Here is a 55,985-nt window from a genome sequence, read left to right on the forward strand (position 1 = left end):
GATGATCCAGATGCGCCGCTGGGTGAGGAGCATCGGCGCCTCGGTCGTGGTCGTCACAGTTGTGCCTTTCGGGAGGTGGGGGAAGCGAGAACCGCCCGCATGGCGGCGAGGGATTCGCGCAGGATGACGGCGAATTCCCTGGTGTTGCCGGGGTCGAGAAAGGCGTCGCCTGAGGTGCGGATGAGGGTGGAGAGGATGCTGACGGATGCCTCGACGTGCGGGTCGTCCGTGCCGGTTTTCTCGCGCAGCGCTACGAGCTCGACGACCTGCCGGTCGCGGTCGCGGGAGATGCCCATAAAGCGCAGAAGCAGCCGGGGTTCACGCTCGACAGCGGCGACGAACTCGGCGTGTGCGACGGCGTCGACTCCGACCGCCTCGAAGTGATCGATCACGAGGTCGACCAGATCGTCGAGCACCGCCGCCCAGCCGCGCGAGGACCGCGCCAGGAACTCGGCGGCCAAAAGCTCCGTCTCCTCGTCGGGGTTCGCGCCGAGTACGGCGTCGTCCTTCGAGGCGAAGTAGTTGAAGAAGGTGCGGCGCGACACGTCGGCCTGCTCGCATACCTCCTCAATGGTGAAACCGGCGAGTCCGCGCTCGGCGGTGAAGCGTCGGCAGAGTGACGTCAGCCGGGCCGACGTCTCCTGCATCTTCCGCTCGCGGCGGTTTTCGGTTGCACTCGGAGTCACAGAGTGCATTTTTGCACTGTTCTACTGGAAGTGCAAAACCATATGCTACGAGGATCAGCCGACGGTGGCCGCGGCCTCCCCCGCGCTGTTCGGCGTCCAACCGAAGTAACCGCCGTCGGTCTCGACCACGGCCCAGTCACCGCACGCCCAGACCTCGTCGGGCAGGGTCCGCGGAGCCCAGTCCACGCTGTACGTCCAGAGCGACTCGCGTTCTGTCAGCGTGCATGAGGCGGGGTCCAGCGCCGCGTCGGTGGAGGCTCGCAGCACCGCGTGCTCGCTACGCGTCGACTCGCGCACGTCGATGTCCGCCGAGTCCGCCGGCAGCCACGGCGCGGCCTTCCCCCACTGCTCGTCGAGCTCGCCTTTTGTGCCGTAGCTCGACGCCGTCTCGTTCTGAAGGGTGTCGGCGAGCGCGCAGCCGCTGAGGGCCAGGCCGAGGGATGCCGCGACGGCGACGCCGAGGATGCGGGAGGGTGTGTTCATTCCCCCAGCATGGTTGCCTTCCCGGCCGGGCGCGTCAGTCGCGAGTACCCCCTGGCTCGGTCGCAGTGATGACTGTCCGGCGGGCGGGCGCTCAGACCGCGCTGGTCCCCCACTCGATCGCGGCGGCGCCCCAGTACCAGGCGCGGGCCTCGACGGCCTTTCCGTCGCGCACTGTCCAGAGTTCGCTGACCTGTGTCTCGATCTGCTGGCCGGTTGCAGCGACCCGCGCGGTGAGCTTGATGATGAGCGTGTACTGCTCGCCATTCGCGTCTTCCATGTAGTTCAGCTGCTCGGTCTTCAGATCCTCCAGGTGACCCGTCAGCTGACCGAGGAAGTCGAAGAAGCCTTCGACCCCGTAGTACACGCCGCCGAAGGGAAGGCTGGTGTCGTAGTGGATGACGAACGACGGGTCGATGAGACCCTGGATGCTCGCCAGGTCTTGTCGTCCGACGGCTCCGATGAGGTCGGCGTAATACGTTTCCAGTTCAGACATGGGACTCTCTTTTCTCGTGGGTGATTCGCGCGCCGGACGTTGCGGCGCGTTGGATGGTCTCGATGAGCCGATGGGTGGAGAGCGCCTCGCCGAAGTCGGGCGCATCGTGCGAGCCGCGCTTCACATCGGACGCGAAGGCGTCGTACATCCGGGCGACGTTGCCGACCATGATGTCGAGTTCGTCGAGCCCCGGCGTCTGCGCGGTGAGGGCGCCGGGGACGGGGATCTCCGCGATCTCCCCGCTACCTCGGGATCCCGAGACCGTCACGTCGAACATGCCGGGGTGTGCGCTCGCTGCCCGCAGTTGAAGCGTGCCCTCGGTGCCGTTGATCTCCCAGAGGAGCCCGGTTCCGCCGTGATGCCCCTCGCGAAAGTGGACGCTCGCGGTCACGCCGGTCTCGAGCCGCCCGAGGATGCCGATCTGGTCGGGCGAGGTCTTCACCAGCCGCTCACCACTGCCCTCGACCGTGATCGACGGGCGACGGGTTTCGAGTAGGGCGGACAGCTCGGCGAAGTCGCCGAGCACGTGGGTCATGGCGTCGAGGCTGTGCCCGGCGGCGACATTCAGCATGCTCGCGGCGTTCGCCTGGTCGAGGTTGTAAGCATTGCCCGCGTCGATCTCTCCGCCGAGCCGCGAGGAACCGACCATCGTGGTCGACAGGATCGTGCCCAGGTAGCCGTCCGCGATGAGATCGCGCACGTGGCGCACGGCCGGCGAACGACGCGACTGCAGGCCGACGAGCGTCTTGGCTTGGCGGCTCGCCGCGAGCTCCGTCATCTTTCGCGCCTCCACGTGGTCGCGTCCGAGGGGCCATTCGCTATACACGGCCTTTCCCGCATTCAGCGCGGCGGTGACGATCTCCAAGTGATGCGGCACCTTGACGGTGACCACCACGAGATCGACCTCGGGTCGTCGCACGAGGGCTTCGTGGTCGCCGAAAGTCAGCCCGACGCCGAAGACCCGCCCCGCCGCATCCGCGGATTCCTGCCGAGTGGTGCTCAGTGCGGTGATCTCGAAATCGGGGAGCGCTCGAAGAGCGGGGATATGGGCGTTTGCCGCCCATCCTCGCTCAGCGTTGACGCCCACGATCCCGACCCTGATCGGCGCGTTCACGCGCTGGCCGAGGAGTAGACGTCGACGCGGGTGGCTTTCACGTCCATGGCGTCGCTCTTCACCATCGCCGCTCCTGCAGCGAACATCGCCGCCTGTGTTGCCTGAAGGTCGGCGGTCTCGAGCTGGTAGATGCACAGGAACTCCGCCGGGGCGTCGTCAGGGGCTACCAGCCGGTGCAGTTCGGCGGACTCGAAACCCTCGAGCGACAGCACCGCGGGGATGTGGGTGAAGAGGAACCAGTCGTGGTACTCGGTCTGACGGCCGGGGAGCGCTCTGCTGCGCACCGTTTGAATGTAGTGGGTCATGAAGGTGTCCTTCGTCGTGGGTGGCGCTCGGGCATTTCCCGAACCGGAATTAGCAATTCCGCTTTGATGCTAGCCCAATACCGGAATGGGTGAGTCCGTTTTGCGATAATCTTTGGATATGTCCGAGACCACCGCGCCCGCCAACCCGTCTGACCAGCGATCGGACTCCCGGCGCAACCGCGTGCGTCTGGTCGCGGCTGCGCGCGAGCTGGTCGCAGAACGAGGCACCGACGTCACGGCGGCAGAGATCGCCGCCCGAGCGGAGGTCGGAGTCGGCACGCTGTACCGCCGATTCGGCTCGAAGGACGCGCTCATCCGAGACATCCTGGTCGACGGCATCGACGAGGTTCAGTCGGTCGCCGAGGCCGCCCTTGACGATCCGGACTCCTGGAACGGGCTCTCGACGTTCTTCGCTTTCTTCAGCATGACGCAGTTTGCCAATCAGGGGATCGCTCAGTACCTCGCGTCGTCGATCGACCTCGCGGACGAGGAGACGTACCGCCACAACGGCCGCCTGCGCACGCTCGTCCGGCAAATCGTGCAGCGCGCCCACGACAGCGGCTCGCTTCGCGCCGACGTCACGTGGGAGGACATCGTGATCCTGAGCCGGGCCTCGGTCACTGCGGATGAATGCCTAGGCGTGCGCGCCGCTCCGGACCAGTGGCAGCGAACGTGCGCGATCATTCTCGCGGGGATGCGGTCGACCTAGCGGCAGCGGGCGGGCGATCACGGCGCGACTCGCGGAGAGCAGCGCCGGGCCGACGCCGTCGGCGTTCCCGAGATAGCCGGAGACCATCGCGCCGTCGCGCAGCATCATCAGCTCCTCGGCGACCGTCGAGCGGTGGATGCCGGCGCTGACCGCCAGCTCCTCGAAGGCCGCCAGCAGCCACCGCCGGTGGGCGTCCACGACGACACGGACCAGATGTTCCGGTTCCGGGTGCGCGGCCGAGGCGTTGATGAACGGGCAGCCGCGAAATCCGGGAGAACGCACCTCACGGGCGACAGCCTCGGAAAGGACGCGCAGCATTGCGTCGGCGTCACCGCCGGCGGCGCTCCTCGCCGCGACGATCACCCTGCGCTCCGCCTCGGCCCGACGCTCGAGCACCCCCGCGGCCCTAACCGCGTAGACCGAATCCAGCGGTGAGCGGATGTCGTCGTGCCATGCCTGCAGTACGGGTTCATCCATACGGGATCACGCCTTTCGATAGCAAGTGTCAATCACTCACTATGGCCGCCGCTCTCCCCCTGCATCGTCAGCCGCGAGTGTTTCCGTGGTGGACCGCAGGTAGCACGTCGGGTCGGCCGCAGGAATGACCCTGCGGTCGAACTAGCGGCTCCGGGCGATCACGGCGCGGCCCGCGGAGAGCAGCGCCGGGCCGACGCCGTCGGCGTTCCCGAGATAGCCGGAGACCATCGCGCCGTCACGCAGCATCATCAGCTCCTCGGCGACCGTCGAACTACGGATGCCGGCGCTGACCGCCAGCTCCTCGAAGGCCGCCAGCAGCCACCGCCGGTGGGCGTCGACGACCACGCGGACCGGATGCCCGGGCTCCGGGTGCGCGGCCGAGGCATTGATGAACGGGCAGCCGCGAAACCCGGGTGAACGCACCTCGCGCGAGACCGCCTCTGAGAGCAGCTGCAACGCCACGTCGGCGTCGCCGCCCGCGGCACTGCTCGCCCCGAGGATGACCTCCCGCTCCACCTCGGCCCACAGCTCGAGGACGCCGGCGGTCCGGCTCGCGTGAACGGAATCCAGTGGTGAGCGGATGTCGTCGTGCCATTGCTGCAGTACGGGTCCAGCCATGCGGGATCACGCCTTTCTGAAGCGAATGTCTATTCCCCCACGATGGCCGCATTCTCACCCTGCAACGTCAGCCGCGAGTATCTCCGTGATAGGCCCCAGGTACCTCGTCGGGTCGGCCCGAGAGATGACGTGACATCGGCCTAACGACTGCGGGCGATCACGGCGCGACTCGCGGAGAGCAGCGCCGGGCCGACGCCGTCGGCGTTTCCGAGATAGCCGGAGACCATCGCGCCGTCACGCAGCATCATCAGCTCCTCGGCGACCGTCGAGCGGTGGATGCCGGCGCTGACCGCGAGCTCCTCGAAGGCCGCCAGCAGCCACTGCCGATGAGCATCGACGACGACGCGGGTCGGATGTTCGGGTTCCGGATGCGCGGCCGAGGCGTTGATGAACGGGCAGCCGCGAAAGCCGGGAGCACGCACCTCGCGCGCGACGGCCTCGGAGAGCAGCCTCAGCGTCATGTCGGTGTCGCCGCCCGCGGCACCGCGCGCACCGAGGATGACCTCGCGCTCCGCCTCGGCGCGAAGCTCGAGAGCGCCGGCGATCCGGCTCGCCTGAGCGGAGCGCGGCGAAAGACGGACTCGATCGGGCCATGCCTGCAGTACGGGTCCAGCCATGCGGAATCACGCCTTTCGAAGGAATGTCACGTGGGTTACGTTACATTTGGTGACTGTAACGTAACGCTGTGATGTAAAGCAAGAGCAACCCCGAAAAGCGGAAAGAAGTCGACCCGTCGAGGCCGTCAGCGATAGAGGGCGATGACCGCGCGGCTGCCGGCGAGCAATGCCGCAGCGACCTTCTCGGGGTTACCGAGGTAGCCCGCCACCATCGCGCCGTCGCGCAGCATCATCAGCTCTTCTGCGGCGGTCGGATTCTCAATCCCCACCGACGCCGTCAACCGCTCCAGCGCCGACAGGAACCAGGCGCGGTGGCCGTCGACGATGACGCGCACCGGATGCTTCGGATCGGCGAACTCGGCCGCCGCATTGATGAACGGGCAGCCACGGAAGCCCGCGGTGCAGGCCTCCGATCCGATGCCCTCGGAGATGAGCCGCAGGGTCTCGTCGACATCACCGCGAGCCGCCTCGCCCGCGGCCGCGACCGCCTCGCGCTCCCACGCCGCTCTCCGCTCGAGGTAGGCGACGATCAGGTCGTCCTTCGTGGGGAAGTGCCGGTAGAAAGTGACCTTGGTGATGCCGGCGCGCTCGATGATCTTGTCGGCACTGACCGCGCGTAGGCCGTGTGCGTAGAAGAGCTCCGCTGCCGCATCCACGATCTTCTCGCGGGTGATTGCCGCGCGTGTGCCGGGCTCTTTCACCGGCGTACCCTGCGGGTCGACCTCTGTTGACGCACTCACTGTTACCTCTTGTCGCTGGTGTTCAGGCCGCGAAACGGCCGGTTTCTTCTGCCGACTTGCGCTTCCGTCGTCATGGGTACACTATAGACCCTGCACGTAGAGGTACTAGTTCGTCTACATGGTTCTCCACCGCTCGATCAACACATTCGCACCCCTCATCCCCCTCAAGAAAGCAGTCATCATGAACATCGCAAAGAGCTCCTCCCGCTTCTCGTTCGGCCGCAAGGCAGCCATCGTCGCCGCCTCCTCGGTCGTCGCCGTGCTGGCCCTCGCAGGCTGCAGCACCGCCGCCACCCCCGCCGCCGAGGACACCGCGGCTGCGGCATCCGCCTCTTCGCCCAAGCCCACGATCGTCATGGTCCACGGCGCGTGGAGCGACGCCAGCCCCTTCAACGCCGTACGCGACATCCTGAGCGACGACGGCTACACGGTCGTCAACTTCGCCAACCCGCTGCGTTCGCTCGCCGGCGACACCGACTACCTGGCCTCGTTCCTCGAGACCCGCACCACCGGCCCGGTCGTGCTCGTCGGCCACTCCTACGGCGGAGCGCTCATCGGTGGCGCCGCGCTGAGCGACCCCGACGTGAAGTCGCTCGTCTACCTCAACGCGTTCGTGCCCGAAGAGGGCGAGACGATCCTCGAGCTCTCGAGCAAGGCCGGCCCGGTCGACGCCGAGGCCCTGTTCGACCAGGCGCCCTTCACCGGGGACCACAACGTCGACCTCTACCTCAAGAAGGACGCGTTCGCCGGCGGATTCACCAACGGCCTGTCCGACCAGCAGACGGCGACCTACTTCGCCAGCCAGCGCCCGATCACCTTCGCAGCGCTCAATGAGCCGGCCGCCGCCGACCAGGCATGGAAGACCCTCCCGTCGTGGTACGTCGCCGGCACCGAGGACCACAGCATCGATATCTCCACCCAGCTGTTCATGGCCGAGCGCGCCGGCTCCACCCTCACAGAGGTGAAGTCCGGCCACCTGTCGATGGTCGCGGAGCCCAAGAAGGTCGCCGGTGTCATCAAGGACGCCGCGACGACCAAGTAGCCCCCCCGAGAAGGGCGGATGTACGGCAGCCACACCGGTGCCGTACATCCGCCCTTTTCCACGCGACCGCGATCAGGTTGTGTTACGTTTCCTACCTGTAACGCAAGGAGCACTCGGACGCCGATGATCGAAGACCCCCACACCTCAGAAGACGGCCATGCAGCTAAAGGCGGACGCCCCAGGGAGGCCGCGATCGACACCGCGATCATCCTCGCCGCTCGCCGCCGCCTCGTCGTCGACGGCTACTCGAAAATGACACTCGGCGACATCGCCGCGGATGCCGGCGTGACCAGGCCGACCCTCTACCGCCGATGGCCGGGCAAGTTCGAGCTCGTCGTCGACGCCCTCGACTTCGGATTTCGCGCACAGCGCGACACCTATCCGACCTACGAGCTCGACGAACTGCCGGCGCTGGAGGCATTGACCGAGGCGGTGCGCCGCGTCGACCCGGCCTACTTCAACCCCGACGCGATCATACTTATGGGCAATTTCATCGGCGAGACGCATCGCACCCCGGGTCTGATGGAGATCATGCGCGAACACGCCATCGAGCCCCGCGTGACGCTCGTCGAGCGCGTCATCGAGAACCTGCGTGACCGGGGCGAGGTGCGCGCCGACGTCGACGTGCACATGATCGCGTCGCTCTGCTTCGGCGCCTTCTTCGGGGCGTACATGCGGCTCGACACAGACAGGGAAGAGCTCACCGCGCGCATCGTCGCGAGCATCTGGCCGGCGATCCGGGCAGACGGGCAGCAGTAGCGTTCAGGCGCGTTCGGCAGCGCTCCGTCGCCCCAGCATCAGCACGCTCGCGCCGGCCGCGACGAGCACAGCGGCGATGACCATAAAGACCACGGATGGCTCGACCCCTGCGCCGATCGCGAGCCCGACGAGGATCGGCCCGACGATGCCCCCCACGCGGCCGATGCCCAGCGCCCAGCCCACGCCGGTCGACCGCAGTCTGGGCGGGTAGATCAGCGCGGCCAGGGCGACGATGCTCATCTGCCCGCCCGTCACGCAGGTGCCCGACAGGAACGCCGCGACCAGCAGCATCCACGTACTGCCGCCCAGCGCCACCCCGAGCAGCGCGACAAAGACCGCGCCCAGAAGGTAGACCACCCCCAGCGTGAGAAACGGGCTGATCCGGTCCATCGCGGGCCCGATGACGGTCGCGGCGACGATGCCCCCGATCGTGGTCAGGATCGTGGCCCCGATGATCACGGACTGCTCCCGACCGAGCGAGCCCACGATGCTCGGCAACCAGCTCTGGATCGAGTAGAAGGCGGCCAGGTTGGCGATGAAGGCGACCCAGAGGAGCAGAGTGCTCGCGATCCATCGTCGGCGCAGCAGTTCGACGACCAAGGACACGGCCGTCTGCTGCGGTGCGGCGTCGTCGGCGTCGGCGACGAACCTGGCGTCGGCGCCGAGACTCGGGTCTAGACGCCGGAGTATCGACAGCAGTCGCGGAGATTCGGCGGAACGTGCGAGAAGGTATCGCGGTGACTCGGGCAGGAAGCGGATGAGCACGACGGTGAGCAGCAAAGGAAGCACCCCGCCCACCGCGAACATGCCGCGCCAGCCGAACTGCGGAATGACGTATCCCGACACCACACCGGCGGCCACGAACCCCAGTGCGAGCCAGCAGTAGATGAACATGACGAACGACGACCGCCGTCTGCGCGGCGCGAATTCGCTCGTCAGCGCGACGACGCTGGGAATCGCGGCGCCGAGGCCCATCCCGGTCAGGAACCGGAGGGCGATGAGCTCTACCGGGCCGGCGGCGAGTGTGCACAGCAGCGTCAGGGCACCGAACACGGCCGTGGTGACGATGATGACTCGACGATGACCGAAGCGGGCGGCCAAGGGCGACAGTGCCAGGTAGCCGACCATGAGCCCGAAGATCGCGGCCGAGAGCACCGGGCCGAGCGCTTCCGGAGGGAGCCCCCACTCCTTCGCCAGCACGGGTGCCGCGAAGCTTATGGCCTGGGTGTCGAAGCCGTCGAGGAACATCACGAAGCCGCAGAGCATAAGAACGAGCCCATGCACGCGGCCGATCGGCCGGTCGTCGATGATCGACTTCAGAGTGACCGGGGCGGAGCATCTCTGTTGCGCGGGGGCGTCCTGTGGCAAGTGCGGGTTCCGTTTCCCTGGGCGCGTGATCGGTACCGTGAAGAGCAAGAGCCCGCCTGCCGGCGCCCGCCGCCCCGGGGTGGGACCGGGTCGAGCTCAACGCTAGACCGGTCGATTCGTTACAGGCAATAGTTTTGCCGAAACGTCACGAGCCCGTAACTCGACGGGCGATTTTTCGGGCACGTTCGGATTCGGACTTGCGCTCTCGGTGCAATGGGTGCACACTGATCGAAGCAAGTAGAGTTACTAGTTCGTCTACATGGCGTATAGCCCCTCACCCCAACCGAAAGAAGACCCTGATGAACGCCCTCGACCAGTCCACCACCGCCAAGCCCACCATCGTCGTCGTCCACGGCGCATGGAGCGATGCCAGCCCGTTCAACGCGGTACGCGACATCCTCGCCGCCGACGGCTTCACCGTCGTGAACTTCGCCAACCCGCTGCGCTCGCTCGCCGGCGACACCGAGTACCTGGCCTCGTTCCTCGAGACCCGCACCAGCGGACCCGTCGTGCTCGTGGGCCACTCCTACGGTGGAGCGCTCATCGGCGGCGCGGCCCTCAGCCACCCCGACGTGAAGTCGCTCGTCTACGTCAACGCCTTCGTGCCCGAGACGGGCGAGACCATCCTCGAGCTCTCGAGCAAGGCCGGCCCGGTCGACGCTGGAGCCCTCTTCGACCAGGCCCCCTTCCCCGGCGACCACAACGTCGACCTCTACCTCAAGGCCGGCGCGTTCGCGGGCGGCTTCACCAACGGCCTGAGCGACGAGCAGACCGCGACGTACTTCGCCAGCCAGCGCCCCATCACGTACGGTGCGCTCAGCGAGCCGGCCGGCGCCGGCCAGGCGTGGAAGGCCCTGCCGTCGTGGTACGTCGCCGGTACCGAGGACCACAGCATCGCGCTGTCGACCCAGCTCTGGATGGCCGAGCGCGCGGGCTCGACCCTGACCGAGGTCGCAGCGGGCCACCTGTCGATGGTCGCCGAGCCGACCGCCGTCGCCGACGCGATCAAGAAGGCCGCCGCCGTCTAGTCACGCAGCAACAGCACCGAATGCCCGGCGTCCGCGAGGAGGCCGGGCATTCTCGCGTCCGCACCGCCGCACCGCCGCCCCGTCAGCTCACGTGCACGTCGGGCCGGTGGGCGCGGTCCTTCTCCGCCCGGCGCAGAACTTCGCGGGTGACCGGCGCGACCTCGCCGGTTCCGGTGATGAGAAAACGGAACATGTTCGAGACGGGGTTGCCCTCGGTCCACTCGAAGTAGACGTCGGGAACGACGCCGGTGCGGTCGCGGATGGCGAGCAGCACCACGGCGATGGTGTTCGGCACATTCCCGCTGTCGACCTCCAGCACGCGGTATCCGTGCCGCACGACCCCGCGAACCGCGAGGTCTTCTTCGAAGTTGGACGAGTCGCCGCCGGCTACCTCGAGGAAGAGCACGGGGGCGCGCGCCGGGATGCCGCTGTCGCGGCGCTCCTCCTGCAGCTTCTGCCGGTACTCGTGCGCGCTTCCCGCGTTCGGCTCGTGGGCGATCACGTGGATGGCTCCGTAGTCGTCGGCGTCGCCGAGCACGAACTGCTGCGCCGTCGCGTCGAGGTCGACCGACGTCGCCCTCAGCTGGAACGACCGCTGCACCCGCGACACGATGGAGACCACCAGGATTCCCAGGATGAACAGGCCGGCGATGCGCACGCCGTCCGGCCGCTCGACGACGTTGACGACCGTCGTGTAGACGAACACGAGCGCGATCAGTCCGAATCCGAGGGTGCGTTTGGTCTGGCGCTTGCGCCGCGCCGACAGGGTGACCGCCACGGATGCGGAGGTGATGAGCACAAGGACACCGGTCGCGTAGGCGCCACCCTGGGCGTCGACGTCGGCCTGGAACGCGATGGTGATGACGAACGCGATCGCGGTGAAGACGATGACGAGCGGACGCACGGCGCGTGCCCACTGGGGCGCCATGCCGTAGCGGGGCAGATAGCGGGGAACGAGGTTGAGCAGCCCGGCCATCGCCGAGGCGCCTGCGAACCAGAGGATGCAGATGGTGCTGACGTCGTAGAGCGTTCCGAAGCCGTCGCCCAGATAGGCGTGCGCGAGGTAGGCGAGTGCCCGGCCGTTCGCCTCGCCGCCCGACTGGAACTCCTCCTGCGGGATGAGGAACGTCGTGACGATGCTGGAGGTGATGAGAAAGCCGCTCATGGTGATCGCCGCGGTGGTGAGCAGCCGCTGCGCCCCGCGGATGCGCCCCTCGGGGTTGCTCTCGGTGTCGCGCGGGCCGCCGGTGATCTGCGGCATCACTGCGACGCCGGTCTCGAAGCCGGAGAGGCCGAGCGCGAGCTTCGGGAACACCAGAAGCGCGATCCCTACCATGAGCACCGGGTTGCTGTGCTGCGCCGTGAGGGCCGCCCACCAGTCGTCGACGACGGTGAAGTCGGCGCCGATGTGGGCGAACGAGACGACGATGACTATCGCGTTGAGCAGCAGGAACAGCGCCACTAGCACCACCGCGATGCTGATCGCCTCCCTGAACCCGCGCAGGAAGACGGCGGCGAGCAGGCCGACGAAGACGAGGGTGATCAGCACCTCGTTGCCGTGGAACCACTCGGGGGCGAACGGATTCTCGACCGCGTGGGCCGTGGCGTCTGCTGCCGAGAGCGTGATGGTGATCATGAAGTCGGTTGCGGCGAAGCCGAGCAGCACGAGCACGAACAGCTTTCCTCCCCACCAGGGCAGCAGGCGTTCGAGCATCGCGATCGAACCCTCGCCCCGGAAGCTCTCCCTCGCGACGCGGCGGTACACGGGCAGCGCGCCGAGCAGGGTGAGGAGCACGAGCACGATGGTCGCGAGCGGCGACAGCAGCCCGGCGGCGACGGCCGCTATCGCGGGCTGGTAGCCGAGCGTGGAGAAGTAGTCGACGCCGGTGAGGCACATCACCCGCCACCACGACTGCGTCTTCTCGACCGATTCGGCGTGGGGGCCCGGGTGCGAGGCCGCCTGCTGCGGCATGCCTCGCAGCAGCCACGAGCGAGCCGCGCCGCCCGCCGACGGCCTGGAGTCCTCTGCGTGCGGTAACACCTGCTGTGACACTGTCCACCCTCGTCTGTACGCGAAACTCCAACGCTAGGCGCAGCGCCGGGGGCAGAACGGGCCGCGGCCGTATGGATTCCGTTAGGGTTTCGGACCGGTCAGGTCAGCAGCGCGAGCCGCTGGCTCCTCCAGAGCGCATACTGCGACCACGGGTCATCCGCCCCGCCCCTCAGCACGTCGATGTGCGCGGTCAGCGCGTCGTTCACCGCGAACCACTCGGTACGTTCGAGGCGGTGGTCGGCGAACTGCGCGTGACGTCGCTGCTCGAGCGAGCGGTCGCCACGCTCGAAAGCGAGCACCTCGTCGTGCCGCAGCGTCGCCAGGCGCTGACGCGGATTGCCGGATGTCCCGATCTTGATGCGATCACGGAAGCGGAGGTAGTAGACGACGTCGACACGCACCGCGGCGGCGTCGTCGGGGTCGGGAACGTCGCCGACCCGCCACTCGCACACGGCGCACAGCCAGCCGCTGGGGTATCGCACACCCAGGCGGCTGCCGCAGGCGACGCAGGGTGACGGCAGCAGGTCGGTCACACCCAGCTCGTCTGCGACCCAGTCGTGGGCGTCGAGGAGGTGCTGGCGGCAGAGGTTCAGCGGAGCACCGACGGCGGGCGGCTCGGGGCACGGCCGCCCCGGCTCGAGCACGATTGCGCAGGTGATCACGGCGGCAACGCTACGCCCGACCTGCGACACACGAAAGGCCGGGGTCAGCGCAGGTACTCGAGCTCGGCCCTGTCGCCGCCCTTGCCTTTGGCTGCGTACATGGCGCGGTCGGCGAGGCGGATGAGCCGCTCGACCGACGGCGGCGTGCCACCCGTCGTCGCGTCGATGGCGACCCCGATGCTCGCCGTGACCCTGTGGTGCGCCGGCAGTTCGGGAAACGCCGCCGCGATGGCCGCACGGGCGCGCTCGGCGATCTCCATGGCGATGTCGCCGGTGGTGGCCTCGATGATCGCGACGAACTCGTCGCCGCCGAAACGTGCCACAGAGTCGGTTCGGCGGAAGACCCTGCGCAGCCGTTGTGCGACCAGCCCGAGCAGCATGTCTCCGGTGGCGTGGCCGAGCTCGTCGTTGACCGCCTTGAACCCGTCGAGGTCGAGGAACATGATCGCGGTGGTCGGCGACGTCTCGTCGAACTGCTGCTCGAACAGGCGCCGGTTGGGCAGGCCGGTGATCTCGTCGAGCATCGCGCTGCGCCGCAGCTTCTCCTCGAGACGGAGTCGGGTGAACACCTGCGCGGCCTGCTGAGCGAGCGCCCGCACGAGCGGTTCGGCCTGGCCGTCGAACGTGCGTCGCTGCGCGAAGTAGCAGGCGACGGTGCCGAGCGAGACGCCGTGGTCGGTGATGGGGCTGACGAGGATCGAGTGCACCCCGCTCTGCTCCATGACCTCCGCGATCCCCACGCCCGGCAAGTACTCCTCGGCGTCGGCCGGGTCGGTGACGGTGAGGATCCTGCCGAGCTGCATCGTGCGAGCTCCGGTCGGTGGCGCATCGGCCGGCCACCGGTCTGCCAGCGGGTTGTGTCCGCCGGCGTGCACGAAGTCGTCGCCGTCGACGAGGTGCACACTCGACCAGTCGGCGCGGAACGAGCGGCGGGCCGAGTCGGCCAGCTCCTCGGCCAGCTCCTGTGCGGTCGACGAGTTGGCGAAGCTCACCGACGCCGCGAGCAGCAGCTGCAGCCGTTCGCTCTCTCGGAGAGACGCCAGGTGCGCGCGTTCGACATCTTCGTCGAACTCCTGCTGGCCGCTCGCGTCCATGACCGCGACCGCCGTGTTGCCGTTGTCGAGCCGGGTCGACGCCAGCACGAGGGGACGGGCCCCCGCGCCCACGGGTCGCAGCACGGCGGTCGCCGGCACCAGACCCGTGCCGCCGGCGGTCTGCCGGAGGGCCTCGGCGAGTTCGTCGTCCTCGACCCCGAAGACGTCGCACAGCCGGCTGCCGACCGGGTCGGGGCCGAAGAGAAAGAACCAGCGCGAGAACAGGTCGTTGGCGTCGAGGATCACTCCGCCACCGGACAGCTCGACGAGGCCGAACGGCGCGTGGTGGGCTACTGGATCACGCACGCTGGCTCCCCCGGGTCAGTGAGTCGTTCTGCACGCGTACAGCATCTCGTCTGGGCGCGTGATCGTCAATTCGGCGAGCGCACGCCCCCGGACGGGTGCGCTTCGCGGTCGCCCCTACGGTTCGAGGATCCGGTTCAGCAGCGCGAGGCTCTTGGCGATATCGACCTTCGGCTCGAGCAGCCACTGCGTCTGCAGCCCGTCGGATGCCGCGATGATCAGGGCGGCCATGGCCTCCGGTTCGACGTCGGCACGCACGGTGCCCGCCTTCTGTCCCGCCGAGATGCGTTCGATCAGCATGGTGCGGATCCGCTCGAAACGCGGCACGAAGTACTCCCGCGACACGGTCTTGTCGGTCTCGAGCGAGCCGGCGAGCATCGTCGAGTACAGCGCGACGAGCCCCGGGATCGACACGTTTCGCTCGGCCGCGTTGAGCATGACGCTGACGATCTCGCTCTCGTCGTGCGAGCCGCCGCGCACGCGTTCGTCTTCGCGCAGCACCTCGACCAGCAGCTCCTCCCTCGAAGCGAAGTAGTGCAGCAGGGCGGCGTGCGAGACGCCGATCGCGTCCGCGATCGCCCGCAGCGAGGTGCGCTCGGCACCGTTCGTGGCGAACACCTCGATGGTGCGGTCGAGGATCTCCTGCCGGCGCGCGACCCCCTTCGGGTATCGCGACGCTCCGCCGCGCGGGGTCTCGCGGTCATTCGTGCCGGGGCGGGGGACATCCATCGTCACAGGCTAACAATAGAAAACCACCGCGCGGAGGTTTTCGCTGTAGCCTTTTCAGTGATCGACCACCGACCAAGGAAGCAAGGTTCACGAATGAGCACGCCAGCAATCTCCATCCAACTCTGGACAGTGAGGGACGAACTCGCCGCCGACCTCGACGGCACGCTGGCCAGACTCAGCGCGATCGGGTTCACCAACGTCGAGGCCTTCGGCTTCTCCACCCGCGCCGACGAGCTCGCGGCCGCGTTCGCCCGAAACGGCATCGCCTCGCCGACCGGCCACGCGTCGCTCGCCTCCCCCTCGGAGAACCCGTTCGACACCTCGATCGTCGCGCCGGGAGCTGCAGAGGTGTTCGAGGCCGCCGCGAAGCTCGGCATGACCACGGTCATCGACCCGTTCGTCGACCCGCAGCGCTGGACCTCGATCGACGAGATCACCAAGACGGCCGACACGCTCAACGCCGCCGCGGAGAGCGCCGCGAAGGTCGGCATCACCGTCGGCTACCACAACCACAACCAGGAGCTGCTCAACCGCGTCGACGACCGTTTCGCGCTGGAGGTATTCGCCGATCTGCTCGACCCCGCCGTCGTCATCGAGCTCGACCTGTACTGGGCGGCCGCGGGCGGCGCCGACGTCGTGCCGCTCGTCGAGCGTCTCGGCGACCGGCTCGTCGCCCTGCACGTGAAGGACGGCACGCTCGACCCCGCGCCCGGGCTCGGCTCCGTGCCCACCGACCAGGTTCCGGCCGGCCGAGGAGCCGTGCCGCTGGCCGCCGCGCTCGACGCCGCGAAGTCGGCTCGGTACGCCATCGTCGAGTTCGACGCCTACCCCGGCGACATCTGGCAGGGCGTCACCGAGAGCTACGAGTTCCTCACGGCTCGGGGACTCTCCTGATGGCCGCGTTCACCCCCGCCGGTTCGGGCGTCGTCGGCATAGGACTCATCGGCGCCGGAAACATCAGCACCCAGTACCTCAGCAACCTCACGGTGTTCCCCGACCTGAAGGTGCTCTTCGTCGCCGACCTCGACCTCGCCCGCGCTGAGGCCCAGGCGCTCGCGTTCGACGTGCCGTCGTTCGGCACCGTCGACGAGCTACTGGCCCGCGACGACATCGAGATCGTCGTGAACCTCACGATCCCCGCCGTGCACGCGGAGGTGGGCCGGCGCATCATCGCGGCAGGCAAGCACGTCTGGAGCGAGAAGCCGCTGGCGCTCGACCACGAGTCGGGACGCGAGCTGCTCGACTCGGCCGAGGCGGCGGGGCTGCGCGTCGCGTGCGCGCCCGACACGGTTCTCGGTGCGGGCATCCAGTCGGCGCTGCGCGCGATCGCCCGTGGCGACATCGGCGAGCCACTCACCGCGACCACGATCTTCCGCGTCGCCGGCCCGAACTCGTGGCACCCCGACCCCGAGTTCCTCTTCGCGAAGGGCGCGGGCCCGCTGTTCGACATGGGGCCGTACTACGTGACCACCCTCGTGCACGCCTTCGGCGCGGCGAGCAGGGTGAGCGCCGTGTCGTCGAAGTCGCACGACGTGCGCACGATCGGCAGCGGTCCGCGCGCGGGCACGGAGTTCGCGGTCGAGGTGCCCACCTACCACGCGGCGCTGATCAGCTTCGCGGGCGGGCAGTCCGCGCAGTCGACGTTCAGTTTCCAGGACGCGCACAAGCGCGCCGGACTCGTGGAGATCAGCGGCACGGAGGGCTCGCTCGTGCTGCCCGACCCGAACAACTTCGACGGCGACACCACGCTGTGGAGGTTCGGTTCGGAGGAGCCGACCGTGCTTCCCGCGATCGGATCGACCTACGGCCGCGGCTCGGGCGTGCTCGACCTGGCCCGGTCGATCCGCGGCGGGTCGGAGGAGCGCGCGAGCGGTGCGATCGCGCTGCACGTTCTCGACGTGCTGCTGGCGATCTCCGAGTCGGCCGAGACCGGGGCATCCGTCGCCCTCGAGTCGACGGTCGAGCGCCCGGCGCCGCTGCCCGAGTCGTGGGACCCGGCAGCACCCACCCTCTGAGGCCTCGGGCCCGGTATCGGCGGCGCCGGTACCGGGCCGGTGCGTCAGCGTGACGCGCGCTCGAGTCAGTGCGTCGCCCGCGCCGCCGCCAGAAAACCGATGGCGGTGACGAATACGGCGAAACCGACGATGATGAGCAGCAGCGCCAGGTCGTTTCCCGAGAGATAGATCACCATCCCCGGTGCGACGAGCGCGACCGTGAGCGCGAGGCAGATGCCCCCGAGCACGCCCGGCACAGACCTCTTCGGGGCCGCAGCGTTCCTCCACCTGGTCACTCTTGAGTGTGGTCCGCGTCGCCGATCGCTGTCAACGCGGAAATCGCGCCAGCCCGTCAGGGCCCTCACCCGGTCGCGCGGAGATGGAGTCAGTCGGGATCGATGACGATTCCGTCGCCGACACCGCTCACGATCGTCGTCTTCTCGACGTCCGGATCGCCGAGGAGCGGATCCGCCTGACCGATGCGCTGCACGCGCCGCAGGTTGTCGATGCGATCTCTCCGCACCTCCTCTTCGACCTTGAGCACATCGAGCCCGCGATGAGCGAGCTTGAACGGCTCCAGAAGCGCCTGTCCTCCCTTGAGCGCTTCCATCCAGACCTTGCCGGTGGGGAGGACGACCTCCGCCTCGTAGCCGGGGTTCCGGTGTCCCGCGTCGACGATGAGTTTCCCCAGGTGGTCGCGCTCCTCATCGGTGAGGGCGATCTGCGGGTCGTTCCACACGGAGCGCGCGTACTCGAGCAGATCGCCGGCGCTGAACGAGGCGCCGAGACCGGGGTCGCGCACGCCGTAATAGCCGTCGAGGAATCCGACCGTCATGAAGTCGGTGATCAATGAGCTCTCCCGAAGAGGGAAGATCACGAAGTTCCCCTTGAAACCGAGGGGACGGTCCAGGTCGGCGATCTCGACGAGCCGTTTCCGGGGCATCTCGTCCCTGTCCGGCACGGTCGTCGCCGGGAAGATATCCACCATGTAGGGCTCGCCGCCGATCACGACACCCGGGATGTTCATCTCGCGCTCGTCCGCGGTCGGCTTGCGGAGCTTGCATTGGCCCTCCTGAGGAGGCAGGAATGGCACCTCGACGTCATAGAGGCTGAAGAAGAGGTCATCGGCGTCGCGGCGGCGCCAGATCTCGTGCAGGTAGTGAAAGACGTTGCCCTTGACGTGCAGCCGCAACTGCAGGAGCTTCTGATCGGCCATCGCCTTCGCGGTGAGCGCCATGCTGAAGCGGTCGGACGCCTGATCGAATGCGCCCGCGGCCTGACCGCGCGTCTCGGCGGCAGCGCGGATCTCGGTTTCGAGGTACTGCAACTGCTTCTCAGCGGCTTCGCGACGGGCGCGGAGGATATCGTCCTGATTGCTCTGCCCGCCCCCGAACAACTCGGAGAGCCCGCCGGTCAGCACGGCGGCGGCGGCGCGTTCTCCGGTGCTTGCCTGACTCACGTCGGCGACTTTCTCGTCGACGGTGATTCCGATCATCTCCTCGCGTCGGGTGCGGGCGAGCTGTGACAGTCGCTCGAACTCCATGTCGGCCTTCTTCCGCACCGCGGATGCCGCCTCGTAGTTCGCCTTCAGCACCGCGAGCTGGGCGTCGTCGCGCGAGCGGTTGTCTTCGAGGATGTCGAGCGCCTCCTCGAGTTCCCTGTCGAGCAACACCTCGCGGATCACCCACGCGTGCTCGAGCAGCCACGCCTCGTCGATGTCGCCCGGGTCGGGCATTGGCAGGGCGACCAGCAGCACGGGCTGCACGGCCTGCAGGCAGCTCGCGACCCGGTAACGGCGTTCGAGCTCGTAGAGCACGTACGTGACTGTCATCTCGTCATTGGCGTTTCGCAGCGTGCGGGTCACCTCGCTCGTCGACTCTTCGGTCGTCTCGACCTCGTACTGCACCTCCGTCTCGCGGCGCACCTCCTGGCTCGACTTGCGTGCGATCTCCGCGAACGATTTGTGCATCCTCTGCGATTCCTGATTCTGGTTCAGGTTGAACGTCGCCGTCGAGCCGATCGATCCGACGCCCACATTGAAACTTCCCTGGGCGGAGGTCTGCATCGACATTGCGACGGCCGTCTTCTCCATCGCCTCGATCTCCGTACGCCCGATGCTCGAGTCCTCATCGGTGCGGCGAAAGCTCGACAGCTCACGCCTGGTCTGCTTGCGGCGCCGCTTCACCGTGACCGCGAGCTTCGAGATGAGCGTCTCGGAAGGGGTGAGCGCGATCGAGTCCACGACGCGACCGGCCTGGTAGGCGATCGGAGTCCAGGTCTGACGGTAGGTCTGCAGGATCCCGTAGTTGATCGTCCCTGCCGTGAAGTGCTCGAAGGCGTAGGGTTCCCGCAGCGCGGCCGACAGCTCCCGCGCAAGGTCGCCGACTCCCGCCATCGCTGCCGAGCTCGATCCGCCCGCCGCGGCGGCGATGTCGCCCACGTACTTGCGTAGCTGTTGCACGTCGTGCAGGTCGCTCCAGTCGCCGAAGAGCGTGTCGAAGATCGAGGACCCGTCTTCTTTCACGGTCGCACGGTAGAGGCCCTGAGCACTCTCGAGTACCGCGGGCGAGAAGGCGGCGCCCCACGCGGGTTCGAAGGCCACCTGCAGCACATCGACATCGTGCATGGCGGACGCGTTGCCGATTCCGCTCGACTGTTCGAGCTGATCGATGATCGTCCGCAGACGCGACAGGTCGTTGGCCGGGTCGGCAGTGGCAGGGTCACGAGCGAGCCCGTCGGCTTGTTCCTGAAGACGGCTCAGAATCGAGGACCGGAGAGTCTTCTCGGTGGCGGTCGGTGCGGCGTCGACTGGCGCGGCGGGAACCGAGGGCGTGTCGTGCGCGGCGACGAGGTTCGCAATGGCGCGACGCACCTCGACCTGCGAGAGCAGGTTGCGATTGCGGTATGGGCCGGACGAGTATCCGAGCAGGCTCATCAGCTCCGCATAGTCGATCGTCGCCCCACTAGCGGCTCCGACCGAGGCGGCTGTGACGCCGAGTGCGGTGAGCTCGCGGTCGCTCAGGTGGACTCGACCGGTGCGCGGCGTCGACGCGAGTAGCCACGCGATGCCGCGGAATCCCTTCCAGATGAAGTCCTCTATGCGGTCGATTCCCGGTGCGAACCCGATGTAGCCGGTGCGCGTGGCGGGCGTGGGCCTGGCGAGCCCGGTGAGGATCGTGTCGAAGGCCTTCTTCTCGATCGCAAGACGTGGCAGGTCGGACCTAGCGAACAGTTCGGTGGCGGCAGCTCTCCGCGCTTTCGTGGCAGCCGCGCCGCGCTCCGCTCTCTGTTGGAACTCCGCCGGGTTGTTCAGCTCGTCGTCTTCGCCGACGGGCACGCCGAACTCGGCGAGCCGCGAGTCTGGGATTCGGATCACGAAGCTCTCGCGACGACCCGAGGCGAACTGCGCGGGCCGGGTGTAGTGGAGCAGGCGCTCATGGAGCAGCCGTCCCCCGCCGGTCTCGCCTGGGCGATCGGGGGCGAGTACGAGCAGCACGAGGTCGGGGCGACGGTCAGTGAGCTCGTCGCCCCCGTCCGTCCGGTCTGCGAAGAGATCGTCGTCATACTCGAGATGAAACGCGCCGTGCGGGTCCGTGATCACGGAGCCGAGGCGTTGCATCTGGGTCTGCTCCTCGTCTGTTCCCTGCGCGGCGGCGAGGGCGGCAGCGACACCTTGCTCTCGCTGTGCGATGTTTCGGAAATGCTCGGCGCTCGGATTGTCGGCGACCTCGTCCGGAGGCTCCAGCAGGCGAAAGCGGTCGTAGTCGAGCGCGACGACGACCAGATCGGCCACGCCTGCGCCGGTGGTCTCGGCGACTACTTTGCCGGAGATCATGTTCGAACTGATGCTCTCGTTTCTTGGCATGGGGGCTCCTCATCGGTAGTTACTGGAATGGGTCTTTGTTACGGAGGCCTTCGAGGTTGACGGAGTTCTCACGTGAGGGAGAAAGCGCGAGGTTCGCGATGTCGACGCACCGGGTCGGATCGTCCGACAACCGCACGTCGAAGTGGTCGATGGTGAGGGTCTGCCTCCTGCCGTCCGGCATGGTCCAGAAGGGTGCCCCCGACGCCCCACCGAACTCGAGGCCGGCGTCGTCGAACATCGCCTTGAGGCCCGCGTCACTCTTCATCTGGGCGCGCACCGCCGTCCAGAACCGGTCACGCCACTGTCCGTAGACCTGTTCCCGCGCTAGCGTTCGGGCCGCGGCCTGCGCGTCGGGGGTTCCCAGATTCCAGAGGCGACGGACTTCGTTGAGGCGTGTGCTGGCGTCCGATGTTCCGCGGGTGACCCAGATCGCGCGCAGCGATGGGGGGAACCGCCCGGTTACGACCGAGATGGCGGAGCGCATGCGGGGGCTGAGCCGTGACCCGAGCGCTCCCTCGAGATCGGCGTACGCGCTCGAGACGGTCACGCCGCCTCCGCGGAACGGGGCGCCGGGCGCAAAAGCCCGTTCGACGCCGTGCGGGTCCACGTCGACGGGCGCCCTTCCGCGAGCGGCGATCTGCGGCGCGGGCGCGGGTGCGGGTGCCGACGGGGGCGGAGGCGCCGGCGCCGGCGATGGTTCGGGCTGCCTCCTTGCCTGCACCGGATTCGGCGTCGGTCGCGTGGTTGTACCCCTGTCGGTTGCGCCGCGCATCTCGGCGGCGACCGGCCTCTCCGGTACACCGCGGGATAGCTCGCGGTTCCCGGCCCGTCCCGCGCCGAAGGCGCTCACGCCGCCGAGCAGTCTCCCCACGTTGGCGCCGACGCGTCCCGCCTCGACGGCCTTGTCCCATTGCTCCGGCGTGGCGTTGTGCCATCCGTGCGCCGTCGCGATGAGGTACACGGTCATCGCGATGGATCCGAAGGTGTCGGTGGCGACCTCCAATCGGTTGCGGAGCCGCCATTCCCAGGTGCGCAGCTCGATGATCCACCCACTCGCCGCGGGGCCGCCGTCGGGTCCCGCCGCGCGGGCAAGCAGCGCCTCCACCTGCTCGGGGGTGTGTGGCGAGGTGCCGTATTCCTCACGCAGGGTCGTGGCGAGCACCTCGGTGGGAGCCCGCCCCGAGGCGACGGCCCCCTCTATCCGCCCGCGGAACGCTCGCCAGCGCTGGGCCGCGAGCGGACGGATCTCTTGTCCGTCCCGATTGCGGTCGATGACGCCGAGGTAGCCACCGCGTTCCACACGCAACCATTCGGCGTCTGCGGCCGCGATGACGAACACCCCGCCGAACCGCCGCAGTGCCGCCGCGCCGTATCCCGAGAGGATCGCCTCCGTGTAGAGGCGCCCGCAGTGGTCGAGATACTGATGAAAGTCCGACGATCTCACCTCCCCGCGAACATGGCGTATGCGGCCGGTGGCGGTAAAGGGAGGACTCGCTGATGGTGCGAGGACTGCGAGCCGATCTTCGTGCGTAGACCGTACGGCACCGAACATACTCCTGAGCACACTCCGGGAACAGGCCCGGGCCACAACGCAGAAAACCCGCTAGATCTGAGTGATCTAGCGGGTTTCACGTGCGGAGACGGAGGGATTTGAACCCTCGGTACCCGTTAGGGTACTCCACCTTAGCAGGGTGGTGCACTAGGCCGAACTATGCGACGTCTCCCTAGTTGTTCGTCAGCAATCATAGCCAATTGCCGAGCGCACTTTGTGCGCATGGGCCGAATGGATGCCTCGGGGCGGGTCAGTTGGCGACGGAACAGGTGCTGTCGGCCGCCGTCTGGCCGCGCAGATTGAGCACCTCGGGCGGCGGGGCCACGGTCGCGTTCGGGTCGGCCGTCACCGTGGGAGCCGGTGCCACCGGCGCGTTCGGGTCGGCCACAGCGCCCTCACCGTCGCCGGCAGCGGCAAGCGTGAACGGCTCGTCGGCGCGGATCTTGGCGAACAACTTCTCGGCCTCGTCGGCCACGGGCTGCACCTTGCCCGCGAACACGCCCGTACCCTCGGTCGTTCCCGGGTACTGCACGAACGTGAACTGCTCGAGCGGGATCTTGCGCAGCGCGAGGGCCACCGACGCGAGGGTGTCGAGCTCGGCGAAGTTGTCCGACAGCTTCATCGACGAGGTCGCCGCCCGGGCCAGGTTGTAGACCTTCACCGGATCGCCCAGGGTGTCGTTGCTCTTGATCGTGCGCAGCAACGACGAGAGGAAGACCTGCTGCGAGCTGATGCGTGTGAGGTCGCCGCCGTCGCCCACGCCGTGACGCGAACGCAGGAAGGCGAGAGCGTCGTTACCGGAGAGCGTGTACGTGCCGGCCTCGGGCAGCTGCAGGCCGGAGTACTTGTCGTCGATCGGGCCGCTCACGCAGACCGGCACTCCCCCGACGGCGTCGGACATCGCCACCACGCCGCTGAACTTGATGAGGCCGGCGAACTGGATGTCGACGTCCGTGAGCTTCTGCACCGTGAGCGCGGTGCACGGCAGTCCGCCGTACGACAGCGTCTCGTTGATCGGACGCGCCGACATCGCCGAATAGTCGCCGCTGCCGTCGGCCTTGGGGCACGCCGGCACGGGAACCACGAGGTCACGGGGGAAGCTGACACCGACCGCGTTGGTCTGGTCCTCGGAGACGTGGAGGAGCATGGTGAAGTCGTTGAGCTCCGCGGAACCCCGGCCGTTGCATCCCGACCCGTCTTCGCACACGTCGCTGCCCACGATGAGAATGTTGAAGCCGCCCTTGAAGGCGCCGATCGAGACGGGCTCTTCGTTCTCCTGCCCCGGCAGCACGAACGTGTCGATGTCGGCGTCGAGCTGCGCGACCACGATGGCCGCCAGGGAGGCGCCCGCGACCAGCAGCACCGCGAGCGCTGCGCCGACGAAGGCGAGCAGGCTCGGCAAGACCCTCCGACGCTCGAGCTGGCCGTGCCGAGCCACGGTCGGCGGGCGCGATGGCTCGGCCGACGAGGCGGAGGTCGTGCCTCGCCGCCGTTCGTCGAGTTCACTCATCATGACTCCCGTCGGTGCTGGCCAGACCGGTGTGCGCCGTTAGTTGTTCGCGACCGAGCAGGTGTAGTCGGCCGCGGTCTGGCCCTTGATGTCGAGCACCTCGAGCGGGGTCGCCGGCGGCGCGGTCGCTGCCGGGTCGACCGGTGCCGCGGGATCGACGGGCGCGGCGGGGTCGACCGCGGGAGGCACGACGGCGGGGGCGTTGGGGTCGGCGGCCGAACCACGACCGTCGCCGGCAGCGGCGAGCCCGAAGGGTGTGTCGGTGCGGATCAGCTCGAAGAGCGCGTCGGCCTTGGCCTTCACCGGGGCCACCTTGCCCTGGTACAGCCCGCCGACACCGGTGGTGCCGGGGAACTGAACGAAGGTGACGTTCTCGAGCGGGATGTCCTTGAGGGCGAGACCGATCGAGGCGAGGGTGTCGAGGTTGGCGAAGTTCTTCGACAGGGTCATCGAGCCGGTCGCCGCCTTGGCGAGGTTGTAGATCTTGACCGGGTCGCCGAGCGTGTCCGCGCTCTTGAGCGTGCGCACGAGCGACGAGAGGTACACCTGCTGCGAGCTGATGCGGGTCAGGTCGCTGCCGTCGCCGACGCCGTGACGCGTGCGGAGGAATGCGAGGGCCTGGGGGCCGCTGAGGTTGTAGGTTCCCGCCGCGTCGGCCGTGAATCCGGAGTACTTGTCGCGGATTGGCCCGTCGATGCAGACGTCGACGCCGCCGACGGCGGTGGTCATGTTGATGACGCCGTTGAAGGTGATGAGTCCGGCGAACTGGATGTCGAGCCCGGTGAGAGCCTCCACCGTGAGCACGGTGCACGGCAGGCCGCCGTAGTACAGGGTCTCATTGATGGGTCGCCCCGCCATCTCCGAGGTCGTGCCGGTACCGTCGGCCTGCGGGCAGGAGGGGACGCGCACGACGAGGTCGCGGGGGATGCTCACGGCGACCGCGTTGGTCTGGTCTTCCGAGACGTGCAGCAGCATCGTCACGTCGTTCAGCTCCGCGCTGCCGCGTCCCGCGCAGCCGGAGCCGTCTTCGCAGACGTCGCTGCCGACGATGAGGATGTTGAATCCGCCCTCGTATGCGCCGATGCTGGGCGGCGGGCCCTCCGTCTCCTCGCTGACGAGGGTGACGGTCGTGATGTTCGACTTGATCTGCGAGACGACGATCGCGCCCAGTGACGCACCGCTGACGAGGGCGACCACGAGGGCTGCACCGAGGAACTTGAGGATGGTGGGCCAGGGGCTCGACTTCTTGAGCTGGCCGTGGCGCGCAATGCCGGCGGTCTGCGCTGATCTGCTCGATCGAGGACGAAGGTCGCTCATCTCAGATCCTCTCGGTAGTTGTACGCAATGGAAGTCGAATGTGCGGAGGGCGTGGGATTCGAACCCACGAATGCTTTCACATCACCAGTTTTCAAGACTGGCTCCATCGGCCGCTCGGACAGCCCTCCAGGAGAAACCAAGTCCCGAGTGTATCCGATGGTCGCAACTCGAGCCTGAATATCAGCCCTCCGGGCGTCAAACGCGCCGCGTCAGGCTCTCGAGCACCCGGGCGACGCCCTCGTCGAGGTCGGTGGAGGTGGTCTCGTTGGCCGCTGCGACGACCTCGGCCGGGGCCTGCCCCATCGCCACGGCGCGCCCCTCGGTCGCCGCCCACTCGAGCATCTCGATGTCGTTGCGTCCGTCGCCGACCACCATCACCCTGGAGCGCGGGATGTCGAGCAGCTCGCGCACACGCTCGAGCGCCGTCGACTTGTTGACACCGTCGGGGGCGATGTCGAGCCACGCGGTCCAGCCGACGTTGTAGCTGACCTTGTGCAGGCCCATTCGCTCGACGACCGACAGGAAGTCCTCGATGTCGTGCTCGGGCGAGATCACGACGACGCGGGTCGCCTCGTGCTGCAGCAGCTCGTCGAACTGAACCTTGACGCTGCTCGCGCCGAGGGTTCCGTCGGGGAAGAATCCGGTGAAGCGGTAGAGCCCGGTCTCGTCTTCGACGGCGTAGTGCGCGGCATCCAGATTCGATCTGATCGTCGTGAGCACTTCGCCGGGGTTGAACGTCTCGACGAAGTGCCGGGAGTAGCCGGCCGGCGCGTCGGCGTCGCGCTTCAGGGTGATCGCACCGTTGGAGCAGACCAGGTACTCGGGGGCGATGCCGAGCCGGTCGAGCACGGGCAAAGTCATGGCCACGGAGCGGCCGGTCGCGAGCATGACCTCGTGGCCGAGCTCGCTCGCCCGCTGCACCTGCTCGCGCACGGCGTCGGCGAGTGTGCCGTCTTCGTGCAGCACGGTTCCGTCGATGTCGAGGGCGATGAGCCAGCGGGCGGATGCCATCAGGCGACCGGCTCGAAGATCTCGAGGCCGCCGAGGTAGGGGCGCAGGGCCTCGGGCACAACGACGGAGCCGTCGGACTTCTGGTGGGTCTCGAGGATCGCCACCAGCCAGCGCGTCGTGGCCAGTGTGCCGTTGAGGGTCGAGACGGGGGTCGTCTTGCCGTTCTCGCCACGGAAGCGGATGTCGAGGCGGCGCGACTGGTAGGTGGTGCAGTTGCTCGTCGACGTGAGCTCGCGGTAGGTGCCCTGGGTCGGGACCCACGCCTCGATGTCGAACTTGCGCGCGGCGCTCGAGCCGAGGTCGCCGGCCGCGACGTCGATGACGCGGTAGCTGAGGCCGCAGGCCTGGAGCATCGACTCCTGGTAGCCGACGAGCTTCTCGTGCTCCGCCTCGGCTTCGTCGGGATGCACGTAGCTGAACATCTCGAGCTTGTTGAACTGGTGCACGCGGAGGATGCCGCGGTTGTCGCGTCCCGCCGAACCGGCCTCGCGGCGGTAGCAGGTGCTCCAGCCGGCGTAGCGCAGCGGGCCGCCCGACAGGTCGAGGATCTCGTCGGAGTGGTACCCGGCGAGCGCCACCTCGCTCGTGCCGGTGAGGTACAGGTCGTCGGCCGGCAGGTAGTAGATCTCGTCGGCGTGCTCTCCGAGGAAGCCGGTGCCCGCCATGATCTCGGGGCGCACGAGTGTCGGCGTGATCATCGGCACGAAGTCTTCGGCGAGCGCCTTGTCGAGTGCCATGTTCATGATCGCCAGCTCGAGACGCATGCCGACCCCGCGCAGGAAGTAGAAGCGGCTGCCGCTGACCTTGGTGCCGCGGGTGATGTCGATGGCCTTCAGCATCTCGCCCAGTTCGGCGTGGTCGCGCGGCTCGAAGTCGAACGCGGTCTTCTCACCGACCTCGCGCAGGGTGGTGAAGTTCTCCTCGCCGCCCGACGGCACGCCGTCGATGATGGGGTTCGCGATCGCGCCGACGATCTTCGCGAAAGCGGCCTCGGCCTCGGCCGACGTCTGCTGCGCCGCCTTCACCCGGGCGGCGAGCTCCTGCGCCTGGGCGACGAGGGCGCGCTTCTCGTCTTTCGGCGCCGCCGCGACGGTCTTGCCGAACACGTTCTGCTCGGCGCGCAGGTTCTCGAACTCGCCGATGGACTCCCGGCGGCGCGCGTCGGCGGCGACCGCGTCGTCGACGAGCGACACGGATGCACCGCGGGCGAGCTGAGAGCGTCGGAGAACATCGGGGTTTTCGCGCAGAATCTGTGGATCAATCACCCGTTCAGTCTACTTTGGAGCGCATAGCAGACGAGCGCCGCACCGGTGCGTTAGCGTTGGCGAGGTGCCGACCCCCGAAAACACGCATGCCCGTCAGGCAGCCGTGGTGTACAACCCCATCAAGGTCGACATCCTCGCTCTGAAGACCGCTGTCGCGGCGGCGGCGGATGACGCGGGGTGGCTGCCTCCTCTCTGGTTCGAGACCACCCTCCAAGACGCCGGTCAGCTCGTGACCGCGACGGCGATCGCCCGCGGAGCCGACCTCGTGCTCGCGGCCGGCGGCGACGGCACGGTGCGCGCCGTGGCCGAGGGACTGCGCGACACCGGCGTCGCGATGGCCCTGCTGCCGTCGGGCACCGGCAACCTGCTGGCCCGCAACCTCGACATCGGCTTCGGAACGCTCGACGAGGCGATCCACACCGCGCTGCACGGCGTGGACCGCACCATCGACCTGGGGCTCGCGTCGATCGTGCGCGCCGACGGCGTGCGCGAGGAGCACGTGTTCCTCGTGATGGCCGGCCTCGGACTCGACGCGAAGATGATCGCGAACACCAACTCGAAGCTCAAGAAGGCGGTCGGCTGGCTGGCCTACGTCGACGCCGGCATCCGCTCGCTGCCCGAGATCAAGCCGGTCAGGCTGCGCCTCAGCGTCGACGGTGAGCCGGAGCGCTCGGTCAACGTGCACACGATCATCATCGGCAACTGCGGAAAGCTGCCCGGCGGCATCCTGCTCATCCCCGACGCCAAGCCCGACGACGGCGTGCTCGACTTCGTCGCACTTCGGCCGCGCGGGCCGTTCGGCTGGATCAACGTGTGGAACAAGGTCGCGTGGGAGAACGGGGTGCTGCGCAAGAGCGCGCTCGGCCGCCGCATCATCGACCTGTCGCGTGACGTCAAGGACGTCACCTATCTGACCGGGCGCGACCTGCGGATGGTCGTCGAGGTTCCCCAGGAGTTCCAGCTCGACGGCGACGAGTTCGGCGAGGCCCGGTCGGTGCACACCTGGGTCGACCCCGGTGCGCTCACGGTGCGGGTGCCAGAGGGCTCGTTCTAGCTTTCGTCGGTTGGGTGCCGAGCGCCGCCGCCACGCGAGCTCCGAGCGGGAACTAGCGGCGGGAGCCCCGCTGCAGCCGGATCAGCCGATCAGGCCGTCGAGCCACTGCCGCGCCTCGAGGAAGCTGTCGTCGGCGTAGCGGTTGGTGACCTCGATCGAGAGCTTGTCGGCGCGCGGGTAGCTGCCGAGGAAGATCACGTTCGGGCTGAAGCGCTTGAGGCCGAGCAGCGCTTCGGCCACGCGCTCGTCGCGGATGTGGCCGTCGAGGTCGATCACGAAGCGGTACCGGCCGAGCTCGTCGCCGATCGGACGCGACTCGATGAGGCTGAGGTTGACCCCGCGGGTGGCGAACTGCTCGAGCATTTCGAGCAGACGGCCGGCCGTGTCATCCGGAAGCTCCGCAATGATGCTCGTCTTGTCCGACCCGGTGCGTTCCGGAACGGCGACCGTGCGGCTCACCAGCACGAACCGGGTGACCGCGTTCGAGTTGTCGCCGATGTCGGTGGCGAGCACGTCGAGGTCGTAGTGGCCCACGATCCCGGGCGGCGCGACGGCCGCGTCGGCCATGCCGGCGCCCGAGATGGTCGACGGGTCGAGGAGGCTCGCCGCGGCGGCGACGTTGGAGGTGGCCGGGATGTGGCCGTGGCTGGGCAGGTTTCTGTCGAGCCAGAGGTGGGTCTGGGCGTAGGCGACCGGATGCGCGTTGACGACCTTGACGTCGGCCAGCGTCGTTCCGGGGCGGGCAACCAGGACGAAGTTCACACGCACGAGATACTCGCCGACGATGCGCAGGTCGGGGATGGTCGCGAGAGCGTCTTGCGTGGCGCTCACCCCGCCCTCGATCGAGTTCTCGATCGCGATCATCGCGGCGGTGCTGCGTCCGGCGACGACGTCGTCGAGCGCCTCGCCGACGTTGTTGACCGAGCGCCAGTGCTTGCCCGCCGCCTCGGGAACCTGCGCGAGTGCCGCCTCGGTAAAGGTTCCCGCCGGCCCGAGGTAGCTGTAGGTGTCGTTCGGGGGCGTGGGTTCGGCGGACATGGTGACGAGTTTAGGGCTCGTCGGCCGGCACGCAGACGCTCGCCACTCGCAGCTTGATCGTGCCGTCCATGTCCTCGATGCTGACGAGGTCGACGGCGCCGGACGGATCGCCGACGTAGCCGTACCTGCCCGGCGTGCTCGCCGGGTCGAGCGTGTAGCCCTTCGACTCCCACATCGCGCGCACCCGCTCGATGCCGCCCGTCGCGTCGTCGACCGTGAACCACACCTCGTGGTCGACCTGCTTTCCCTGCACTCGGAGGCAGTCCACCGCGTACACCGGGAAGCTCGTGGTGCCCGGGGCGATGTTGGGGTCGTTGATCGGGCCGGCCACCGCCACCGTGAGGTCGGAGATCTCCTGGCTCGCGGCCATCGCCTGGTCGAGGGTGAACACGGTGGACAGCTCGGCCGCGCGGGGCGCCGCGAACCCGTCGACCGTTTCGGGAGCGACCATGGGCGGCACCTCCGGCTGGCTCGTGTACATCGGCTGGGGTCGTTGCGACGTCGTGATCGTTGGGGCGCCGACCACGGCCTGCAGTATCCACGGCGCGGAGAGCGCCACGAGCAGGAGCGCCCCGAAGACCACCCCCACGACGACGTGCTGACGGGAGCGTGCGCGCTGGCGCTCTGCCGGATCCATGCCCCCAGCGTAAGGTGAGCGGACCACAGTTCGCACCCGTCTCCACAACATCCAGAGTCCGACGCCGGAGGCGACGGCCACTGCTGCCACTCCCGCTGCCGCCTCCGCCGCCCCGAGCGCCTGCGCGTCGATATCACGCCTGGGCAGCGCACCGACGCCGGCAACGCACACGGTCGCGAGAAAAGCGGCGACGACTCCGGCGAGAGCGCGGATGACGGTGTCGGAACCCGATCGGGCGCGCGCCAACCGCCACAGCCCCCATCCGATGGCTACGGCGCCGAGCAACGCCAGAGTTGTGACCGCGGCCAGCTCGGCGGCCGCGGTCGCGAGCGTGCCACCGGAATAGACACAGGTGTACTGCAGAGGGATCAGCGTCTGCACCGTGCCGATGTGCTGGCCACGATCGGCGCTGAGCTCCTGGCACGGAGAGCCCTCGAGAAACCCGGAGCGGCTGAAGGTCGTCGAGAACGAGATCCACGACACGACGATGCTCGCGACCACCCCGGCGCCGATGGCGGCCCACGGACGTCGCGGGGGCAGGGCCACTCGAGTCGCGGCATCCGCCCGAGGTTCTTCGGCGCGAAGCAGCAGCAACCCGAAGAAGACGCCGAATCCGCCACCGAGAGCGGCGCCGCCCAGCGCGGCCCAGAACGTGAGCGACCAGGCGAACAGCGCTGCGGCCAGCCCGAACGCCACGGCGCCCCCGAGGTGGCCGATCAGGGCGAAGACCACGAAGTTGCGCGGCACGAAGACGTGTCTCGGTCGCGTCGTCATGGTTTGAGGCTAGGAGTCGCCAGCGCGGCGCGAGTCGGCCGCGAGGATGACATCGCCGCACCGGAGGTGCCTTTCGCGGCCGGATGCTGAAAGACTGAGCGCATGACAACTCGTGCCGGTCAGCCCGCCCAGGAATCCGATCTCATCAACGTCGAGGAACTCGTCGCAGCGTACTTCGCGAAGATCCCGGACGTGACGAACCCCGACCAGAAGGTCGTCTTCGGCACCAGCGGCCACCGCGGCTCCTCGCTCGACGCCGCGTTCAACGAGACCCACATCGCCGCCATCACGCAGGCGATCGTCGAGTACCGCACCGCGCAGGGCATCACCGGCCCGCTGTTCATCGGCAAGGACAGCCACGGGCTCAGCCGTCCGGCCGAGACCACCGCGCTCGAGGTGCTCACCGCGAACGGCGTGCGCGCCCTCGTCGACGAGTTCGACGACTACGTGCCGACGCCGGCGCTGAGCCTCGCGATCATCGTCTACAACCGCGACCACCCTTCGACAGGCTCAGGGAACGAAGGGCTCGCCGACGGCATCGTCATCACCCCCAGCCACAACCCGCCCCGTGACGGCGGCTTCAAGTACAACCCGCCGCACGGAGGACCGGCCGACAGCGACGCCACCTCCTGGATCGCCAACCGCGCGAACGAACTCATCGCCGACGGCAACCGCGACGTCAAGCGCGCCGAGCCGAGCGGCGTCGAGACCTACGACTACCGCGGCGCCTACGTCTCCGACCTGGCCAACATCATCGACTTCGACGCGATCAAGGCGGCGGACCTGCACATCGGCGCCGACCCGCTGGGCGGCGCGAGCGTGAACTACTGGTCGCTGATCCGTGACCAGTACGGCCTCGACCTCACCGTGGTGAACCCCCTCGTCGACCCGGCCTGGCCGTTCATGACGCTCGACTGGGACGAGAAGATCCGCATGGATCCCTCGTCGCCGTCGGTCATGGCCTCCGTCGTCGCCCACCAGCACGACTACGACATCGTCACCGGAAACGACGCCGACGCCGACCGCCACGGCATCGTCACCCCCGACGGCGGCCTCATGAACCCGAACCATTTTCTGGCCGTCGCCATCCAGTACCTCTACACGCACCGTCCGGAGTGGCGTGAGGATGCCGCGATCGGCAAGACCCTCGTCTCGAGCACGATGATCGACCGCGTCGCCGCATCGCTCGGCCGCACCCTGTGGGAGGTGCCAGTGGGCTTCAAGTGGTTCGTGCCCGGGCTCATCGACGGATCCGTCGCGTTCGGCGGCGAGGAGAGCGCCGGCGCGAGCTTCCTGCGCAAGGACGGCACCGTCTGGACGACCGACAAGGACGGCATCCTGCTGGCGCTGCTCGCGAGCGAGATCCGCGCGGTCACCGGCAAGAGCCCGTCTGAGCTGTACGCCGAGCTGGTGGCCGAGTTCGGCGACCCGGTCTACCAGCGGGTGGATGCCGTGGCGACGAAGACGCAGAAGGCGGCGTTGGCGAAGCTCAACGGCTCGGCGATCACCGCCGACTCGCTCGCGGGAGACCCGATCATCGCGAAGCTCTCTGAGGCGCCGGGCAACGGCGCCGCTGTCGGAGGCGTGAAGGTCGTCACCGAGAACGCCTGGTTCGCGGCCCGCCCGAGCGGCACCGAAGACGTCTACAAGATCTACGCGGAGTCGTTCCTCGGCGACGAGCACCTCAAGCGCGTGCAGGCCGAGGCGAAGGAGATCGTCGACGCGGCCCTCGGCGGCTGATCCGGCGTCAGCTCCATCAGCCGCGCAGCTCGACGCTGATCGCCACCGTGTCGCCTACCTCGACGCCGGCCTTCGCGCGCACGGCCTTTTTGATCGGTAGCACGTAGGCGCCCTCGTCGACCCCGGGGAAGATCGACGTCTCCCACGTCGAATCGCCGAGTCGCACCCGAACGGGCACCGCGCCGAAGCCCGAGGGCGGGCGGGGCCGGTCGGCGATCTCGTCGGAGGCGTCGTGCGGCAGCGTCGCGAACACCCAGAGCTCCTTGCGGGCGGCCCACGCCCAGAGCGTCGACTCGAACTCGTAGCTGTCACCGATCATGTCGACCATTGTCGCCCGGGTCAGGGGGCGTAGGTCGGTGCCGCAGGCAGGCCGAAGTACTGCTCGAGGGTCGTCGCCCCCGTGGCGGCGTAGTCGGCGGCCATGGCGACGCCGACGTACCGGTAGTGCCATGGTTCGAACTCGTACCCCGTCACGGGCGTGCCGCCCGCGGGGTAGCGCAGCACGAAGCCGTAGGTGACGGCGTTCGCCGCCAGCCACTGGCCCTGCGGAGTATCGGCGAAACAGGCCTGCAGTGTGCACACCGCCGGCAGCGCGCTGATGTCGATCGCTAGTCCGGTCTGGTGCTCGCTGTGGCCCGGCCGGGCGCTGGTCAGATCAGCTCCGGCCTGCCCCTTCGACGCCACCCATCCCGCATAGACCGACACCTGGGTCGAGTACGACCGGTAGGCGCTCTGCGCCTGCATCTTCAGGCCGGTCTGCGCTTCGAATGCGGCGAACATCGCGACCGTGGCATCCGCCGCCTCCCGACGCAGGAACGGCTGGTTCGCGTAGGGCACCGCGACCTCGACGACGTCGGCGGGCGCGTAGTCGGCGGGCGTCAACGGGCGCAGCTTGTTCACCACGACCGACAGATCGTTCGGATCGGAGCTCGCGACGGGCGCGACCCGCACCGGCGGCGCGACCGGCGACGGCTCGGGCGTTTCGGCGGGCGTGCTGCTCGGCGACTCCCGCGTCGGCTTCGCGGTCGGAGGGGCGCCGCCGCAGGCGACGAGGCAGCCCACCACGACGACGGCCAACGTCGCGGCCGCGAGGGCCCTGGAACGGAGAATTTGCGGCACCACCCGAGTGTACGAGCAGCGACCCGGGCTTGCGAAGACCTTGCCGTCGGTGTAACTTTGCAGCCTACGCAATAATATCGCCGCCGCCGGACGCGTTCCGCGGCGGTATTGCCGTTAACACACCCCACCCACAGACTCAGAGGTTGTATGTCGCGCGTCGACTCCAAAGGCAAGCAGCAGGCTCAGGCGATCAAGGATGCCGGCGGCGTTATGACGCACCGGCAGATCCTCTTCGTGATCTTCGGCCTTATGGCCGGCATGTTCCTGTCGTCGCTCGACCAGACCATCGTCTCGACCTCGATGCGCACGATCGCCGACGACCTCGACGGGCTGAGCCAGCAGGTCTGGGTGACGACGGCATACCTGATCCTCGCCACCATCTCCACGCCGATCTACGGGAAGCTCAGCGACATCTTCGGCCGACGGCCCCTGTTCATCATCGCGATCAGCATCTTCCTGATCGGCTCGGTCGCGGCCGGGTTCGCCACGTCGATGTACGAGCTCGCGGCGTTCCGCGCCGTCCAGGGCCTCGGCGCCGGCGGCCTGATGGCGCTGCCGCTCGCGATCATGGGCGACATCCTCGCCCCGCGCGAGCGGGCCAAGTACCAGGGCTACTTCCTCGCGGTATTCGGCGTCTCGAGCGTCATCGGCCCCCTCATCGGAGGACTCTTCGCCGGGGCATCCGAGATCCTGTTCATCGACGGATGGCGCTGGGTCTTCCTGATCAACCTCCCGATCGGCGCCGCCGCGCTCGCGATCGTGATCAGGTTCCTCCACATCCCGCACGAACGTCGCGACGTGCGCATCGACTGGTGGGGCGCCTCGACCATCATCATCGGACTCGTACCGCTGCTCCTCGTGGCCGAGCAGGGCCGCGAGTGGGGCTGGGGCTCGCTCGGCTCGATCGCCTGCTACGTGATCGGCGTGCTCGGGCTCGCCGCCTTCGTGCTCAGCGAGAAGCTCATGGGCGACGACGCGCTGATCCCGCTGGGGCTGTTCAAGAGCTCGACGTTCGCGATGGCCACCGTGCTCGGCGTACTCGTGGGCTTCGGCATGTTCGGCGCCATGATGACGCTGCCCCTGTACCTGCAGGTGGTCAACGGCGCCACGCCCACCGAGAGCGGCTTCCTCATGCTGCCGATGATCCTCGGCCTCATGATCTCGTCGATCGTCAGCGGCCAGTTCATCGCCCGCACGGGCAGGTACCAGATGTTCCCGACGATCGGGTTGGGCTTCATGGCCACGGGCTTCTTCGTGTTCACCTTCGCGACCGCCGACAAGCCGGTGTGGTTCATCATGATCGGGATGCTCCTGACCGGCCTCGGGCTCGGCCAGCTGATGCAGACCCTCACCCTGGCCAGCCAGAACGCGGTCGGCCCGCGCGACATGGGGGTCGCGACGAGCGCCTCGACGTTCTTCCGTCAGATCGGCGGCACCGTGGGCACCGCCGTGATCTTCTCGGTCATCTTCACCCGCTGGCCGCTCAACATCGCGGCGGCGTTCGACACCGCCTCGGTGAAAGACGGGCTCGCCGTCGCCATGGCCGACCCGAAGGTGCTCGCCGACCCCGACAACGCGCAGATCCTCGGCATCCTCAAGGACCCGTCCGCGGCGGCCGGTTCGGTGAGCGGCGACACCAGCTTCCTCAACACTTCCGACCCGCGACTCAGCGCGGCCTTCCTCGAGGGTTTCGCCAACTCGGCGATCACGGTCTTCTGGATCGCCCTCGCGGTCGTGCTCGTCGCCTTCGTGCTGAGCTTCTTCCTGAAGGCCCCGCCGCTGCGAGCGAAGTCGGCTCTTCAGGAGAACGCGGATGCCTCGGCCGCCGAGGCCGAACTCGCCGCCGAGGCCGCCGCTCCGATCGCGTCGCCGACACCCTCGCCGAGCACCTCGGCGCGCACCGCGTCCTCCAGCGCGGTGGCCGCCGAGGAGCCGTCGGGAAAATAATCTCCCGACCGCCCAACGGCCCGTCTCCCGCGTGATTGCAGCGCGGAGGCGGGCTGCAAGCGTTTTCGACGAGAAAAAATCGTGGGAGCGCTCTCATCCGGAGCTTGACAGGGATCGATGCACGCGCATAGTGTGACTCCCGATCCCGTGAGAGCGCTCCCACGCTTGTGTGTCACTCTTCGTGGATCTCCCATCCACGCACACAAAGGAGTGACCGTGAGTCTTTCACGACGCACAACCGCCGGCGCTATCGCCGGCGCAGCAGTATTCGCCCTCGTCGCAACCGGCTGCAGCAGCACGCCCGCCGGCGACGCCGACGGCAAGGTCAGCCTGACCGTCGCCACGTTCAACGACTTCGGCTACACCGACGAGCTGTTCGCCGAGTACGAGAAGGCGAACCCGAACGTCACCATCAAGCACAACAAGGCGGCCACGTCCGACGACGCCCGCGCCAACTACTTCACGAAGCTCGGCGCCGGCTCCGGCCTCGCCGACATCGAAGCCGTCGAGATCGACTGGTTCGCCGAACTGCTGCAGTACTCCGACAAGCTCACCGACCTCTCGTCGTCCGACGTCGAGGGCCGCTGGCTCGACTGGAAGGAAGCGGCCGCAACCGACTCCGACGGCCGCCTCATCGCCTACGGAACCGACATCGGCCCCGAGGCCATCTGCTACCGCTCCGACCTGTTCGCCGCAGCCGGTCTCCCGACCGACCGCACCGAGGTCGCAGCACTGCTCGAGGGCGACTGGGACAACTACTTCTCCGTGGGCCAGCAGTTCACCGCCGCGAGCGAGGCCGCCTGGTTCGACGGTTCCGGCGCGATGCTCCAGGGCATCCTCAACCAGCACGAGGAGACCCTCGAGGCCACCGACGGCGAGGTCATCGCGACCACGAACCCCGTCGTCAAGGACGCCTACGAGCAGGTTCTCGACGCGAGCCCCGAGCTCTCGGCCCACCTCAAGCAGTGGAGCGACGACTGGAACGCCGGATTCGCCAACGGCGCCTTCGCGACCATGCTCTGCCCGAGCTGGATCCTCGGCAACATCGAGGGCAACGCCCCCGATGTCACCGGCTGGGACGTCGCCAACGTCTTCCCGGGCGGCGGCGGAAACTGGGGCGGCTCGTACCTCACGGTCCCGGCCCAGGGCGCACACGCCAAGGAGGCGCAGAAGCTCGCAGCCTGGCTGACCGCCCCCGAGCAGCAGCTCAAGTCGTTCGTCAAGACCGGCAACTTCCCCAGCCAGCTCGAGATCCAGGGCTCGGAAGAGCTCACCTCGGTCACCCGCCCGTTCTTCAACGAGGCACCGACCGGCGAGATCTTCGCCGACCGCGCCGCGGCAGTCACCGTCGCACCGTTCAAGAGCGTGAAGTACTTCCCGATCATGAGCTCGCTGCAGGACGCAGTCAACCGTGTCGACGTCGACAAGACGCAGAACGCGGATGACTCGTGGGCGCAGTTCGAGGCCGACGTGAAGTCGCTCGGCTAACAGCACCACCCAGGCCGGGCCGGCTCGCGAGAGCCGGCCCGGCCCCCTTATCTGATCGACCTCTCGACTCCTGCAAGGAACGCTCTTCTATGACTGCAACAGCGCTGGCCACCGAACGGCAGGTGAGACGCATAGCCTTCGGCAACCGCCTGAGCCACTGGGACTTCAAGCTCTCCCCGTACCTCTATGTCTCTCCCTTCTTCATCCTGTTCGCCATCACCGGGCTCTTCCCGATCATCTACACCGCCTACGTCTCGGTCTTCGACTGGCACATCATCGGCGGCCAGGGCGACTTCGTAGGAGCGGGCAACTTCGAGTGGGTGCTCGGCCAGGAGAAGTTCTGGATCGCGCTGCGCAACAGCTTCAGCATCTTCCTGCTCTCCGCCATCCCGCAGGTCATCCTCGCCCTCATCATCGCCGCGGTGCTCTCGCAGAACCTGCGCAACAAGACCTTCTGGCGCATGGGCGTTCTCGTGCCCTACGTCGTCGCCCCCGTCGCCGTCGCGCTCATCTTCAGCAACATGTTCGGCGACCAGTACGGCCTCATCAACAACCTCCTCGGACGCATCGGCCTCGACCCGGTCGGCTGGCACTCGCAGGTCGTGCCCAGCCACCTCGCGATCGCCACCATGGTCAACTTTCGCTGGACCGGCTACAACGCCCTGATCTTCCTCGCCGCGATGCAGGCGATCCCGCGCGACTACTACGAGGCCGCGATGCTCGACGGCGCCAGCAAGGTGCGCCAGTTCTTCTCCATCACGATCCCGTCGCTGCGCCCCACCCTCATCTTCGTGATCATCACCTCCACGATCGGCGGCCTGCAGATCTTCGACGAGCCGCGCATGTACGACACCACCGGCGCCGGCGGATCGAGTGCTCAGTGGCTCACGATCACCATGTTCATCTACAACCAGGGCTTCGGCCAGACCGGCGGCGGCCAGTTCGGGCACGCCGCGGCGGCCGCGTGGCTGCTCTTCCTCATCATCATCGTCGTGGGGCTCATCAACCTCGCGGCCACGAGGGCCATCGCGAGCGCGGGAACGAGAAACGGCAAATGACCACGACAACTGCACCCGGCTGGTTCACCCGCCGCAAGGCGAACGCCGCCGCCACCAACAAGCCGGGCATCTTCGGCTACGCCTTCCTGGTGATCGTCATCCTGTTGGCGCTCTTCCCCCTCTACTGGTCGCTCCTGATCGGCAGCGGCGACTCCACGACCATCAACAAGCAGGACATCGACTGGCTGCCTGGCGGCAACTTCCTGAAGAACGCCGCCGCCGTGGTGAACAACCCCAGCGTCGGCTTCTGGCGGGCGCTCACGAACAGCATCATCGTCTCCACTGTGGTGTCGTTCTCGGTCGTGCTCTTCTCGACCCTCGCCGGCTACGCGTTCGCCAAGCTCAAGTTCAAGGGCAGCCGCGGAATGCTGATGTTCATCATCGCGACCATGGCGGTTCCCACCCAGCTCGGCATCGTTCCGTTGTTCATCGCCATGTCGCAGTGGCTGCACCTCAGCGGCAGCCTCCTCGCCGTCATCCTGCCCGCGCTGGTCACGGCCTTCGGCGTGTTCTGGATGACCCAGTACCTGACCCAGGCGCTGCCCGACGAGCTCATCGAGGCGGCTCGCGTCGACGGTGCATCCATGATCCGCACCTTCTGGCACGTGGGCCTGCCGGCAGCGCGACCCGCGGCCGCCATGCTGGCCCTGTTCACCTTCGTCGCAACCTGGACCAATTTCTTCTGGCCGTTCATTATCCTTGACAGCAACAACCCGACACTTCCCGTGGCACTGTCGCTGCTGCAGAGCAACTACTTCGTCGACTACTCGATCGTCCTCGCCGGTGTGCTGCTCTCCACGATCCCGCTGCTGATCCTCTTCGCCGTCGCGGGCAGGCAGCTCGTCTCGGGAATTATGCAAGGAGCGATCAAGGGATGACCAACCTCATCGATGTGGGCGGCGCACCCGCGCCCTCGGCCACCGACCGCCGGGGCCTCCCGACCGACTTCCTCTTCGGCGTCGCCACAGCGGCGTACCAGATCGAGGGCGCGAGCCACGAAGACGGCCGCACCGACTCCATCTGGGACGCGTTCGCCCGCCTTCCCGGAGCGGTCGTCGACGGCCACAACGGCGACGTGGCGTGCGACCACTACCACCGCTACGAGTCCGACGTCGCGATGATGGCCGACCTGGGCCTGCAGACGTACCGTTTCTCGACGTCGTGGTCGCGCATCCGCCCCGACGGCGGCCCGGTCAACGCGAAGGGACTCGACTTCTACTCGCGGCTCGTCGACTCGCTGCTCGAGAAGAACATCCTGCCGTGGCTCACGCTCTACCACTGGGACCTGCCTCAGGCGCTCGAGGAGAAGGGCGGCTGGACCAACCGGGACACCGCCTACCGCTTCGCCGAGTACGCCATGGACGTGCACGCCGCCCTCGGCGACCGGGTCGACAACTGGACCACTCTGAACGAGCCGTGGTGCTCGTCGTTCCTCAGCTACACCGGCGGGGAGCACGCGCCGGGTCGCCAGGATCCGGAGGCCGGCCTCGCCGCGGGCCACCACCTGCTGCTCGGCCACGGCCTCGCGGTGCGCGACCTGCGCGCGGCCGACCCGACGCTGAAGCTCGGCATCACCCTCAACCTCACGGTGGCCGAACCGGCCGACCCGAGCGACGCCGGCGACCTCGACGCCGCCCGCCGCATCGACGGGCAGTTCAACCGGTTCTTCCTCGACCCGATCTTCCGCGGCGAATACCCCGAAGACGTGCTGGCGGATGTCGCGGCCTACGGTTTCGACAAGTACGTGCAGCCCGGCGACCTCGAGGTCATCCAGACCCCGATCGATGCGCTCGGCGTGAACTACTACCACGGCGAACTCGTGAGCGTCACACCGCCGGAGCGGGCGATGAGCACCGAGGCGCCGTCGCTGCGCCCGAAGCGCTCGCCGTTCCCCGCGGCGGAGGGCATCTTCTGGCACCTGCGCGACCTGCCCGTGACCGCGATGGGCTGGGAGGTGCAGCCCGAGGGGCTCACCCGCCTGCTGCGCCGGGTCAACGACGAGTACACCGGCGAGGCCGTGAAGCTCTACGTCACAGAGAACGGCGCCGCCTACAACGACGTCGTCGAGGCCGACGGCTCGGTGCACGACGCCGATCGCACCGAGTTCCTGCGCCAGCACCTCGCGGCCATCGTCGACGCGATCGATGACGGCGTGCCCGTCTACGGCTACTTCTACTGGTCGCTGATGGACAATTACGAGTGGGCGTGGGGCTACCACAAGCGGTTCGGCCTGGTGCGGGTCGACTACGACACGCAAGAGCGCACCCTCAAGGACAGCGCGCTGGAGTACCGTCGCATCATCGGAAACCGCGCACTGTAGTTTTCGAGGAGACCACCAACCACGCACGAATAGGACGCAGGCGATGAGCACGGATCAGTCGAGGCGCCTGCCTCCCACTCTCGAAGAGGTGGCGGCGGCGGCGGGAGTGTCGCGGTCGACGGTGTCGCGCGTCGTGAACGGTTCGACGCGGGTGAGCCCCGAGGTGCTCACCGCCGTCACCGCCGCGATCGACGAGCTCAAGTACATCCCGAACCGGGCAGCACGATCGCTCGCCAACCGGCAGTCGATGGCGATCGCGCTGGTCGTGCCCGAAGAGACGATGCGCTTCTTCGGCGACCCGTACTTCGCGTCGATCGTGCACGGCATCACCAAGGGCATCGAGCCGAGCGACTACGTGCTCACGCTGCAGCTCGCGAGCCCCGCCGGACCGTCGGAGAAGACGGTGCGCTACCTGCTTGGCAGCAACGTCGACGGCGCGCTCGTGGTGTCGCACCACTCCGGCGACCGGTTTCTCGCGAGCCTCGGCCAGACCCTCCCCGTCGTGTTCGGCGGCCGGCCGCTGCGCCTCGACGGCCAGACCAGCTACTTCGTCGACGTCGACAACGCCGCGGCCGCCGAGATGGGCACCCAGTACCTGATCGACCAGGGCAGGCAGCGCATCGCGAGCATCGCCGGAGCCGCCGACATGCCCGCCGGCATCGACCGGGCCGACGGTTGGAAGCGTGCCATGCTCGCCGCCGGACAGCGCACCGACCTGCTCGCCCACGGGGACTTCTCGATGGCCAGCGGCGCGCGTTGCATGCGCGAGCTGCTCGACCGCGCCCCCGACCTCGACGCCGTCTTCGTCGCGAGCGACCTGATGGCCAACGGCGCCGTCGCGGTCCTGCGCGAGCGCGGGCGCACCATTCCCGGCGACGTCGCGGTGGTCGGCTTCGACGACAGCTCGGCCGCGACCGGTGGCGAGGTCGAGCTCACCACGGTCAGCCAGCCCTCGGTCGAGATGGGCGAGGCCATGGCCGTCATGCTGCTCGCGCTTCTCCGCGGCGAGGATCCAGAGCCGGTGAACATCATGCCCACGCGCATGGTGGTGCGCGACAGCGCGTAGTCCCGCCGGCGGAGAACCCGTCGCTAGCCGACGAACAGTCCGGGCGTGTGGTGTTCGAAGACCAGGCTCGTGCGGGTCGAGGCGACCGACGGATGCGCTGAGAGGTTGTCGACCACGAACTGCCTCGCGTGGTCGGTATCCCGCGTGGCTATGTGGATGATGAAGTCCTCCGCCCCGCCGAGGAAGAACACCTGCACGACCTCGGGCAGCCGTCGCATCTCGTCGGAGAACTGAGCGATCGCCTTGCGCGCCCCGACCCGGATGTTGATGCTGATGATCGCCTCGAGCCCGAGCCCGAGGGCGCGCGGGTCGAGGTCGGCGTGGAATCCGCGCACGACGCCGCGCTCGATGAGGGCCCGCACGCGCGTGAGGCTCGTCGAGGGCGCGATGCCCGCCTCCTCGGCGAGGCGCGCGTTCGAGATGCGCGCGTCGTCGCGCAGCAGTCGCACGAGCACCCTGTCGATGTCGTCGAGCGGTTCGTATCGGCGAAGAATCTCCCGGCTCGCCGTGAGATTCGCATCCGTCTCAGAAGAATCGCTCGTCGTTGGGCCCATTTCAAGAATTATATGCGTCTGAAACCCATTCGAAACGAACAGGTTCCACACTTTTACGCACACCCTCAATAGAAAAGGACCGTGCCATGCGCGTCGGAGTCCCCACCGAGATCAAGAACAACGAGAACCGGGTAGCGCTCACCCCCGCCGGGGTGCACGAGCTCGTGCGGCGCGGACACGAGGTCGTGATCCAGGAGGGTGCCGGGCTAGGGGCGCGCATCACCGACGCGGACTACGTCGAGGCGGGCGGCACGATGCGCGCGACGGCCGAGGAGATCTGGGCGCAGGGCGACCTGCTGCTCAAGGTCAAAGAGCCCATTGCCGCGGAGTACCCGCTGATGCGCCGCGACCAGGTGCTGTTCACCTACCTGCACCTCGCGGCGTCGCGTCCGTGCACCGACGCGCTGCTCGCCGCCGGAACGACCTCGATCGCCTACGAGACGGTGCAGCTGCCCGACCGCTCGCTGCCGCTGCTCACGCCGATGAGCGAGGTTGCCGGTCGCCTCGCCGCGCAGGTCGGCGCCACCCAGCTGATGAGCCCGAACGGCGGTGGCGGGGTGCTCATGGGCGGCGTTCCCGGAACGGCGAAGGCCAAGGTCGTCGTCATCGGCGGAGGCGTCGCGGGCGAGCACGCCGCGGCCAACGCCCTCGGCATGGGCGCCGAGGTCACGGTCGTCGACCTGTCGATCCCCCGGCTGCGTCAGCTCGAGGGCCAGTACCCGGCGCTGAAGACCGCCGTCTCCACCGCCTACGCGATCGCCGCGCTCGTCAAGGACGCCGACCTCGTGATCGGCTCGGTGCTCATCCCGGGCGCCGCCGCCCCGAAGCTCGTGACCGACGCCATGGTCGCCGAGATGAAGCCGGGCAGCGTTCTCGTCGACATCGCGATCGACCAGGGCGGATGCTTCGAGAACAGCCGACCGACGACGCACGACGATCCCACCTTCACGGTGCACAACAGCACCTACTACTGCGTGGCGAACATGCCCGGCGCGGTGGCGCAGACGTCGACGCAGGCGCTCACCAACGCGACCCTCCCGTACGTGCTGCAGATCGCCGACCGCGGCTGGTTGGGCGCGATCGGCGCGAGCGTGCCCCTGTCGAAGGGCCTCAGCACCCACGACGGCGCGCTCTACAATGCCGAGGTCGCCGAGGCGCTGGGCTACGAGGCGCGGCCGCTCGCCGGCCTGCTCGCCTGAGCGCGCGGCCGGCGCCCGGCCGGCGGCCACGCCCGGGCGCACGGCGGCCGACCCCGGCCGGTTGCGCGCCAGTTCGGGACAACCGCTACACGGCGCGCTGTAGCGCTTGTCCCAAGATGTAGCGCAAGCCGAGGTGGAGTGGCCAGCGGTTAGCGCAAGCCGAGGTGGAGTGGCCAGCGGTTAGCGCAAGCCGAGGTGGAGTGGCCAGCGGTTAGCGGTTAGCGCAAGCCGAGGTGGAGTGGCCAGCGGATGGTGACCAGCGGTTAGCGCAAGCCGGCGGGGCGCGCCCGGCCGACCCGGCTAGTGGCGCGGCGAGCGCCGCACGGGCTTCGGGTCGAGGTCGATCTCGACGTGTCCGCGGTAGATGCCCTTGTCGCCGTCGCCCGGCAGGGGCGCTGGCGCTGGCAGCACGGTCTGCCTGTCGAGCTCGATCTGCGCCTCGTGCCGCGTCGGATTGAAGACCTCGTCGCCGATGCCCATGACCCCGCCGCGCGGCCCGCTGTTCTGGTTCTTATTGGAGAGGTCGATCCAGCCGAGACGCTGCGCGATCACGATCGCGAGCACCGCCCCGGCGGAGATTCCCAGTACGAGCCATCCATTCACCCGACTAGCTTACGCAGACGGCGCGGCGCGCACGGGAAGGATTACGGGACGTTCATTCTGCGTTACGACTTCGACGGGAAGCCCGTAGATCCTTCCGACACGTTCGGCGGTGAAGACCTCGGTGGGCGTGCCGGCGGTTTCGAGCCGTCCCGACGCCACGAGCGCCACCCGGTCGGCGTAGGCCGCGGCGAGCGAGAGGTCGTGCACGACGACCACCACGGCGCGGCCCGATCGGGCGAGCCCGGCGGCGGTCGTCATCACCTCTTCCTGGTGTCGCAGGTCGAGCGCCGCGGTCGGCTCGTCGAGGAACACCGTCGGAGTGCCCTGGGCGAGCACCCGCGCTAGCGAGACCCGGGCCTTCTCCCCGCCGGAGAGCGACGTGTACCTGCGGGCGGCGAGGTGCGAGACATCCGTCGCCTGGATCGCCTCGGCGATCGCCCGCTCGTCGTCGTCTCTCGAGCTCGTGCGCTGCCACGGGCTGCGTCCCATCTCGACGACCTCGGTCACCGTGAACGGAAAGCTGACCTGGTTCTCCTGGGTGAGCACGCTGCGCAGGCGGGCGAGTTCGAGGTGACGGATGTCGCGGATGTCGCGGCCGTCGACGGTCACCGACCCGCGAGTCGGGCGCAGGTCGCCGCTGAGCACCGAGAGCAGCGTCGACTTACCTGCGCCGTTGGGGCCGACGAGCGCCAGCACCTCGCCGGCGCGGATCTCGAGGTCGATGTCGGCGAGGATCGTCTGGCCGTCGATGACGACGGAGACGCCGACCGCGGCGATGCGGGCGCTCACGCCCAGCCCCCGCTGCGCTTGCGCTGCCGGTAGAGCAGGTAGAAGAAGAACGGACCGCCGATGAGCGACGTCAGCATGCCGATGGGGAGGTCGGCGCCGGGCACGATGGTGCGGGCCACGAGGTCGGCGAAGGTGAGCAGGGCCGCGCCGCCGACGGCGCTCGCGACGAGCAGCGGGCGGTGCGACGGTCCGATCGCCATGCGGATGACGTGCGGCACGACGAGGCCGACGAACGCGATGATGCCGCAGAACGCGACGGCGACGCCGGTGAGCAGCGCGACGAGCACGATCGACCCGATGCGCAGCGCCTCGACGTTGACACCGAGGTGACGCGCGTTGCGTTCGCCGAGCGCGAGCAGGTCGTAGCGGCGGCCGAGCACAACGGCGGCGACGGTGCCGAGAACGGTGATCGGCGCGACGATCGCGACCTCCCGCCAGAGCGACCCGTTCAACGAGCCGAGCTGCCAGAAGGTGATCTGCTCACGCGTGGCGGTGTCGCCCATGAACAGCATGAAGGCGAGGCCGGCGCCGGCGAAGGCGTTGATGGCGATGCCGGTGAGCAGCAGGGTGACGACCTCGGTGCGCCCGTTCGCGCGCGACACGAAGTAGACGACGAGGGTCGCCAGCAGGCCGCCCGCGAAGGCGAAGACCGCGATACCCCAGCTACCGAGGGCGGCCGTGAGGCCGAGGCTGCCGCCGAAGACGATGGCGGATGCCGCGCCGAGGGCTGCTCCTGATGACACGCCCACGACTCCGGGTTCGGCGAGCGGGTTGCCGAAGATCGCCTGCATGACGGCGCCCGCGACGGCGAGCGCCGCGCCGACCGCGAGTCCCATGACGATGCGCGGAAAGCGCACGATCCAGATGGTCGACTCCACGATCGGGTCGGTCGGCGCCCACGCGTTGTCGATTCCCGCCGCGCGCAACACTGAGCCGACGATCTCGGCGGGCGTGACCGGCAGTTGGCCGACCATGGACGAGAACAGCACGGCGGCCAGGAGGGCCACGGCGAGGGAGACGGAGAGCGTTATGCCTCGGGCGACGCGCGTCACGGGACGCGCTGCAGCCAGTCGTCGGTGCCGAACTTCTCGGCGACGAGCTGCTCGGCCTTCGCGCGCTCCTCCGGGGTGATTGCACTCTCGGTGAGGCCGTAGAGGTTCTTGAACGTCGCTTCCATGCGGTCGATGATCTCGGCGCGGCTGAGGCCGGTCTGGCTGCGCAGCGGGTCGACGCGCTTGGCGGCGCTCTTCGTGCCCTTGTCGCTCATCTTCTCGCGGCCGATGCGCAGCACCTGCACCATCTTCTCGCCGTCCATGTCGTAGCTCATGGTGACGTGGTGCAGCACAGCCCCGTTGCCGAGACGCTTCTGCGCGGCGCCGCCGATCTTGCCGGTGGGGCTCGTGATGTCGTTGAGCGGCTGGTAGCTGGCCTCGATGCCGAGAGACTTAAGCGCCTGCAGGACCCAGTCGTCGAGGAAGGCGTAGGAGTCGGCGAAGCTCATTCCCTGCACGAGGTCGGCCGGGACGTAGATCGAGTAGGTGATGACCGAGCCGGCCTCCATGAACATCGCGCCTCCGCCGCTGATGCGGCGCACGACGTCGAACCCGAACTCGGCGGCCTTGTCGAGGTCGACCTCGTTCTTCACCGACTGGAAGCTTCCGATGACGACGGCGGGCTCGTTCCACTCCCAGATGCGCAGGGTGGGCTTGCGCCTCCCGGCGCCGACCTCCTCGGCGAGAACCTGGTCGAGGGCCATCTGCAGCACGGGCGGTGCCGACTCTCCGTGGATCAGCTGCCAGTCGTAGTCGCGCCACGTGGTGGCGCGCTGCAGCGCCCGGCGGATCGCGGTCGCGACGCCCTCCGGGCTGAAGCCGAGCATGACGGCGCCCTCGGGCAGCGCGTTCTTCACGGCGGCGGCGAGACGCACGGCGTCGGTGTCTGCGGGGAGCCCGTTGACGGCGGCGTCGATCGATTCGAGCGCGCTGTCTGGCTCGAGGAAGAAGTCGCCGGCGAGCCTGAACCCGGTGATCGTGTCGTCGACGACGTCGAGGTCGACGACTACGAGCTTGCCCCCTGGCACCTTGAATTCGCCGTGCATGTCGAGCCTTTCCCTACGGTATTAGGAAAGCCTAACTTGTCTCGGGAATGTGGGTGGTGAGCCAGTGCACGAGGTCGGCGTACACCTCGGTCTTGTTGGTCTCGTTGAGGATCTCGTGGCGGGCGCCGGAGTAGACGATGATCTCGACGTGGGTGAGGCCGCCGCGACGGATGTAGCTCTCGGCGAGGATCTGCACGCTGCGCTCGCCCCCGAGGGAGTCCTCTTCGCCGATCATGATGAGAAGCGGGATGTCGGGGAGGTTCTTCTTCGGGCGCCCGTAGAGGCGCAGCCCGTCGAGACCGAACAGGCCCCACGCGTCGGCGTAGAAGGTGTACTCGTCGTCGGCGAATCCCTGCACGGCCGCCGGGTCGCGGCTCAGCCACTCGAACCGCGTGGTGCCGAGCGTCTTGTGCCTCTTGTTGAGGTCGCCGGCGTTCATGTGCAGCGGCGAACGGTAGGCGGTACCGATGAGCACGACGGCGGCGAAGTCGTCCGCGTGCTCGTTGACGAGCATCTGGCCGACTATCGAGCCCCAGGAGTGGCCGAGGTAGACGATGGGCACCCCGGGGTGGTCGGCCTGGATGATCCCCGTGAACTGATGGGCGTCGTCGACGACCGCGCGTATGCCGCCCTCGCCGAGCCGGCCGAGCTTCGACAGGTCGCCGCCGTGCTGCCGGGCGCCCGTTCGGCCGTGACCGCGCTGGTCGGTCGCGTAGACGGTGATCCCGTGCTGCACGAGGTACTGGGCGAGGTCTTCGTAGCGTGCCGCGTGGTCGCCGAGCCCGTGCGTGAGCTGCACGATGGCGGTGGGCTTGGCGACGTTCCACACGTAGTAGTGGATCGTCACCCCGTGCGCGTCGACGAATTCGTGCTCTCGTCGTGCTGCCGTGAAAGTTGGCACCGTAGCCTCCTGTTTGGGGTAATAGTACGCAGGTCAGCGTGCGAGCAGCTCGTCCACCTCGGCGCGGGTCGGCAGTCCGTCGCGGGCGCCGATCGCCCGTGTCGACAGCGAGCCGGTGGCCGCGGCGAAACGCAGCGCGTCGCGCACGTCCTGGCCCTCGGCGATGGCCGCGGCTAGAGCGCCGTTGAACGAGTCGCCTGCGCCGGTCGTGTCGACCGGCCTGGTCGGGAACACATCCTGATGATGCGGCTCCTCCCCGACGCGTGCGAGGTCGGCGCCGTCGCCCCCTCGCGTCACGATGACCGTCTCGATGCCGGTGGCGTGCAGGTCGGCGATGCTGCCGAGCTGCTCGAGCTCGGTGTCGTTGGGCGTGATGATGGTGACCAGGGCGAGCAGCTCGGCGGGCAGGGCCTCGGCGGGCACCGGCGCCGGGTTGAGCACGAAGGTCCAGTCGTTGGCCTTCGCGATGCGGGCCCACTCGGTGACGGTGTCGATCGGCACCTCGAGGCAGGCGAGCACGACGGCGGGCTTCCCGGCGTAGAGCTCGGCGATCGCTGCGGCCTGGGATGCCGCGACCGTCGCGTTGGCGCCGGGGTTGATGATGATCGAGTTCTCGCCGGCCTTGTCGACGACCACGGCCGCGACCCCGGTCGGCTCCGCGACGCGCGTCACGTGCTCGAGGCCCACGCCGGCCGACTCGAGCGCGGCCCAGGCCCGGTCGCCGAGCTCGTCGGTGCCGATGGCCGCCACGAAGCGCACGTCGGCGCCGAGCCGGGCCGCCGCGGCCGCCTGATTGGCGCCCTTGCCGCCGGGCACGATGCGGAATGTCTCGGACGACACCGTCTGGCCCGGCTTCGGGATGGCGTCGAGGCCGGTGAACAGCAGGTCCATGTTGACCGAGCCGACGACGATGACGGGGGTGGGAGCGCTTTGGTTCATGCTGCGATTATGCCCGAGCACGCGGCATCCGCGAGTCATCTCGCCCATTTGCTTAGCATGGCTAATTGACTATGCTAACTATCGATGACTAACGAACTCGGCCACCAGCTGCGGCACACGATCCTGCGTCTCGCCCGCCGCGTGCGGGCCGAGCGCGCCGACAATGCGATGAGCGACGGCAAGCTCAGTGTGCTGTTCATGCTGGCCAACGAGGGCGCGCAGACTCTGGGCTCGCTCAGCGAGCACGAGCGGGTGACCCCGCCGTCGATGAACCGCACCATCAACGCGCTCGTCGAGGCGGGGCTGGTGACCCGGGTCGCCGACGCGACCGACGGGCGCAAAGTCGCGATCGATGTGACGGATGCCGGCCGTCGCCTCGTGAAGGAGACCCGTCGCCGCCGAGACGCCTGGTTCGCCTCGCGGCTGAACACCCTCAGCGCCGACGAACGGGCGACGCTCGATGCGGCCGAGACGATCTTGAGGAGGCTCGCCGACCAGTGAGTGCCATGTTCCGTTCGCTGAGCGGCGTCAACTACCGGCTCTGGTTCGCCGGTGCCCTCGTGTCGAACGTGGGCACCTGGATGCAGCGGACCGCCCAGGACTGGATCGTGCTCACGATGCTCACCGACAACGACGCCGTCGCGGTCGGGATCACCATGGCGTTGCAGCTCGGTCCGCAGCTGCTGCTCGTGCCGTGGTCGGGGCTCATCGCCGACAGGTTCGACCGCCGCAGGCTGCTGATGCTCACCCAGTCGCTCATGGCGATGCTCGGTGTCGCGCTCGGCACCATGGTGCTCTTCGGGGTGGCCGAGCTGTGGCACGTCTACGCCTTCGCTCTCGCGCTCGGCGTGGTCTCGGCGATCGACGCGCCGGCGCGCCAGGCGTTCGTGTCGGAGCTCGTCTCCGAGAAGGACCTGCCCAACGCGGTCGCCCTCAACTCGGCGTCGTTCAACGCCGCTCGGCTCGTCGGGCCGGCGGCCGCCGGAGTGCTCACGGTCGCCGTGGGTGCCGGCTGGGTGTTCCTGATCAACGCCGTGACCTTCGCCGCCACGCTGTTGTCGCTCGCACTGCTGCGCCGCGGACAGCTGAGGGTGGCGGCGAGGGCGCCGCGGGAGCCCGGGCAACTGCTCGAGGGCTTCCGCTACGTGGCGCACCGGCCCGACATCGTGGCGATCATGGTGGCGGTGTTCATCGTCGGCACGTTCGGCCTCAACTTCGCGATCTTCACCGCCACCATGGCGCGGGTCGAGTTCGACCACGGGGCGGGCGAGTTCGGCCTGCTCTCGTCGGTGCTCGCGATCGGCTCGGTGACCGGCGCGCTGCTCTCGGCCCGGCGCGAGAAGCCGCAGATGCGCGTGGTGTTCGCCTCGGCCGCCGCCTTCGGCGTGGCCTGCGCGATCTCGGCCGTGATGCCCACGTTCACGACGTTCGCGATCTCGCTCGTGCTCGTCGGCCTCACGTCGATCACCTTTATGACCACGGCGAACAGCATGGTGCAGACCACCACCGAGCCGGTCATGCGCGGACGGGTGATGGCGCTCTACATGGCGATCTTCGTCGGCGGCACCCCGCTCGGTGCCCCGATCGTCGGCGCGGTGGCCAACGTCTTCGGTCCGCGCTGGGCGATCGGCGTCGCGGCGATCTCCGGCATCCTCGCGGCGCTGGTCGGCCTGGTCTGGATGGTCGTATCGAACGACCTGCGGCTCCGTCGGCACCCGACCCGTCGCATCCGCCTGGTCCTGTCGCACAGCGTCGGCCGCCCCGGCGACCGGGCCGCGGCAGAAGAGGAGCTCGCGGTGGAGGAGACGGTGGCGCGGAGGGCGTGACCTACTCCTTGAGCGGGTCGTGGCCCCAGTTCATGAGCGAATAGCGCCAGTTGGAGTGCTCGATGTCTCCGTCCGGCCGTTGCGCGCCGTGGCGCTTCACGTAGCCGACGACCTTGCGCATCCACTCGAGGTCGCCGTGGCTCAGGTCGGCCTTCTTCTTTCCGAGGATCGTCACGATCTTGCGGCCGGAATGGTGGCCGACCGACTCCGCGCCGTCGGACGACTTCTGCCCGACCGATCTCGACTCCTCGGTGTCGAGCCACTTGTCGATCTGCGACGCGGTCATGTTCACGGCCTCGTGAAAGTCCTTCCAGACCTCGTCGACGCCTCCTGTGCTCTTCGTCATGGCTAAACGCTCGCGCCATCCGAACGGCGGGACAAGCCCTTGCGGCGGGTCGGCCCACCCTGCGCTCACGGCGGGTGTAGCAACGGATCATGACATTCCAGCAGATCATCGAGCTCGTCGGCCAGATCATCGACGGGGCCGGCGTAGCGGTGATCGTGGTCGGTGCGATAGCGGCGAGCGCCTCCGCCCTGCGCACCGCACTGCGCCGTTCCGGGCCGGTCTACGCGCCGTTCCGGCGATTCCTCGGGCGCTCGATCCTGCTCGGGCTCGAGCTGTTGGTGGCGGCCGACATCATCCGCACGGTGGCCGTGGCGCCCACGCTCGACAGCGTCGTCGTGCTCGGCCTCATCGTGCTCATCCGCACGTTCCTGAGCTTCTCCCTCGAGCTCGAGATCACCGGGCGGTGGCCGTGGCAGAAGCGGGCGGATGCCTCGGCGGAGGCCGACGTGGACGCCGAGTAGGCGCCCTCCGACGGCCGGATCGATTGACAGCCGTGAGCAACCGTGGCTGGATGGCGGCATGGATACAGTGAGCAATCCTTCTGCCGATGTCCGCCGGATCGGACGGCCGGCGTGGTACTTCGTGCTCGCCGGCACGGTCGCCGCCGCCGCGGTGCTCACGTCTGCCCTGATCCCCGCGGAGATCTACGGCCTCGTGTGGGCGCCGCTCGCAGTCGGGTTCAGCTTCGTCGACCGCGCGATCACTCGGTCGTCTCCGGTCTCGATCCGGATCAGACGCGGGGCCGTCGTCTACGTGGTCGTGATCGCGATCGTGCTCGTCGTCGCGCTGGTCGCGGCCGCGGCCTTCGTCCGCGACAGGGAACTCTGGGTAGCGTGGTCGATCGCCGGGCTGGCCTTCTTCGCCGTCGCCGCAGGGAGCCGGGTCGTCGACCGCCGCCTCTCGGAGGCGGTGCCGACTACGCCTCCTTCGTGATCTCCACCTTGACGAAGAGCTCGCTGCCGTACGGTCCGGCGTAGACGCCGCGCAGAGGGGGCACGTCGTTGTAGTCACGCCCGCGGCCCACGGTGACGTGGCGGTCGCCGATGTCGATGAGGTTGGTCGGGTCGAAACCGCGCCACTCGCCGCAGAACCACTCCACCCAGGCGTGCGACTCCCCCGCGATGGTCTCGCCGACCGCGGCGTCGGGCTTGGGGTGCAGGTAGCCGGAGACGTAGCGCGCCGGAATACCGACAGAGCGCAGCGCGCCGAGTGCGAGGTGCGTGATGTCCTGGCAGACGCCCTTGCGCTGCTCCCAGGCCTCCTTCGCCGTGGAGTGCACGCCGGTGAAACCCTGCATGTACTCCACCGCGTCGCCGATCGCGGTGCAGATCTCGAGCGCCGCGTCGCACGGCGATGCGGTGCGGCCGGCGATCTCGGCGGCGAGCGCGACCACGTCGGCGGGCGGCTCGGTGCGGCGGGTCTGGTTCGTCTGCTCGATGTACGCGGTCGAGGTCTCCGCGAGCGTGGTGAGCGCCTCCCACGAGAGCTTCTCCGAGGTGTGCACTCGCGGCCGCACCTCGACGAGGCTCGTCGCGGTGAGCGACAGCTCCTTGTGCGGGGTGAGGATCTCGAACGACGAGACGCGGGAGCCCCAGTAGTCGACGTAGTTGTGCTGGCTCGAGATCGGCAGGATCTCGACGTGCGAGTACAGCACGAGCTGGCCGTCGGCGCTCACCGGCAGCATGCGCGCCTCGTTGTACGAAGCGGTGACGTCGCCGCCGTAGTGGAAGCCCGTCATGTGCTTGATGCGAAGGCGGTTCATGAGCTCTCCCCCACCCAGCTGGGCGCGGCGTTGGTCGGGAAGTAACGCTGGCGGATAGCCTCGGAGGCCGCGCTCGTGGCGGCCTGCACGTTGTCCATGTGGCGGGGCAGGTCGTCGAGGATCTCGGCGATCGGCCGGTACTCGAGCTCGCTGCGGATCTGCCCGAGTTGGCGCTGGGCCTGGTCGGAGACGCCCACGCGTTCCGCCCGCGGTTCGAGGTCGCGCATGCACGCCTCGGCGCGGGAGACGGAGAACAGGATGCTTCGCGGGAACAGCCGGTCGAGCAGCAGGAACTCGGCCGCGTTGCGTGCGCTCGGAACGCCGCGGTAGGTGCGCAGGTAGGCCTCGTAGGCGCCGCAGCTGCGCAGGATCGTGGTCCACGAGGGGCCGCTCGCCTCGGTGAGCGACCGGGTCGCGAGCAGGCGCGCGGTCATGTCCGCGCGCTCCAGACTGCGGCCGAGGGTGAAGAACTGCCACGCCTCGTCGCGGCTCGTGGCCGACTCGATGATGCCGACGGCGAGAGCGCTGCGTTCGCGCACCCAGCCGAAGAATTCGTGCACCTTGTCTCCAGAGACCTTGCGAGGCATCCGCGCCCTCGTCGTGTTCAGGCACTCCCACAGCTCGGTCGAGACGATCTCGCGGGCCCGGCGCGCGTTCTCGCGGGCGGCGCCGAGCGAGTAGGCGATCGACGCGGGCTCCGAACGGTCGACCGCGAGGATCGAGAGGATGTCGGCGCGCGTGAGCACCTGGTCTTCGGGAACCGCGCTGCCCATCACGCTCAGCAGAGAGCGGCAGGCGAGGTCCTCCTCGATCCACGGGTCTTCGAGCAGCAGCTGGAGGTGCACGTCGAGGATGCGCGCGGTGCCGTCGGAGCGCTCGATGTAACGGCCGATCCAGAACAGGCTCTCGGCGATGCGGCTCAGCATGATGTGCCTCCTGGTGCGGTCGATCCCTCGGTCGCTGAGCCTGTCGAGGCGACCCGACCGAGCCCTTCGACAGGCTCAGGGACCGTTCCTTGCTGCTGTTGCTGCTGCTCCTGCTGCCCGTTGCCGCGCGGGCCGTCGTGCGGCGAGTGGTCTTGCAGGTGGTCGGAGGCGACGATCGGGATCGCCTGGGTCGACGACGCCTGGTCGGCGACGAGGCCCTGGATGCTGTGCCGTGACACCTGCAGCGGGTCGAGCCCGACCACCCAGGTGTCCTTCGAGCCGCCGCCCTGCGAGCTGTTCACCACGAGCTCGCCCTCGGGCAGCGCCACGCGGGTGAGCCCGCCGGGCAGCACCCAGATGTCGTTGCCGTCGTTGACGGCGAACGGGCGAAGGTCGGCGTGGCGCGGGCGCATCCCGTCGTCGACGAGCGTCGGGATCGTCGACAGCTGCACGACGGGCTGCGCGATCCAGCCGCGTGGGTCTTTGAGGAGATTGGCCCGCAGCTTCGCGAGTTCGTCTGCGGATGCCGCGGGGCCGACCACGAGGCCCTTGCCACCCGAGCCGTCCACGGGTTTGACGACGAGTTCGTCGAGACGGTCGAGAACCTCCTCGAGCGCCCCCGGGTCTTCGAGGCGCCACGTGTCGACGTTCTTGAGGATGGGCTCCTCGCCGAGGTAGTAGCGGGTGAGGTCGGGCAGGTAGGTGTAGACGAGCTTGTCGTCGGCGACGCCGTTGCCGACCGCGTTGGCGATCGTGACGTTGCCGAGCCGGGCGGCGAGCAGCAGGCCAGGGCTGCCGAGCATCGAGTCGGCGCGGAACTGCAGCGGGTCGAGGAACTCGTCGTCGACCCGGCGGTAGATCACGTCGACGCGGGTGGGCCCGGCCGTGGTGCGCATCCACACCCGGCCGCCGGAGCAGAACAGGTCGCGGCCCTCGACGAGCTCGACACCCATCAGGCGGGCGAGCAGGGTGTGCTCGAAGTAGGCGGAGTTGTAGACGCCCGGGGTCAGCACGACCACGTTGGGTTCGTCGACTCCCTCCGGCGCGCTGGCACGCAGCGCGTGCAGGAGCTTGTGCGGGTACTCGCCCACCGGGCGCACCCTCATCGACACGAAGAGCTCGGGCAGGGTCTGCGCCATGACCCGTCGGTTCGAGATGACGTAGCTGACGCCGGAGGGCACCCGTACGTTGTCTTCGAGCACGCGCCATCCGCCCTGCTCGTCTCGGATCAGGTCGATCCCGCTCACCTGGATGCGCACGCCGTTGGCCGGCTCGATCCCCGCCGCGGCGCGGTGGAAGTGGCTCGAGCTCGTCACCAGCTTGGCCGGGATCACCCCGTCTTTGATGGCCTCCTGCTTGCCGTAGATGTCGGCGAGGAAGGCCTCGAGCGCCTTGACGCGCTGCTTGATGCCGGCCTCGACCTCGAGCCACTCGGCCTGCTCGATCACGCGGGGAACCGCGTCGAGCGGGAAGGGACGCTCCTCGCCCGCGAAGTCGAAGGTCACCCCCTGTGCGAGGTAGGAACTGGCCAGGGCGTCGGTGCGGCCCCGCAGTTCGTCCTGCGTCATCTGCGCGAGCGCGGAGTGCAGCGCCTTGTACGGCGGCCTCGCCTGCCCCGGCGCGGAGAACATCTCGTCGAACGCCACCGCACCGGTTCTACGCGTGGTGGTGGCGCCATAGTCATCGAACAGGTCGCCCATGGCCCCACTCTAACCGCGCGATGTTGCCACGTTGTTTCGGGCGCGGCGCGGGAGCATTACACGGTCGCGGCGATGGGCAGGGCTCCCCATCGAGGTCGCGGCGGGCTGTCGCTAAGCTGGCAGCTGCCCCTCGGGCACGACAAATGGGGGACTGCCTGTGAGTAACGAAGGCCTCGGACTTCTGCCCGCGCCGCTGGGACGGCGTTCGGCTGCCTTCCTGATCGACGCGCTCCTCGTCGGGATCGTGGCGATACCCGGGATCGTCTCGTACCCGGTGGTGATCGGCGCGCTGCTGGCCGGCGACACG

At 68.5% G+C, this 55,985-nt stretch carries 57 protein-coding genes and 2 tRNA genes (2 of these 59 cut by a window edge); 20 read left to right on the forward strand and 39 right to left on the reverse strand.

Features of this window, described 5'->3' with window-relative positions; translation table 11 throughout:
• The 6 genes from ABIE21_RS13600 to ABIE21_RS13625 form a co-directional block, all read right to left on the reverse strand.
• On the reverse strand, window positions 1–33 hold the 5' end (the start) of the coding sequence (locus tag ABIE21_RS13600; RefSeq protein ID WP_354025546.1) for a DHA2 family efflux MFS transporter permease subunit. The gene continues 1,623 nt to the left of window position 1, outside the view; the window shows 33 of its 1,656 coding nt (coding positions 1–33); its start codon is at window positions 31–33; its stop codon lies beyond the left edge, outside the window.
• 20 nt (window positions 34–53) lie between these two features.
• Entirely contained in the window at window positions 54–686 is a 633-nt protein-coding gene (locus ABIE21_RS13605) for a TetR/AcrR family transcriptional regulator (RefSeq protein ID WP_354025368.1), read from the reverse strand.
• A gap of 54 nt (window positions 687–740) precedes the next feature.
• Window positions 741–1,169 (reverse strand): hypothetical protein, encoded by a 429-nt coding sequence (locus ABIE21_RS13610; protein ID WP_354025369.1) that lies wholly within the window; start codon window positions 1,167–1,169, stop codon window positions 741–743.
• Between the two features lie 91 nt (window positions 1,170–1,260).
• A complete protein-coding gene (locus ABIE21_RS13615; RefSeq protein ID WP_354025370.1) occupies window positions 1,261–1,662 on the reverse strand; it encodes a nuclear transport factor 2 family protein in 402 nt (133 codons plus the stop codon).
• On the reverse strand, window positions 1,655–2,776 hold the full coding sequence (locus ABIE21_RS13620; protein ID WP_354025371.1) for a Gfo/Idh/MocA family protein: 1,122 nt from the start codon (window positions 2,774–2,776) through the stop codon (window positions 1,655–1,657). The genes ABIE21_RS13615 and ABIE21_RS13620 overlap by 8 nt, the downstream gene beginning before the upstream one ends.
• Window positions 2,773–3,081, reverse strand: a complete 309-nt coding sequence (locus ABIE21_RS13625) for a hypothetical protein (protein WP_354025372.1) — start codon at window positions 3,079–3,081, stop codon at window positions 2,773–2,775. The genes ABIE21_RS13620 and ABIE21_RS13625 overlap by 4 nt, the downstream gene beginning before the upstream one ends.
• 118 nt (window positions 3,082–3,199) lie before the next feature.
• Here ABIE21_RS13625 and ABIE21_RS13630 point away from each other — a divergent pair, with 118 nt between their 5' ends.
• Window positions 3,200–3,790, forward strand: a complete 591-nt coding sequence (locus ABIE21_RS13630) for a TetR/AcrR family transcriptional regulator (protein WP_354025373.1) — start codon at window positions 3,200–3,202, stop codon at window positions 3,788–3,790.
• Here the strand turns inward: ABIE21_RS13630 and ABIE21_RS13635 are convergent.
• The 4 genes from ABIE21_RS13635 to ABIE21_RS13650 form a co-directional block, all read right to left on the reverse strand.
• The gene (locus tag ABIE21_RS13635; protein ID WP_354025374.1) at window positions 3,716–4,267 is read right to left on the reverse strand and encodes a hypothetical protein; all 552 of its coding nucleotides are present in this window, start codon (window positions 4,265–4,267) and stop codon (window positions 3,716–3,718) included. The two genes, ABIE21_RS13630 and ABIE21_RS13635, sit on opposite strands and share 75 nt — an antisense overlap.
• A gap of 141 nt (window positions 4,268–4,408) precedes the next feature.
• Window positions 4,409–4,885 (reverse strand): hypothetical protein, encoded by a 477-nt coding sequence (locus ABIE21_RS13640; protein WP_354025375.1) that lies wholly within the window; start codon window positions 4,883–4,885, stop codon window positions 4,409–4,411.
• A gap of 140 nt (window positions 4,886–5,025) precedes the next feature.
• The gene (locus tag ABIE21_RS13645) at window positions 5,026–5,502 is read right to left on the reverse strand and encodes a hypothetical protein (RefSeq protein ID WP_354025376.1); all 477 of its coding nucleotides are present in this window, start codon (window positions 5,500–5,502) and stop codon (window positions 5,026–5,028) included.
• A gap of 125 nt (window positions 5,503–5,627) precedes the next feature.
• Window positions 5,628–6,242, reverse strand: coding sequence for a TetR/AcrR family transcriptional regulator (locus ABIE21_RS13650; RefSeq protein ID WP_354025377.1), 615 nt, complete (start codon window positions 6,240–6,242; stop codon window positions 5,628–5,630).
• 181 nt (window positions 6,243–6,423) lie between these two features.
• On the opposite strand from ABIE21_RS13650, the gene ABIE21_RS13655 reads away from it, so the two are divergent.
• Window positions 6,424–7,284, forward strand: coding sequence for an alpha/beta fold hydrolase (locus ABIE21_RS13655; protein WP_354025378.1), 861 nt, complete (start codon window positions 6,424–6,426; stop codon window positions 7,282–7,284).
• A 123-nt stretch (window positions 7,285–7,407) separates the two neighbouring features.
• Complete coding sequence (locus ABIE21_RS13660) at window positions 7,408–8,043, forward strand: TetR/AcrR family transcriptional regulator (protein WP_354025379.1); 636 nt, start codon at window positions 7,408–7,410, stop codon at window positions 8,041–8,043.
• 3 nt (window positions 8,044–8,046) lie between these two features.
• Here ABIE21_RS13660 and ABIE21_RS13665 read toward each other — a convergent pair whose 3' ends face one another.
• Window positions 8,047–9,411, reverse strand: a complete 1,365-nt coding sequence (locus ABIE21_RS13665) for an MFS transporter (protein ID WP_354025380.1) — start codon at window positions 9,409–9,411, stop codon at window positions 8,047–8,049.
• 299 nt (window positions 9,412–9,710) lie between these two features.
• Between ABIE21_RS13665 and ABIE21_RS13670 the strand changes: the two genes are divergently transcribed.
• Window positions 9,711–10,439 (forward strand): alpha/beta fold hydrolase, encoded by a 729-nt coding sequence (locus ABIE21_RS13670; RefSeq protein WP_354025381.1) that lies wholly within the window; start codon window positions 9,711–9,713, stop codon window positions 10,437–10,439.
• 82 nt (window positions 10,440–10,521) lie between these two features.
• Here the strand turns inward: ABIE21_RS13670 and ABIE21_RS13675 are convergent, their stop codons facing one another.
• The 4 genes from ABIE21_RS13675 to ABIE21_RS13690 form a co-directional block, all read right to left on the reverse strand.
• Window positions 10,522–12,411, reverse strand: coding sequence for an amino acid transporter (locus ABIE21_RS13675; protein WP_354025547.1), 1,890 nt, complete (start codon window positions 12,409–12,411; stop codon window positions 10,522–10,524).
• Window positions 12,412–12,590: 179 nt separating this feature from the next.
• The gene (locus ABIE21_RS13680) at window positions 12,591–13,154 is read right to left on the reverse strand and encodes a GIY-YIG nuclease family protein (protein WP_436232342.1); all 564 of its coding nucleotides are present in this window, start codon (window positions 13,152–13,154) and stop codon (window positions 12,591–12,593) included.
• 44 nt (window positions 13,155–13,198) lie between these two features.
• Window positions 13,199–14,554, reverse strand: a complete 1,356-nt coding sequence (locus ABIE21_RS13685) for a GGDEF domain-containing protein (protein WP_354025382.1) — start codon at window positions 14,552–14,554, stop codon at window positions 13,199–13,201.
• 114 nt (window positions 14,555–14,668) lie between these two features.
• Complete coding sequence (locus ABIE21_RS13690) at window positions 14,669–15,280, reverse strand: TetR/AcrR family transcriptional regulator (protein WP_354025383.1); 612 nt, start codon at window positions 15,278–15,280, stop codon at window positions 14,669–14,671.
• Between the two features lie 93 nt (window positions 15,281–15,373).
• Between ABIE21_RS13690 and ABIE21_RS13695 the strand changes: the two genes are divergently transcribed.
• Window positions 15,374–16,174: a sugar phosphate isomerase/epimerase family protein gene (locus ABIE21_RS13695; protein ID WP_354025384.1), complete on the forward strand. Its 801-nt coding sequence runs from the start codon at window positions 15,374–15,376 to the stop codon at window positions 16,172–16,174.
• Window positions 16,174–17,295: a Gfo/Idh/MocA family protein gene (locus ABIE21_RS13700; RefSeq protein ID WP_354025385.1), complete on the forward strand. Its 1,122-nt coding sequence runs from the start codon at window positions 16,174–16,176 to the stop codon at window positions 17,293–17,295. Before ABIE21_RS13695 ends, ABIE21_RS13700 begins: the two co-directional genes overlap by 1 nt.
• 65 nt (window positions 17,296–17,360) lie before the next feature.
• On the opposite strand, the gene ABIE21_RS13705 is transcribed toward ABIE21_RS13700, so the two are convergent.
• The 9 genes from ABIE21_RS13705 to serS form a co-directional block, all read right to left on the reverse strand.
• On the reverse strand, window positions 17,361–17,570 hold the full coding sequence (locus ABIE21_RS13705) for a hypothetical protein (RefSeq protein ID WP_354025386.1): 210 nt from the start codon (window positions 17,568–17,570) through the stop codon (window positions 17,361–17,363).
• Window positions 17,571–17,659: 89 nt separating this feature from the next.
• On the reverse strand, window positions 17,660–21,139 hold the full coding sequence (locus tag ABIE21_RS13710) for a hypothetical protein (protein ID WP_354025387.1): 3,480 nt from the start codon (window positions 21,137–21,139) through the stop codon (window positions 17,660–17,662).
• A 19-nt stretch (window positions 21,140–21,158) separates the two neighbouring features.
• Window positions 21,159–22,583 carry a hypothetical protein gene (locus ABIE21_RS13715; protein WP_354025388.1) on the reverse strand — a complete coding sequence of 475 codons (1,425 nt, stop codon included), beginning with the start codon at window positions 22,581–22,583 and terminating at the stop codon, window positions 21,159–21,161.
• Between the two features lie 191 nt (window positions 22,584–22,774).
• Window positions 22,775–22,863: transfer RNA gene (locus tag ABIE21_RS13720), tRNA-Ser, on the reverse strand.
• Window positions 22,864–22,941: 78 nt separating this feature from the next.
• The gene (locus ABIE21_RS13725) at window positions 22,942–24,201 is read right to left on the reverse strand and encodes an LCP family protein (protein WP_354025389.1); all 1,260 of its coding nucleotides are present in this window, start codon (window positions 24,199–24,201) and stop codon (window positions 22,942–22,944) included.
• Window positions 24,202–24,240: 39 nt separating this feature from the next.
• Window positions 24,241–25,518 carry an LCP family protein gene (locus ABIE21_RS13730; protein ID WP_354025390.1) on the reverse strand — a complete coding sequence of 426 codons (1,278 nt, stop codon included), beginning with the start codon at window positions 25,516–25,518 and terminating at the stop codon, window positions 24,241–24,243.
• Window positions 25,519–25,561: 43 nt separating this feature from the next.
• Window positions 25,562–25,646 (reverse strand) — tRNA-Ser (locus ABIE21_RS13735).
• 67 nt (window positions 25,647–25,713) lie between these two features.
• Window positions 25,714–26,529, reverse strand: coding sequence for an HAD family hydrolase (locus tag ABIE21_RS13740; protein ID WP_354025391.1), 816 nt, complete (start codon window positions 26,527–26,529; stop codon window positions 25,714–25,716).
• A complete protein-coding gene (serS, locus tag ABIE21_RS13745) occupies window positions 26,529–27,794 on the reverse strand; it encodes a serine--tRNA ligase (protein WP_354025392.1) in 1,266 nt (421 codons plus the stop codon). The genes ABIE21_RS13740 and serS overlap by 1 nt, the downstream gene beginning before the upstream one ends.
• A gap of 64 nt (window positions 27,795–27,858) precedes the next feature.
• Between serS and ABIE21_RS13750 the strand changes: the two genes are divergently transcribed.
• Window positions 27,859–28,848: a diacylglycerol/lipid kinase family protein gene (locus ABIE21_RS13750; RefSeq protein ID WP_354025393.1), complete on the forward strand. Its 990-nt coding sequence runs from the start codon at window positions 27,859–27,861 to the stop codon at window positions 28,846–28,848.
• Between the two features lie 81 nt (window positions 28,849–28,929).
• Here ABIE21_RS13750 and pheA read toward each other — a convergent pair whose 3' ends face one another.
• Window positions 28,930–29,886, reverse strand: coding sequence for a prephenate dehydratase (gene pheA, locus ABIE21_RS13755; RefSeq protein ID WP_354025394.1), 957 nt, complete (start codon window positions 29,884–29,886; stop codon window positions 28,930–28,932).
• 10 nt (window positions 29,887–29,896) lie between these two features.
• Window positions 29,897–31,297, reverse strand: a complete 1,401-nt coding sequence (locus tag ABIE21_RS13760) for a hypothetical protein (RefSeq protein ID WP_354025395.1) — start codon at window positions 31,295–31,297, stop codon at window positions 29,897–29,899.
• Window positions 31,298–31,399: 102 nt separating this feature from the next.
• On the opposite strand from ABIE21_RS13760, the gene pgm reads away from it, so the two are divergent.
• A complete protein-coding gene (pgm, locus tag ABIE21_RS13765) occupies window positions 31,400–33,037 on the forward strand; it encodes a phosphoglucomutase (alpha-D-glucose-1,6-bisphosphate-dependent) (protein ID WP_354025396.1) in 1,638 nt (545 codons plus the stop codon).
• A 16-nt stretch (window positions 33,038–33,053) separates the two neighbouring features.
• Here the strand turns inward: pgm and ABIE21_RS13770 are convergent, their stop codons facing one another.
• The gene (locus tag ABIE21_RS13770) at window positions 33,054–33,356 is read right to left on the reverse strand and encodes a DUF1905 domain-containing protein (protein WP_354025397.1); all 303 of its coding nucleotides are present in this window, start codon (window positions 33,354–33,356) and stop codon (window positions 33,054–33,056) included.
• A gap of 20 nt (window positions 33,357–33,376) precedes the next feature.
• Entirely contained in the window at window positions 33,377–34,156 is a 780-nt protein-coding gene (locus ABIE21_RS13775; protein WP_354025398.1) for a M15 family metallopeptidase, read from the reverse strand.
• A gap of 210 nt (window positions 34,157–34,366) precedes the next feature.
• Between ABIE21_RS13775 and ABIE21_RS13780 the strand changes: the two genes are divergently transcribed.
• The 6 genes from ABIE21_RS13780 to ABIE21_RS13805 all read left to right on the forward strand — a co-directional run bounded on the left by ABIE21_RS13780 (window position 34,367) and on the right by ABIE21_RS13805 (window position 42,035).
• Entirely contained in the window at window positions 34,367–36,103 is a 1,737-nt protein-coding gene (locus ABIE21_RS13780) for an MDR family MFS transporter (protein WP_354025549.1), read from the forward strand.
• A gap of 216 nt (window positions 36,104–36,319) precedes the next feature.
• The gene (locus ABIE21_RS13785; protein WP_354025399.1) at window positions 36,320–37,591 is read left to right on the forward strand and encodes an ABC transporter substrate-binding protein; all 1,272 of its coding nucleotides are present in this window, start codon (window positions 36,320–36,322) and stop codon (window positions 37,589–37,591) included.
• A gap of 89 nt (window positions 37,592–37,680) precedes the next feature.
• Entirely contained in the window at window positions 37,681–38,649 is a 969-nt protein-coding gene (locus ABIE21_RS13790; protein WP_354025400.1) for a carbohydrate ABC transporter permease, read from the forward strand.
• On the forward strand, window positions 38,646–39,527 hold the full coding sequence (locus ABIE21_RS13795; protein WP_354025401.1) for a carbohydrate ABC transporter permease: 882 nt from the start codon (window positions 38,646–38,648) through the stop codon (window positions 39,525–39,527). Before ABIE21_RS13790 ends, ABIE21_RS13795 begins: the two co-directional genes overlap by 4 nt.
• Complete coding sequence (locus ABIE21_RS13800) at window positions 39,524–40,969, forward strand: GH1 family beta-glucosidase (protein WP_354025402.1); 1,446 nt, start codon at window positions 39,524–39,526, stop codon at window positions 40,967–40,969. The genes ABIE21_RS13795 and ABIE21_RS13800 overlap by 4 nt, the downstream gene beginning before the upstream one ends.
• Before the next feature lie 43 nt (window positions 40,970–41,012).
• Window positions 41,013–42,035: a LacI family DNA-binding transcriptional regulator gene (locus tag ABIE21_RS13805; protein ID WP_354025403.1), complete on the forward strand. Its 1,023-nt coding sequence runs from the start codon at window positions 41,013–41,015 to the stop codon at window positions 42,033–42,035.
• A 23-nt stretch (window positions 42,036–42,058) separates the two neighbouring features.
• On the opposite strand, the gene ABIE21_RS13810 is transcribed toward ABIE21_RS13805, so the two are convergent.
• A complete protein-coding gene (locus ABIE21_RS13810; RefSeq protein ID WP_354025404.1) occupies window positions 42,059–42,589 on the reverse strand; it encodes an Lrp/AsnC family transcriptional regulator in 531 nt (176 codons plus the stop codon).
• A gap of 86 nt (window positions 42,590–42,675) precedes the next feature.
• On the opposite strand from ABIE21_RS13810, the gene ald reads away from it, so the two are divergent.
• A complete protein-coding gene (ald, locus tag ABIE21_RS13815) occupies window positions 42,676–43,788 on the forward strand; it encodes an alanine dehydrogenase (protein WP_354025405.1) in 1,113 nt (370 codons plus the stop codon).
• A gap of 300 nt (window positions 43,789–44,088) precedes the next feature.
• On the opposite strand, the gene ABIE21_RS13820 is transcribed toward ald, so the two are convergent.
• The 6 genes from ABIE21_RS13820 to ABIE21_RS13845 are packed head-to-tail and all read right to left on the reverse strand — an operon-like array spanning window position 44,089 to window position 49,118.
• The gene (locus ABIE21_RS13820; protein WP_354025406.1) at window positions 44,089–44,391 is read right to left on the reverse strand and encodes a hypothetical protein; all 303 of its coding nucleotides are present in this window, start codon (window positions 44,389–44,391) and stop codon (window positions 44,089–44,091) included.
• 9 nt (window positions 44,392–44,400) lie between these two features.
• Entirely contained in the window at window positions 44,401–45,180 is a 780-nt protein-coding gene (locus tag ABIE21_RS13825; protein WP_354025407.1) for a heme ABC transporter ATP-binding protein, read from the reverse strand.
• The gene (locus ABIE21_RS13830) at window positions 45,177–46,250 is read right to left on the reverse strand and encodes a FecCD family ABC transporter permease (protein WP_436232349.1); all 1,074 of its coding nucleotides are present in this window, start codon (window positions 46,248–46,250) and stop codon (window positions 45,177–45,179) included. Before ABIE21_RS13830 ends, ABIE21_RS13825 begins: the two co-directional genes overlap by 4 nt.
• Window positions 46,229–47,278, reverse strand: a complete 1,050-nt coding sequence (locus tag ABIE21_RS13835) for a lipoate--protein ligase family protein (protein WP_354025409.1) — start codon at window positions 47,276–47,278, stop codon at window positions 46,229–46,231. Before ABIE21_RS13835 ends, ABIE21_RS13830 begins: the two co-directional genes overlap by 22 nt.
• A 31-nt stretch (window positions 47,279–47,309) precedes the next feature.
• The gene (locus ABIE21_RS13840; RefSeq protein WP_354025410.1) at window positions 47,310–48,179 is read right to left on the reverse strand and encodes an alpha/beta fold hydrolase; all 870 of its coding nucleotides are present in this window, start codon (window positions 48,177–48,179) and stop codon (window positions 47,310–47,312) included.
• Between the two features lie 33 nt (window positions 48,180–48,212).
• A complete protein-coding gene (locus tag ABIE21_RS13845) occupies window positions 48,213–49,118 on the reverse strand; it encodes a ribokinase (protein WP_354025411.1) in 906 nt (301 codons plus the stop codon).
• 84 nt (window positions 49,119–49,202) lie between these two features.
• Between ABIE21_RS13845 and ABIE21_RS13850 the strand changes: the two genes are divergently transcribed.
• Together ABIE21_RS13850 and ABIE21_RS13855 are read left to right on the forward strand one after the other, a co-directional pair.
• Window positions 49,203–49,619, forward strand: coding sequence for a MarR family winged helix-turn-helix transcriptional regulator (locus ABIE21_RS13850; RefSeq protein WP_354025412.1), 417 nt, complete (start codon window positions 49,203–49,205; stop codon window positions 49,617–49,619).
• Entirely contained in the window at window positions 49,616–50,944 is a 1,329-nt protein-coding gene (locus ABIE21_RS13855) for an MFS transporter (RefSeq protein WP_354025413.1), read from the forward strand. Before ABIE21_RS13850 ends, ABIE21_RS13855 begins: the two co-directional genes overlap by 4 nt.
• Before the next feature lies 1 nt (window position 50,945).
• Here ABIE21_RS13855 and ABIE21_RS13860 read toward each other — a convergent pair whose 3' ends face one another.
• Entirely contained in the window at window positions 50,946–51,290 is a 345-nt protein-coding gene (locus ABIE21_RS13860) for a DUF3140 domain-containing protein (RefSeq protein WP_354025414.1), read from the reverse strand.
• An 89-nt stretch (window positions 51,291–51,379) separates the two neighbouring features.
• On the opposite strand from ABIE21_RS13860, the gene ABIE21_RS13865 reads away from it, so the two are divergent.
• Both ABIE21_RS13865 and ABIE21_RS13870 read left to right on the forward strand, forming a co-directional pair.
• Window positions 51,380–51,751: a DUF1622 domain-containing protein gene (locus ABIE21_RS13865; protein ID WP_354025415.1), complete on the forward strand. Its 372-nt coding sequence runs from the start codon at window positions 51,380–51,382 to the stop codon at window positions 51,749–51,751.
• 58 nt (window positions 51,752–51,809) lie between these two features.
• Entirely contained in the window at window positions 51,810–52,223 is a 414-nt protein-coding gene (locus tag ABIE21_RS13870) for a hypothetical protein (RefSeq protein WP_354025416.1), read from the forward strand.
• On the opposite strand, the gene ABIE21_RS13875 is transcribed toward ABIE21_RS13870, so the two are convergent.
• Genes ABIE21_RS13875 through ABIE21_RS13885 form a run of 3 tightly spaced genes read right to left on the reverse strand, consistent with a single transcriptional unit; the run spans window position 52,207 to window position 55,678 of the window.
• On the reverse strand, window positions 52,207–53,052 hold the full coding sequence (locus ABIE21_RS13875) for a transglutaminase family protein (RefSeq protein WP_354025417.1): 846 nt from the start codon (window positions 53,050–53,052) through the stop codon (window positions 52,207–52,209). The two genes, ABIE21_RS13870 and ABIE21_RS13875, sit on opposite strands and share 17 nt — an antisense overlap.
• Window positions 53,049–53,978, reverse strand: a complete 930-nt coding sequence (locus ABIE21_RS13880) for an alpha-E domain-containing protein (RefSeq protein ID WP_354025418.1) — start codon at window positions 53,976–53,978, stop codon at window positions 53,049–53,051. Before ABIE21_RS13880 ends, ABIE21_RS13875 begins: the two co-directional genes overlap by 4 nt.
• On the reverse strand, window positions 53,972–55,678 hold the full coding sequence (locus ABIE21_RS13885) for a circularly permuted type 2 ATP-grasp protein (RefSeq protein ID WP_354025419.1): 1,707 nt from the start codon (window positions 55,676–55,678) through the stop codon (window positions 53,972–53,974). Before ABIE21_RS13885 ends, ABIE21_RS13880 begins: the two co-directional genes overlap by 7 nt.
• Before the next feature lie 157 nt (window positions 55,679–55,835).
• Between ABIE21_RS13885 and ABIE21_RS13890 the strand changes: the two genes are divergently transcribed.
• Window positions 55,836–55,985, forward strand: the start of a protein-coding gene (locus ABIE21_RS13890) for an RDD family protein (protein ID WP_354025420.1). It continues 996 nt past the right edge of the window; 150 of the gene's 1,146 nt are visible here — the first part of the coding sequence; the start codon lies at window positions 55,836–55,838; its stop codon lies beyond the right edge, outside the window.

Origin of the sequence: Conyzicola nivalis (genome assembly GCF_040548875.1) — a bacterium.
Classification (GTDB): domain Bacteria; phylum Actinomycetota; class Actinomycetes; order Actinomycetales; family Microbacteriaceae; genus Conyzicola; species Conyzicola nivalis_A.

Coding starts and splice junctions, on each gene's coding strand:
- ABIE21_RS13885 (WP_354025419.1), bottom strand. CDS start 55,678: ATGGGCGACCTGTTCGATGACTATGGCGCCACCACCACGCGTAGAACC.
- ABIE21_RS13870 (WP_354025416.1), top strand. CDS start 51,810: ATGGATACAGTGAGCAATCCTTCTGCCGATGTCCGCCGGATCGGACGG.
- ABIE21_RS13610 (WP_354025369.1), bottom strand. CDS start 1,169: ATGAACACACCCTCCCGCATCCTCGGCGTCGCCGTCGCGGCATCCCTC.
- ABIE21_RS13800 (WP_354025402.1), top strand. CDS start 39,524: ATGACCAACCTCATCGATGTGGGCGGCGCACCCGCGCCCTCGGCCACC.
- ABIE21_RS13865 (WP_354025415.1), top strand. CDS start 51,380: ATGACATTCCAGCAGATCATCGAGCTCGTCGGCCAGATCATCGACGGG.
- ABIE21_RS13730 (WP_354025390.1), bottom strand. CDS start 25,518: ATGAGCGACCTTCGTCCTCGATCGAGCAGATCAGCGCAGACCGCCGGC.
- ABIE21_RS13835 (WP_354025409.1), bottom strand. CDS start 47,278: ATGCACGGCGAATTCAAGGTGCCAGGGGGCAAGCTCGTAGTCGTCGAC.
- ABIE21_RS13630 (WP_354025373.1), top strand. CDS start 3,200: ATGTCCGAGACCACCGCGCCCGCCAACCCGTCTGACCAGCGATCGGAC.
- ABIE21_RS13675 (WP_354025547.1), bottom strand. CDS start 12,411: ATGCCGCAGCAGGCGGCCTCGCACCCGGGCCCCCACGCCGAATCGGTC.
- pheA (WP_354025394.1), bottom strand. CDS start 29,886: ATGTCCGCCGAACCCACGCCCCCGAACGACACCTACAGCTACCTCGGG.
- ABIE21_RS13850 (WP_354025412.1), top strand. CDS start 49,203: ATGACTAACGAACTCGGCCACCAGCTGCGGCACACGATCCTGCGTCTC.
- ABIE21_RS13660 (WP_354025379.1), top strand. CDS start 7,408: ATGATCGAAGACCCCCACACCTCAGAAGACGGCCATGCAGCTAAAGGC.
- ABIE21_RS13770 (WP_354025397.1), bottom strand. CDS start 33,356: ATGATCGGTGACAGCTACGAGTTCGAGTCGACGCTCTGGGCGTGGGCC.
- ABIE21_RS13670 (WP_354025381.1), top strand. CDS start 9,711: ATGAACGCCCTCGACCAGTCCACCACCGCCAAGCCCACCATCGTCGTC.
- ABIE21_RS13615 (WP_354025370.1), bottom strand. CDS start 1,662: ATGTCTGAACTGGAAACGTATTACGCCGACCTCATCGGAGCCGTCGGA.
- ABIE21_RS13635 (WP_354025374.1), bottom strand. CDS start 4,267: ATGGATGAACCCGTACTGCAGGCATGGCACGACGACATCCGCTCACCG.
- ABIE21_RS13740 (WP_354025391.1), bottom strand. CDS start 26,529: ATGGCATCCGCCCGCTGGCTCATCGCCCTCGACATCGACGGAACCGTG.
- ABIE21_RS13845 (WP_354025411.1), bottom strand. CDS start 49,118: ATGAACCAAAGCGCTCCCACCCCCGTCATCGTCGTCGGCTCGGTCAAC.
- ABIE21_RS13655 (WP_354025378.1), top strand. CDS start 6,424: ATGAACATCGCAAAGAGCTCCTCCCGCTTCTCGTTCGGCCGCAAGGCA.
- ABIE21_RS13760 (WP_354025395.1), bottom strand. CDS start 31,297: ATGACGACGCGACCGAGACACGTCTTCGTGCCGCGCAACTTCGTGGTC.
- ABIE21_RS13795 (WP_354025401.1), top strand. CDS start 38,646: ATGACCACGACAACTGCACCCGGCTGGTTCACCCGCCGCAAGGCGAAC.
- ABIE21_RS13695 (WP_354025384.1), top strand. CDS start 15,374: ATGAGCACGCCAGCAATCTCCATCCAACTCTGGACAGTGAGGGACGAA.
- ABIE21_RS13640 (WP_354025375.1), bottom strand. CDS start 4,885: ATGGCTGGACCCGTACTGCAGCAATGGCACGACGACATCCGCTCACCA.
- ABIE21_RS13645 (WP_354025376.1), bottom strand. CDS start 5,502: ATGGCTGGACCCGTACTGCAGGCATGGCCCGATCGAGTCCGTCTTTCG.
- ABIE21_RS13700 (WP_354025385.1), top strand. CDS start 16,174: ATGGCCGCGTTCACCCCCGCCGGTTCGGGCGTCGTCGGCATAGGACTC.
- ABIE21_RS13805 (WP_354025403.1), top strand. CDS start 41,013: ATGAGCACGGATCAGTCGAGGCGCCTGCCTCCCACTCTCGAAGAGGTG.
- ABIE21_RS13790 (WP_354025400.1), top strand. CDS start 37,681: ATGACTGCAACAGCGCTGGCCACCGAACGGCAGGTGAGACGCATAGCC.
- ABIE21_RS13880 (WP_354025418.1), bottom strand. CDS start 53,978: ATGCTGAGCCGCATCGCCGAGAGCCTGTTCTGGATCGGCCGTTACATC.
- ABIE21_RS13875 (WP_354025417.1), bottom strand. CDS start 53,052: ATGAACCGCCTTCGCATCAAGCACATGACGGGCTTCCACTACGGCGGC.
- ABIE21_RS13690 (WP_354025383.1), bottom strand. CDS start 15,280: ATGGATGTCCCCCGCCCCGGCACGAATGACCGCGAGACCCCGCGCGGC.
- ald (WP_354025405.1), top strand. CDS start 42,676: ATGCGCGTCGGAGTCCCCACCGAGATCAAGAACAACGAGAACCGGGTA.
- ABIE21_RS13810 (WP_354025404.1), bottom strand. CDS start 42,589: ATGGGCCCAACGACGAGCGATTCTTCTGAGACGGATGCGAATCTCACG.
- ABIE21_RS13860 (WP_354025414.1), bottom strand. CDS start 51,290: ATGACGAAGAGCACAGGAGGCGTCGACGAGGTCTGGAAGGACTTTCAC.
- ABIE21_RS13780 (WP_354025549.1), top strand. CDS start 34,367: ATGACGCACCGGCAGATCCTCTTCGTGATCTTCGGCCTTATGGCCGGC.
- ABIE21_RS13725 (WP_354025389.1), bottom strand. CDS start 24,201: ATGAGTGAACTCGACGAACGGCGGCGAGGCACGACCTCCGCCTCGTCG.
- pgm (WP_354025396.1), top strand. CDS start 31,400: ATGACAACTCGTGCCGGTCAGCCCGCCCAGGAATCCGATCTCATCAAC.
- ABIE21_RS13625 (WP_354025372.1), bottom strand. CDS start 3,081: ATGACCCACTACATTCAAACGGTGCGCAGCAGAGCGCTCCCCGGCCGT.
- ABIE21_RS13710 (WP_354025387.1), bottom strand. CDS start 21,139: ATGCCAAGAAACGAGAGCATCAGTTCGAACATGATCTCCGGCAAAGTA.